Source organism: Mesorhizobium temperatum (assembly GCF_002284575.1).
GTDB lineage: Bacteria > Pseudomonadota > Alphaproteobacteria > Rhizobiales > Rhizobiaceae > Mesorhizobium > Mesorhizobium temperatum.
This window is the reverse complement of record NZ_NPKJ01000041.1, coordinates 1-55,678: the sequence shown is the minus strand read 5'-3', so window position 1 is coordinate 55,678 and position 55,678 is coordinate 1. Positions and strand designations below refer to the sequence as shown.

53 protein-coding genes and 1 pseudogene (1 of these 54 cut by a window edge) are annotated in these 55,678 nt (G+C 61.7%); 24 read left to right on the top strand and 30 right to left on the bottom strand.

Annotated elements, in window-relative coordinates:
- The 3 genes from CIT26_RS12245 to coaD all read right to left on the bottom strand — a co-directional run.
- On the bottom strand, positions 1-402 hold the 5' portion of the coding sequence (locus CIT26_RS12245; RefSeq protein ID WP_095492821.1) for a peptidylprolyl isomerase. Its footprint begins 111 nt before the window's first position; 402 of the gene's 513 nt are visible here — the first part of the coding sequence; its start codon is at positions 400-402; its stop codon lies off the left edge, out of view.
- A 28-nt stretch (positions 403-430) separates the two neighbouring features.
- Positions 431-1,021, bottom strand: a complete 591-nt coding sequence (locus CIT26_RS12240; RefSeq protein WP_095492820.1) for a peptidylprolyl isomerase — start codon at positions 1,019-1,021, stop codon at positions 431-433.
- 75 nt (positions 1,022-1,096) lie between these two features.
- The gene (gene coaD, locus CIT26_RS12235) at positions 1,097-1,597 is read right to left on the bottom strand and encodes a pantetheine-phosphate adenylyltransferase (RefSeq protein WP_095492819.1); all 501 of its coding nucleotides are present in this window, start codon (positions 1,595-1,597) and stop codon (positions 1,097-1,099) included.
- A gap of 299 nt (positions 1,598-1,896) precedes the next feature.
- On the opposite strand from coaD, the gene CIT26_RS12230 reads away from it, so the two are divergent.
- Positions 1,897-2,049, top strand: coding sequence for a hypothetical protein (locus CIT26_RS12230; RefSeq protein ID WP_095485300.1), 153 nt, complete (start codon positions 1,897-1,899; stop codon positions 2,047-2,049).
- 55 nt (positions 2,050-2,104) lie between these two features.
- Here CIT26_RS12230 and gyrA read toward each other — a convergent pair whose 3' ends face one another.
- Both gyrA and CIT26_RS12220 read right to left on the bottom strand, forming a co-directional pair.
- Positions 2,105-4,915 carry a DNA gyrase subunit A gene (gene gyrA / locus CIT26_RS12225; protein WP_095492818.1) on the bottom strand — a complete coding sequence of 937 codons (2,811 nt, stop codon included), beginning with the start codon at positions 4,913-4,915 and terminating at the stop codon, positions 2,105-2,107.
- A gap of 191 nt (positions 4,916-5,106) precedes the next feature.
- Entirely contained in the window at positions 5,107-5,961 is an 855-nt protein-coding gene (locus CIT26_RS12220) for an AraC family transcriptional regulator (protein WP_095492817.1), read from the bottom strand.
- 103 nt (positions 5,962-6,064) lie between these two features.
- Between CIT26_RS12220 and CIT26_RS12215 the strand changes: the two genes are divergently transcribed.
- Together CIT26_RS12215 and CIT26_RS12210 are read left to right on the top strand one after the other, a co-directional pair.
- The gene (locus CIT26_RS12215; protein ID WP_095492816.1) at positions 6,065-6,601 is read left to right on the top strand and encodes a hypothetical protein; all 537 of its coding nucleotides are present in this window, start codon (positions 6,065-6,067) and stop codon (positions 6,599-6,601) included.
- A gap of 78 nt (positions 6,602-6,679) precedes the next feature.
- Positions 6,680-7,312 carry a MarC family protein gene (locus CIT26_RS12210; RefSeq protein WP_095492815.1) on the top strand — a complete coding sequence of 211 codons (633 nt, stop codon included), beginning with the start codon at positions 6,680-6,682 and terminating at the stop codon, positions 7,310-7,312.
- Between the two features lie 180 nt (positions 7,313-7,492).
- On the opposite strand, the gene CIT26_RS12205 is transcribed toward CIT26_RS12210, so the two are convergent.
- Positions 7,493-8,383 carry an ankyrin repeat domain-containing protein gene (locus CIT26_RS12205; protein WP_095492814.1) on the bottom strand — a complete coding sequence of 297 codons (891 nt, stop codon included), beginning with the start codon at positions 8,381-8,383 and terminating at the stop codon, positions 7,493-7,495.
- 240 nt (positions 8,384-8,623) lie between these two features.
- On the opposite strand from CIT26_RS12205, the pseudogene CIT26_RS12200 reads away from it, so the two are divergent.
- Positions 8,624-9,337: pseudogene (locus CIT26_RS12200) on the top strand (IS5 family transposase); the annotation flags it as partial.
- A gap of 2 nt (positions 9,338-9,339) precedes the next feature.
- On the opposite strand, the gene CIT26_RS35840 reads toward CIT26_RS12200, so the two are convergent.
- The 3 genes from CIT26_RS35840 to CIT26_RS12190 form a co-directional block, all read right to left on the bottom strand.
- Positions 9,340-10,086, bottom strand: a complete 747-nt coding sequence (locus CIT26_RS35840; protein ID WP_143747833.1) for a hypothetical protein — start codon at positions 10,084-10,086, stop codon at positions 9,340-9,342.
- Positions 10,087-10,157: 71 nt separating this feature from the next.
- Complete coding sequence (locus tag CIT26_RS12195) at positions 10,158-10,583, bottom strand: OsmC family protein (protein ID WP_095492813.1); 426 nt, start codon at positions 10,581-10,583, stop codon at positions 10,158-10,160.
- Between the two features lie 132 nt (positions 10,584-10,715).
- A complete protein-coding gene (locus CIT26_RS12190; protein ID WP_095492812.1) occupies positions 10,716-11,234 on the bottom strand; it encodes a single-stranded DNA-binding protein in 519 nt (172 codons plus the stop codon).
- Between the two features lie 219 nt (positions 11,235-11,453).
- On the opposite strand from CIT26_RS12190, the gene CIT26_RS12185 reads away from it, so the two are divergent.
- The 9 genes from CIT26_RS12185 (at position 11,454) to CIT26_RS12145 (ending at position 20,034) form a co-directional block, all read left to right on the top strand.
- Positions 11,454-11,843: a cupin domain-containing protein gene (locus CIT26_RS12185; protein WP_095492811.1), complete on the top strand. Its 390-nt coding sequence runs from the start codon at positions 11,454-11,456 to the stop codon at positions 11,841-11,843.
- A 92-nt stretch (positions 11,844-11,935) separates the two neighbouring features.
- Positions 11,936-12,250, top strand: a complete 315-nt coding sequence (locus tag CIT26_RS12180; protein ID WP_095492810.1) for an ArsR/SmtB family transcription factor — start codon at positions 11,936-11,938, stop codon at positions 12,248-12,250.
- Positions 12,247-12,741 carry an SRPBCC family protein gene (locus CIT26_RS12175; RefSeq protein WP_095492809.1) on the top strand — a complete coding sequence of 165 codons (495 nt, stop codon included), beginning with the start codon at positions 12,247-12,249 and terminating at the stop codon, positions 12,739-12,741. Before CIT26_RS12180 ends, CIT26_RS12175 begins: the two co-directional genes overlap by 4 nt.
- 21 nt (positions 12,742-12,762) lie before the next feature.
- On the top strand, positions 12,763-13,368 hold the full coding sequence (locus CIT26_RS12170) for an ATP-dependent Clp protease proteolytic subunit (RefSeq protein WP_095492808.1): 606 nt from the start codon (positions 12,763-12,765) through the stop codon (positions 13,366-13,368).
- A 96-nt stretch (positions 13,369-13,464) separates the two neighbouring features.
- Positions 13,465-13,755, top strand: a complete 291-nt coding sequence (locus tag CIT26_RS12165) for a hypothetical protein (protein ID WP_095492807.1) — start codon at positions 13,465-13,467, stop codon at positions 13,753-13,755.
- Between the two features lie 769 nt (positions 13,756-14,524).
- Complete coding sequence (gene uvrA / locus CIT26_RS12160; RefSeq protein WP_095492806.1) at positions 14,525-17,446, top strand: excinuclease ABC subunit UvrA; 2,922 nt, start codon at positions 14,525-14,527, stop codon at positions 17,444-17,446.
- A 34-nt stretch (positions 17,447-17,480) separates the two neighbouring features.
- On the top strand, positions 17,481-17,951 hold the full coding sequence (locus CIT26_RS12155; RefSeq protein WP_095492805.1) for a GNAT family N-acetyltransferase: 471 nt from the start codon (positions 17,481-17,483) through the stop codon (positions 17,949-17,951).
- Positions 17,952-17,979: 28 nt separating this feature from the next.
- Positions 17,980-18,786, top strand: a complete 807-nt coding sequence (locus CIT26_RS12150; RefSeq protein WP_095492804.1) for a DUF72 domain-containing protein — start codon at positions 17,980-17,982, stop codon at positions 18,784-18,786.
- Between the two features lie 96 nt (positions 18,787-18,882).
- Complete coding sequence (locus CIT26_RS12145; protein WP_095492803.1) at positions 18,883-20,034, top strand: GGDEF domain-containing protein; 1,152 nt, start codon at positions 18,883-18,885, stop codon at positions 20,032-20,034.
- A gap of 42 nt (positions 20,035-20,076) precedes the next feature.
- Here CIT26_RS12145 and CIT26_RS12140 read toward each other — a convergent pair whose 3' ends face one another.
- The 6 genes from CIT26_RS12140 to urtA form a co-directional block, all read right to left on the bottom strand.
- Positions 20,077-20,253, bottom strand: coding sequence for a hypothetical protein (locus CIT26_RS12140; protein ID WP_084831419.1), 177 nt, complete (start codon positions 20,251-20,253; stop codon positions 20,077-20,079).
- A gap of 214 nt (positions 20,254-20,467) precedes the next feature.
- Positions 20,468-21,163, bottom strand: a complete 696-nt coding sequence (gene urtE, locus CIT26_RS12135) for an urea ABC transporter ATP-binding subunit UrtE (protein WP_006202038.1) — start codon at positions 21,161-21,163, stop codon at positions 20,468-20,470.
- Between the two features lie 70 nt (positions 21,164-21,233).
- Entirely contained in the window at positions 21,234-21,980 is a 747-nt protein-coding gene (gene urtD, locus CIT26_RS12130; protein WP_095492802.1) for an urea ABC transporter ATP-binding protein UrtD, read from the bottom strand.
- 3 nt (positions 21,981-21,983) lie between these two features.
- Positions 21,984-23,207: an urea ABC transporter permease subunit UrtC gene (gene urtC, locus CIT26_RS12125; protein WP_095492801.1), complete on the bottom strand. Its 1,224-nt coding sequence runs from the start codon at positions 23,205-23,207 to the stop codon at positions 21,984-21,986.
- Positions 23,204-24,826 carry an urea ABC transporter permease subunit UrtB gene (gene urtB / locus CIT26_RS12120; RefSeq protein ID WP_095492800.1) on the bottom strand — a complete coding sequence of 541 codons (1,623 nt, stop codon included), beginning with the start codon at positions 24,824-24,826 and terminating at the stop codon, positions 23,204-23,206. Before urtB ends, urtC begins: the two co-directional genes overlap by 4 nt.
- Before the next feature lie 125 nt (positions 24,827-24,951).
- Positions 24,952-26,262 carry an urea ABC transporter substrate-binding protein gene (urtA, locus tag CIT26_RS12115; protein WP_095492799.1) on the bottom strand — a complete coding sequence of 437 codons (1,311 nt, stop codon included), beginning with the start codon at positions 26,260-26,262 and terminating at the stop codon, positions 24,952-24,954.
- A 301-nt stretch (positions 26,263-26,563) separates the two neighbouring features.
- Here urtA and CIT26_RS12110 point away from each other — a divergent pair, with 301 nt between their 5' ends.
- Positions 26,564-26,959 (top strand): hypothetical protein, encoded by a 396-nt coding sequence (locus CIT26_RS12110; protein ID WP_095492798.1) that lies wholly within the window; start codon positions 26,564-26,566, stop codon positions 26,957-26,959.
- Between the two features lie 59 nt (positions 26,960-27,018).
- Here the strand turns inward: CIT26_RS12110 and CIT26_RS12105 are convergent, their stop codons facing one another.
- The 3 genes from CIT26_RS12105 to CIT26_RS12095 all read right to left on the bottom strand — a co-directional run bounded on the left by CIT26_RS12105 (position 27,019) and on the right by CIT26_RS12095 (position 29,645).
- Positions 27,019-28,590 (bottom strand): GMC family oxidoreductase, encoded by a 1,572-nt coding sequence (locus CIT26_RS12105; protein WP_095492797.1) that lies wholly within the window; start codon positions 28,588-28,590, stop codon positions 27,019-27,021.
- 46 nt (positions 28,591-28,636) lie between these two features.
- Entirely contained in the window at positions 28,637-29,185 is a 549-nt protein-coding gene (locus CIT26_RS12100) for a Twin-arginine translocation pathway signal (RefSeq protein WP_095492796.1), read from the bottom strand.
- Between the two features lie 64 nt (positions 29,186-29,249).
- Positions 29,250-29,645, bottom strand: coding sequence for a VOC family protein (locus CIT26_RS12095; protein WP_095492795.1), 396 nt, complete (start codon positions 29,643-29,645; stop codon positions 29,250-29,252).
- 263 nt (positions 29,646-29,908) lie between these two features.
- On the opposite strand from CIT26_RS12095, the gene CIT26_RS12090 reads away from it, so the two are divergent.
- A complete protein-coding gene (locus CIT26_RS12090; protein ID WP_095492794.1) occupies positions 29,909-30,214 on the top strand; it encodes a ribbon-helix-helix domain-containing protein in 306 nt (101 codons plus the stop codon).
- Here the strand turns inward: CIT26_RS12090 and CIT26_RS12085 are convergent.
- Both CIT26_RS12085 and cckA read right to left on the bottom strand, forming a co-directional pair.
- Positions 30,211-30,921: a purine-nucleoside phosphorylase gene (locus CIT26_RS12085; RefSeq protein ID WP_095492793.1), complete on the bottom strand. Its 711-nt coding sequence runs from the start codon at positions 30,919-30,921 to the stop codon at positions 30,211-30,213. The genes CIT26_RS12090 and CIT26_RS12085 overlap by 4 nt on opposite strands.
- Positions 30,922-31,006: 85 nt before the next feature.
- Positions 31,007-33,577, bottom strand: coding sequence for a cell cycle histidine kinase CckA (gene cckA / locus CIT26_RS12080; RefSeq protein WP_095492792.1), 2,571 nt, complete (start codon positions 33,575-33,577; stop codon positions 31,007-31,009).
- A 368-nt stretch (positions 33,578-33,945) separates the two neighbouring features.
- Between cckA and CIT26_RS12075 the strand changes: the two genes are divergently transcribed.
- Positions 33,946-34,680 carry a flagellar biosynthetic protein FliO gene (locus tag CIT26_RS12075; protein WP_095492791.1) on the top strand — a complete coding sequence of 245 codons (735 nt, stop codon included), beginning with the start codon at positions 33,946-33,948 and terminating at the stop codon, positions 34,678-34,680.
- A 101-nt stretch (positions 34,681-34,781) separates the two neighbouring features.
- Here CIT26_RS12075 and dksA read toward each other — a convergent pair whose 3' ends face one another.
- The gene (gene dksA / locus CIT26_RS12070; protein ID WP_006202025.1) at positions 34,782-35,198 is read right to left on the bottom strand and encodes an RNA polymerase-binding protein DksA; all 417 of its coding nucleotides are present in this window, start codon (positions 35,196-35,198) and stop codon (positions 34,782-34,784) included.
- Positions 35,199-35,462: 264 nt separating this feature from the next.
- On the opposite strand from dksA, the gene CIT26_RS12065 reads away from it, so the two are divergent.
- From CIT26_RS12065 to CIT26_RS12050, 4 genes are all read left to right on the top strand, one after another.
- Positions 35,463-35,966 carry a SixA phosphatase family protein gene (locus CIT26_RS12065; RefSeq protein WP_095492790.1) on the top strand — a complete coding sequence of 168 codons (504 nt, stop codon included), beginning with the start codon at positions 35,463-35,465 and terminating at the stop codon, positions 35,964-35,966.
- 320 nt (positions 35,967-36,286) lie between these two features.
- On the top strand, positions 36,287-37,801 hold the full coding sequence (locus tag CIT26_RS12060) for a YcjX family GTP-binding protein (RefSeq protein ID WP_095492789.1): 1,515 nt from the start codon (positions 36,287-36,289) through the stop codon (positions 37,799-37,801).
- Complete coding sequence (locus tag CIT26_RS12055; protein ID WP_095492788.1) at positions 37,798-38,886, top strand: YcjF family protein; 1,089 nt, start codon at positions 37,798-37,800, stop codon at positions 38,884-38,886. Before CIT26_RS12060 ends, CIT26_RS12055 begins: the two co-directional genes overlap by 4 nt.
- 189 nt (positions 38,887-39,075) lie before the next feature.
- Positions 39,076-39,630, top strand: coding sequence for a hypothetical protein (locus tag CIT26_RS12050; RefSeq protein ID WP_095492787.1), 555 nt, complete (start codon positions 39,076-39,078; stop codon positions 39,628-39,630).
- A gap of 98 nt (positions 39,631-39,728) precedes the next feature.
- Here the strand turns inward: CIT26_RS12050 and CIT26_RS12045 are convergent, their stop codons facing one another.
- Positions 39,729-39,995 carry a hypothetical protein gene (locus CIT26_RS12045; protein ID WP_095492786.1) on the bottom strand — a complete coding sequence of 89 codons (267 nt, stop codon included), beginning with the start codon at positions 39,993-39,995 and terminating at the stop codon, positions 39,729-39,731.
- Positions 39,996-40,245: 250 nt separating this feature from the next.
- Here CIT26_RS12045 and CIT26_RS12040 point away from each other — a divergent pair, with 250 nt between their 5' ends.
- Both CIT26_RS12040 and CIT26_RS12035 read left to right on the top strand, forming a co-directional pair.
- Positions 40,246-42,102 (top strand): monovalent cation:proton antiporter-2 (CPA2) family protein, encoded by a 1,857-nt coding sequence (locus CIT26_RS12040; RefSeq protein ID WP_095492785.1) that lies wholly within the window; start codon positions 40,246-40,248, stop codon positions 42,100-42,102.
- Positions 42,099-42,647, top strand: coding sequence for a DUF924 family protein (locus tag CIT26_RS12035; RefSeq protein WP_167391379.1), 549 nt, complete (start codon positions 42,099-42,101; stop codon positions 42,645-42,647). The genes CIT26_RS12040 and CIT26_RS12035 overlap by 4 nt, the downstream gene beginning before the upstream one ends.
- A gap of 48 nt (positions 42,648-42,695) precedes the next feature.
- Here the strand turns inward: CIT26_RS12035 and folK are convergent, their stop codons facing one another.
- The 3 genes from folK to folP form a co-directional block, all read right to left on the bottom strand.
- Complete coding sequence (gene folK / locus CIT26_RS12030) at positions 42,696-43,208, bottom strand: 2-amino-4-hydroxy-6-hydroxymethyldihydropteridine diphosphokinase (protein ID WP_095492784.1); 513 nt, start codon at positions 43,206-43,208, stop codon at positions 42,696-42,698.
- Positions 43,192-43,551 (bottom strand): dihydroneopterin aldolase, encoded by a 360-nt coding sequence (gene folB / locus CIT26_RS12025; RefSeq protein ID WP_095492783.1) that lies wholly within the window; start codon positions 43,549-43,551, stop codon positions 43,192-43,194. Before folB ends, folK begins: the two co-directional genes overlap by 17 nt.
- A gap of 74 nt (positions 43,552-43,625) precedes the next feature.
- On the bottom strand, positions 43,626-44,510 hold the full coding sequence (gene folP / locus CIT26_RS12020) for a dihydropteroate synthase (RefSeq protein ID WP_095492782.1): 885 nt from the start codon (positions 44,508-44,510) through the stop codon (positions 43,626-43,628).
- An 84-nt stretch (positions 44,511-44,594) separates the two neighbouring features.
- On the opposite strand from folP, the gene CIT26_RS12015 reads away from it, so the two are divergent.
- Entirely contained in the window at positions 44,595-45,212 is a 618-nt protein-coding gene (locus CIT26_RS12015) for a DUF922 domain-containing Zn-dependent protease (RefSeq protein WP_167391378.1), read from the top strand.
- A 46-nt stretch (positions 45,213-45,258) separates the two neighbouring features.
- Here the strand turns inward: CIT26_RS12015 and CIT26_RS12010 are convergent, their stop codons facing one another.
- From CIT26_RS12010 to CIT26_RS12000, 3 genes are all read right to left on the bottom strand, one after another.
- Positions 45,259-46,287: an NAD(P)/FAD-dependent oxidoreductase gene (locus tag CIT26_RS12010; RefSeq protein ID WP_095493057.1), complete on the bottom strand. Its 1,029-nt coding sequence runs from the start codon at positions 46,285-46,287 to the stop codon at positions 45,259-45,261.
- 208 nt (positions 46,288-46,495) lie between these two features.
- On the bottom strand, positions 46,496-46,816 hold the full coding sequence (locus tag CIT26_RS12005) for a 2Fe-2S iron-sulfur cluster-binding protein (protein ID WP_006334837.1): 321 nt from the start codon (positions 46,814-46,816) through the stop codon (positions 46,496-46,498).
- A gap of 100 nt (positions 46,817-46,916) precedes the next feature.
- Positions 46,917-47,285, bottom strand: coding sequence for an Hpt domain-containing protein (locus tag CIT26_RS12000; protein ID WP_095492780.1), 369 nt, complete (start codon positions 47,283-47,285; stop codon positions 46,917-46,919).
- Between the two features lie 271 nt (positions 47,286-47,556).
- Between CIT26_RS12000 and CIT26_RS11995 the strand changes: the two genes are divergently transcribed.
- On the top strand, positions 47,557-54,396 hold the full coding sequence (locus CIT26_RS11995) for a kinesin (protein WP_095492779.1): 6,840 nt from the start codon (positions 47,557-47,559) through the stop codon (positions 54,394-54,396).
- Positions 54,397-54,472: 76 nt separating this feature from the next.
- Here CIT26_RS11995 and CIT26_RS11990 read toward each other — a convergent pair whose 3' ends face one another.
- Together CIT26_RS11990 and CIT26_RS11985 are read right to left on the bottom strand one after the other, a co-directional pair.
- Entirely contained in the window at positions 54,473-54,916 is a 444-nt protein-coding gene (locus CIT26_RS11990) for an SRPBCC family protein (RefSeq protein WP_095492778.1), read from the bottom strand.
- Between the two features lie 392 nt (positions 54,917-55,308).
- Complete coding sequence (locus CIT26_RS11985; RefSeq protein ID WP_095492777.1) at positions 55,309-55,656, bottom strand: YciI family protein; 348 nt, start codon at positions 55,654-55,656, stop codon at positions 55,309-55,311.
- Positions 55,657-55,678: the final 22 nt, after the last annotated feature.

Below are 55,678 nucleotides of genomic sequence, written 5' to 3'. Positions count from 1 at the left end.
GACCGTGTATTGGCGGTTGAGGAAGGCGGCATCGTCGAAGCAGATGAAGAACTGCGAGTTGGCCGAGTTCGGGTTCTGCGAGCGTGCCATCGAGCAGGTGCCGCGGCCGTGATTGGCGTTGGAGAACTCCGCCTTCAGGTCGGGCTTGTCGGAGCCGCCCGTGCCGGCGCGCGACGGTGCGAAAGTGGGCTTGCTGGAATTGCCGAATTTCACGTCCCCGGTCTGCGCCATGAAGCCGTCGATGACGCGGTGGAACACCACGCCGTCATAAGCGCCTTCGCGCGCCAGTTCCTTGATACGGCCGACATGGCCGGGTGCCAGATCGGGAAACAGTTCGATGACGACCTTGCCCTTGGTCGTTTCCATAATGAGCGCGTTCTCGCGGTCCTTGATCTCGGCCATGTCAGAATATCCTTTGAAACAAATGGGTTTACTTGCCGTCGGCGGCAATGCGCACCTTGATCATGCGATCGGGACCGGTGACGACCCCGTTCTGCGCCTCGTCGCCTTTCTTTATCTGGTCCACCAACTCCATGCCTTTCTCGACATTACCGACGATAGTGTACTGGCCATCGAGCGGCGGCGCCGGCGCGAACATGATGAAGAACTGCGAATTGGCAGAATCCGGGTCCTGCGAGCGGGCCATACCGACCACGCCGCGCTCATAACGCTCGGACGTCGAGAATTCGGCCGGCAGGTCGGGAAGATCGGAACCGCCGGTACCGACAGCGTCGGCGTTAAAGCCGTTCTTCATGTTGCCGAACTTCACGTCGCCGGTCTGCGCCATGAAGCCGTCGATGACGCGGTGGAAAGCGACGTTGTCGTAAGCGCCCTGACGCACCAGCTTCTTGATCTGCTCGACATGCTTCGGCGCGAGATCGGGTCTGAGCGCGATGGTCACGTCGCCGCCCTTCAGCGTGATGATCATGGTGTTTTCCGGATCGGCGGCGAAGGCCGAAACAGACGCAGCCACAAGACCGAAAACAACGACAAAGCAGGTGGCGAGCCTTTTGAGCGGCATGGATATTTCTCCGAAAACCTTTGTTTCATGCATGTCGTTGTCCCAAAACCGGGTTCCACGTTTAGGCGACATGCATCATTTCGCGAATTTGGTGGTGAGCGCGCCGGCCACGGCCGCCGGCACGAAGGGGCGGATGTCGCCTCCCATCGAGGCTATCTGACGGACAAGTGTGGCGGTAATGGTTCGCACCGAGGGGCTGGCGGGCAGAAAAACCGTCTGCAATTCCGGCGCCATGGTCTCGTTCATGCCGGCCATCTGCATCTCGTAGTCGAGATCGGTGCCGTCGCGCAGGCCGCGGATCATGATCGAGGCGCCCTGCTTCCTGGCCGCGTCGATGACCAGCCCGTCGAAAGCGACAACCTTGATGCGCGCCCCGTCGCGGCCGAATTCGGCCTTCGTCGCCGCTTCGATGAGGCCGACCCGTTCCTCGAACGAAAACAGCGGCTTTTTGCCGGGATGAACGCCGATCGCCGCATAGACGGTGTCCGCCACGGCCAGCGACGCCTTCAGCACATCGAGATGGCCGTTGGTCAGCGGGTCGAAGGAGCCGGCATAAAGGGCGATGCGTTCGGTCATGGCAGGGTGCTTCTAGCGAGCCTCTCTCGCAAAGGCAATCCGATCAGCGAGCCGCCAATGCATGTCGCCCAAAAGTGCGCAGCGGTTTTGGGACAACGACATGCACCCAGACAGGGACTCGAAGCGCATCGGCTGAGCCACGTCAATCGCGATGCGCTTTGAGTGAACCTTTTGGCCGAGATGAACGACCAATGAATGGGCCGATCACGAAGGCTTCACGCAGCGTTCACCAGGTTGCAGCTTCAGAAGATGAAACCAAAACCCCATTTAATCGTTGCTAGGTGCAGGAGAACACGCACATGCTGATCTACATGCTCGCCGCCGCAATGACCGTCGCCATGCTGATAGCCACCGTATTCGGGCTGCATCAGGAAGCAGGGCGTGTCCGCGCCAAGGCCAATACCAAACGGTTCGAAGGCTTCGGTATCCGCAAGCCTTATCGCCACTTCTGAACCGGCCGCTATCCGTTGACACGCCGGCCGATTGTGCCGGCATTGGCCATCAAGTCTACTCGGCGCTATTGTCCGGGCCAGCGCCCTCAGCACCGGTATCCAGAGTTGCGTCGCCCTCGACACTCTCTTCGGCTTCCTCGTCCGATTGCGGTTCCGATATCCGCTCCACCGAAACGACCTTCTCGCCGTCAGCCGTGTTGAAGATGGTCACGCCCTTGGTGGCGCGGCTGGCGAAACGAATGCCATTGACCGGCACGCGGATGACGGTGCCGCCGTCCGAGACAAGCATGATCTGGTCGTCATTGCCGACCGGGAAAGTCGCCACCAGGCGGCCGATCTCAGCCACTTTCGACACATCGGTGGCGCGGATGCCCTTGCCGCCGCGCCCTGTGAGGCGGAAATCATAGGACGACGAACGCTTGCCGTAGCCATATTCCGTCACCGTCAGCACGAACTGCTCGTGTGCCTTGAGGAATTCGTAGCGCTCGTCGGAAAGCTCCGTCTCCTCGCCGACCTCCTCATTGGTGAGCTGGATGTCTTCGTCCTCGCCCGCCGCAATGCCGGCGGCGAGCCGCCTTTCGGCCGCCACCCGCCTGAGATAGGCGGCGCGCTCGGCCGGCGGCGCCTCTACATGCTCGATCACCGCCATCGAGATTACCCGGTCGGTGGCAGCCATGGCGATGCCGCGCACGCCGACCGAATTGCGACTCTGGAAGACCCGCACGTCGCTGACCGAGAAGCGGATGCACTGGCCGGAGCTTGCGGTCAGAAGCACGTCGTCGTTGTCAGTGCAGGTCTCGACACCGAGAATCTCGTCGCCTTCCTCTTCCAGCTTCATGGCGATCTTGCCGTTGCGGTTGACCTGGACGAAGTCCGAAAGCTTGTTGCGGCGCACCGTGCCGCGCGTCGTGGCGAACATCACGTCGAGCTCGCCCCAGCTGGTCTCGTCCTCGGGCAGCGGCATGATGGTGGTGATGCGTTCGCCCTGCTCCAGCGGCAGCATGTTGATCAGCGCCTTGCCGCGTGACTGCGGGTTGCCGATCGGCAGGCGCCAGACCTTTTCCTTGTAGACGATGCCACGCGAGGAGAAGAACAGCACCGGCGTGTGCGTGTTGGCGACGAACAGCCGGGTGACGAAATCCTCTTCCTTGGTCGACATGCCGGAGCGGCCCTTGCCGCCGCGGCGCTGCGCCCGGTAGAGCGACAACGGCACACGCTTGATGTAGCCGGAATGGCTGACCGTCACGACCATGTCCTCGCGCTGGATCAGGTCCTCGTCTTCCATATCAGCCCCGCCCTCGGAGAGTTCGGTGCGGCGCGGCGTGCCGAACTCGTCGCGCACGGCGGCAAGCTCGTCCTTGACGATCTGCTGAATGCGGGCTCGGGACGACAGGATGTCCAGGTAATCCTTGATCTCGTCGCCGATCGTGTTCAACTCGTCGGCGATTTCGTCGCGGCCGAGCGCGGTCAGCCGCTGCAGGCGCAGTTCGAGGATGGCGCGGGCCTGTTCCTCGGACAGATTGTAGGTGCCGTCCTCATTGATGCGGTGGCGCGGATCGTCGATCAGCAGGATCAGCGATTCGACGTCGCCCGAGGGCCAGCGCCGCTCCATCAACTGCTCGCGCGCCGTCTGCGGGTCCGGCGCGGTGCGGATCAGCTTTATCACCTCGTCAATGTTGGCGACGGCAATGGCAAGGCCGACCAGCACATGGGCGCGGTCGCGCGCCTTGCGCAGCAGGAATTTCGTGCGCCGGCTGATTACGTCCTCGCGGAAGGCGACGAACGCCTTCAGCATGTCGGTCAGCGTCAGCAATTCCGGCTTGCCGCCGTTCAGCGCCACCATATTGGCGCCGAACGACGTCTGCAGCGGCGTAAAGCGATAGAGCTGGTTGAGGATGACGTCGGCAACCGCGTCGCGCTTCAGTTCGATAACGACGCGGTAGCCTTGGCGGTCGCTCTCGTCGCGGATGTCGGAAATGCCCTCGATGCGCTTGTCGCGCACCAGCTCGGCCATCTTTTCGATCATCGACGACTTGTTCACCTGGTAGGGAACCTCGGTGATGACGATCGATTCACGGTCGTTGCCGCGCGCCTCTACATTGACGCGGCCGCGCATGACGATGGAGCCGCGGCCGGTCGAATAGGCGCTGTAGATGCCGGAGCGGCCGAGCACGATGCCGCCGGTCGGGAAATCCGGCCCCGGAATGATCTCCATCAGCGCCGGCAGATCGATCGCCGGATTGTCGATGAGGGCGATGGCGCCGTTGCAGACCTCGCCCAGATTGTGCGGCGGGATGTTGGTGGCCATGCCGACGGCGATACCGCCGGAGCCGTTGACCAACAGGTTGGGAAAGCGCGCCGGCAGGACCTTCGGTTCGCTGCCCGACGCATCATAAGTGTCCTGGAAATCGACGGTGTCCTTGTCAATGTCTTCCAGCAGCTCATGCGCGACCTTGGTCAGCCGCGATTCGGTGTAACGCATCGCTGCCGGCGGATCGCCGTCGATCGAGCCGAAATTGCCCTGCCCGTCGATCAGCGGCACGCGCAGCGACCAATCCTGCGCCATGCGCACCAAGGCGTCGTAGATCGAGGCGTCGCCATGCGGATGGTATTTACCCATCACGTCGGCGACCGGGCGCGCCGACTTCACATATTTGCGGTTCCAGTGGTAGCCGCTCTCATGGGCGGCATAGAGGATGCGGCGATGCACCGGCTTCAGCCCGTCGCGCACGTCGGGCAGCGCACGGCTGACGATCACGCTCATGGCGTAATCGAGATAGGAGCGCTGCATCTCCTCGATGATGGATATCGGCTCGATGCCAGTCGGGCCGCCGTCGGCGCCGCGCGGTGTCTTCTGGTCGGTCAAATCAGGTCACAATCTAATCGGGAATCACTCGGTGCTTATATAGGAAGCCGGGTCGAAACTCCAACGTCCGCGGTAGTTTTCCAGTGTCGATTTTTGTGGTGATTTCAAAAGGATATCACTGATTGCGACGATATGGCCGAGGTGCTTTTTCGTGGCTGTCGCGGCAAAGCTCATTGTCAGGCCAATTTGCTTCACAAAGCCGGAACGGCAGATGTGTCCGGCGCTTTATCGCCTCGCTGCCGGAGCCGGTAAGTGCCGGGCGCCTCTCCCATCACGCGCCGGAAACGACGGTTGAAGGTCGACAAATCGTTGAACCCCGCCTCGAAGGCGATCGTCGAGATCGCCTCGTCCGACATGCGCAGCCGCACCGCCGCCCTGTGCAGCCGGGTTTTCAGCAGGAACTGGTAGGGCGTCATGCCCGCGACGTGTCGGAAGCTGCGCAGGAAATGGTAGGGGCTGGTCGCCGTCTCGCTTGCAAGCTCGGCAAGCGAGACCGGCCGGTCGGCATCCTTCTCGATGCGCCGTACCGCCTCCGCGACACGTTTCTGGTCGCGGCGGCTCGGCACCCGGGCAGCAGGCGTGACGCCGGAGGCGACTGCTGCGCCGGCAATCCGCAAACCGAGTTCCTCGAACGCCTCGATGTCGGCCGTCTCGCGTGCGGCTTCCGCCTCGGCCAGCAGCGGTGCCAGCGCCGGCAACGGCGGCAGCCGCGGCGTCTCGAACGCCAGCTTCTTCGTGCCCGGCGTGTCGGCGACGATCTGTTCCATATAGGCCGGGCTGAAATGATAGGAGATGCAGCGGTCGCCGGCCCCATGCTCGTGCCCACACTCGTAGCAGGTGCCAGGGTTGCCGAGCAGAAGCGCGCCCGGCGTCAGCATCGCCGTGCCCTGGCGTGCGCGGTAGCGGAAGGTGCCGTTAGTCACCACGGCGACGCAGAAGTTGCGATGCTCTTCCTCGAACGGGCGATCAGCGACGCCGGCAGTGCAGACCACGTCTGACACCTGCCAGCCTTTTCCGGACGCCAGTGTATGCACGCTCGTCGTCATGGCCGAAACATAGCAATTTTTCCCAAGCGCAAGAAGCCTGGCGCGGCGTATTCATCCCATTCTCCTGACAAGATGGGGCTCCTGACAAGAAGAGACCACAACCATGTTCAATTCATCCTCCTTTGCCGAAACCCTGCACAGTGACGGGCCTGTGGGGGAGCTGGCAGAAAAACTGAACCTTTACGGCCGCTTCGTCGGCGCCTGGACGTTCGATGCCACGCGCCATCTCGAAGACGGCCAAGTGCTGACCGGGCGTGGCGAGGTGCATTTCGGCTGGGTGCTCGAGGGCCGCGCGATCCAGGACGTATGGATCCTGCCCGCGCGGAACACTGGCGCACAGAGTTCCCTCGGCAAATGGACCTTCTATGGCACGACACTGCGCGTCTATGACCCCGGCGTCGACGGCTGGCATATCTTCTGGAGCGATCCGCGTACCCAATATTACAGCCGCCAGCTCGGCCGCGCCGAGGGCGACACCATCGTCCAGCAAGGCGCTGACGGCACCGGCGCTTCGGTGCGCTGGAGTTTTTCCCGCATCACCGAAAATTCGTTCCGCTGGCTGGGCGAACGCTCGCAGGACGACGGCGCGACCTGGCGGCTCGAAGTCGAGTTCCTGGCGCGGCGCGTCGCCAGCACCTGACCTGCACGGTTTCCCCTGACGCCGCTTTGCTCTACCAATGCTGGGGTCTCGGGCACGGCCCGGCGGGGAGGGTCAGAGATGCCGAGCTTCGACAGCCTGTTCAACGCCTTCGTCACCATTCTCGTGACCATCGACCCGCCCGGCCTGGCGCCGCTCTTCCTCGCCGTGACACGCGGCATGAACCGCGAGGAGCGCAACCAGGTTTCCGTGCGCGCCTCGATCATCGCTTTCCTGGTGATGGCGCTATTTGCAATCGCCGGCGCATCGATCCTGTCGGTGTTCGGCATCACGCTGCCGGCGTTCCGCGTCGCCGGCGGATTCCTGCTGTTCTTCATCGCCTTCGAAATGGTGTTCGAGCGCCGGCAGGACCGCAAGGAGAAGATCGGCGACGTCGCTATCACCAAGGATATGATCCACAACATCGCCGCATTTCCGCTGGCGATCCCGCTGATCGCCGGTCCGGGCGCGATTTCGGCGACCGTCCTGCTGTCCGGCGCTTTTCCAGGTTTTGGCGCGCAGGCAGCCCTTGTCGGCATCATCGCGATCTGCCTTGTGATCACTTACCTGGTATTCGTGCTGGCCGAGCGCATCGACCGTATCCTCGGCCAGACCGGCCGCTCGATCCTGACACGGCTGCTCGGCGTCATCCTGGCGGCACTCGCCGTGCAGTTCGTCGCCGACGGCATCAAGGCGCTGATGGCGGCTCCCTGAACCGACGAACAACAACGCGTTTAGTTTAGGGTGTGTACTCATAAACGACGACCAGTCGATGAACGATGACCGGCTAGCCCGTTTCATTGGCTCCCCATGCCCTTTGCTCAATTGCCCCTTAGGATCACCAAAGGTGGCTATTGAGCAAACTAGCCGACGCAGGTCCGAGAGATCATCGATTTAGGGCAGCGGGATCGGCTTTTCACTGAGTGTGCGCAAGTACGCGATCAGATCGGCCCGTTCGGTCTCGTCCGGGACACCAGGCGTCTCCATCTTAACGCCCGGCGTGGTGAGCATGGGCCCGAACAGATATCTGTTCAGGTCCTCGTACGTCCATACACCCTTCCAGCTCAGCAAGGCGTCGGAGTAACGCATATCTGCCATAGATGCCTTGTCGCGGCCGACGACGCTCCACAAGTTCGGTCCTATTTTGTTCCCTCCCTTTGGCTCGGCGTTGTGGCAAGGGTCACACACCCGGGTAAAATAGGTTCGGCCTTTCTCGACATCGGCAGAAGCCAACTTCATCGAGATCGGGGCTGGTGTTGGCAAGACGACGCCGTGCGACATGAGATAGTCGGCAACTTCGCGTTGCCCCCCGCGTTTTGCCAGATGGAGTGGTGTCTTGCCGTCCATTGACTTCGCATTCACGTCTGCGCCGGCCTCGACCAGTGCCTTCACGCAGTCGAGACAACCGAGAGTAACGGCGACATGAAGGGCGAATTCGCCGCCACGGTCGGAATTTGGATCTGCGTCCCGCTCCAGCAACAGATTTAACAGATCGATCTTGCCTATCCCCACAGCCGCCGTCAGCGGGGGACCCCAAGTTGTCTGGGCGTTGACGTCCGCACCACGTTCTATGAGCAGTTTTGCCGCTTCGATGTGGCCCATCCAGACCGCAAAATAGAGCGGCGTTGCGTTTCCATCACTCTCATCTATGCCGGCGCCTGCATCGAGCGCCGCCGTGATCGCCGCGACATCGCCCTTCATGGCGGCGTCGTGAATGTCGGCGGCATGCGATACAATCGGGATGTGTACAAGCAGCAGTGGAATGAAGAGCAAGAACACGCGCATTTGGCATCTCCCACGGCAAACCGCAGTAAGCGTCACGCTTTCAAGACGGCAAAAGTATACCGCGAATGCCTGATCGTAACCACGCCGATGGCAATCGATGGCTCAATGAATGGTGGCAGTCCTTGAAAGAATGAAAGTTTTCAGGAAGACCGGCCTACCATACTCGGTCGACCCGACTTGCCGATCGGATGACCATATCTGGAGGCGGAGCCGACATTTGAATGTGGGCTTGCAGGCGTTATTCAAGCTCCGAAGGAACCTGAACATGCGATACGCCTTCCTTGCAGGCCGCGAGGCGTCCCGCGCGTGGATGACAGGCGCGTCCTGAATGGCATCTTCCGGGTCTTGAGGTCTGCAGCGCCATGGCGTGATCTGCCCAAGTGCTTGGACCATATACCACCTGTTACAATCGCTTCGTGCGTTGGCGCTGCGCGGGTGTTTGGGATCGTATCCTGACTGCCATCTCGCATCGAGACGATGCCGAGATTCAGATGATCGACAGCACGATAGGCCGCACTCACCAGCACGCGACATGCATCCAGAATGGCTCCGGCGAAGACCTTGGACGCTCCCGCGGAGGGCTGACGACCAAAATCCACGCCGTGGTCGACGCGAATGGCCTACCGCTTCACGTCTCAATCACCGGCGGTCAGCAGCATGAGAGCCTGGTCGCACGCGCTCTGCCGCGCGGCGGGATGGTTCTCCCCGACAAGGCTTACGACGCGACCGAGATACGAACATTCGTGAGTTCACGTGGAGGCTGGGCGAACATCCCGCCCCGTCGGAACCGGCGTGGTCCAATCTGCTTCAGCCCGTACCTATCGCCACCGAAACCAGGGCGAACGGTTCTTTAACCGGATCAAGCACTGTCGGTGCATCGCGACGGGCTATGGGAAACACGCCGCTAACTTCCTCGCCTTCGTTAGGCTCGCGGCCATCCGGCTCTGGCTTCGGGTTTATGAGTCCACGACCCTCAGCCGGGGCATAGGCCGGCCATTCTCGGATTTAACCCGCCCGCCCTGCAGGTCAAACCAATTGCCGCCAAGAGCCGGCCGTGCGGTTTCGGTCCAACCTGGAAAACCTTGCTTGCGTTCGAGATACCCCAATCGCTCGAGTAGCTGTGCAATGGTTGGTGCTTGTTTCACAAGGACGACAGGCAGTGATCGGGCGGTGCTGGGTGAATTAGCTAGTGCCTTTATCTGCTCAAGGTCGACTCTGGCCTCCAGGGCAATGATAGGTTCTGTCTGAGAACGCCAATGTTCGCTTTCCCACACGAGGTCGAGATAGGTTCGCAGGACATAGTTCAATGACGGAAACGAATATTCCGAATAGGTTGCGGCGATGTTGGTGCTGTGCCGAATATCATGACGAAGCCTGAAGAATGCTGGAAAACCACGATCATCGTATCCGGAGTGCCATTGCCCCTTCACCAGCCTCACCGGTTCGGCGACTCCCAGCGTCCAGAGCAATCCGGATGCTTGCTCGTAAACCGATATGAAGCTGTGACTGAAAACACGTCCCGCGCGGTACAGTTCCTTCACTTCCGTACTCTTAGCTTCGACGTAATACCCTTTTTCATCTTGCGGACCGTGCCATATCGTCCGCGAAATTATTTCGGCGACCAACAGTCGATAGAGCGATTTTTTACTTTTTCTCTCCGCTGAACGTCCGAATATAAACTTCACCAGACTAGCCAGCGACATTAATCATAAACTCCAGGCTGCAAAAATGACGATGCCTCGCGAAGTCTAAATATTCAGCCCTTATTAATCGGTTACTTCGCCGCTGTATCGACAACCTCGAAATCATGCGTGACGGTGGCGGTCTTGGCCATCATCGCCGTGGCCGAGCAGTATTTTTCGATCGACAAGTCGATCGCCCGTTTCACCTTGTCGCGCGAAAGCGCGCGGCCCTTGACGATGAAGCGCAGATGGATGCGGGTGAACACCCGCGGCTCCTTCTCCGCCCGGTCGGCGTCGAGTTCGACCACGCAGTCTTCGACCGCCTCGCGCCCCTTTTCGAGGATGTGGACTACATCATAGGCCGAGCAGCCGCCAGTGCCGAGCAGCACCAGTTCCATCGGGCTCGGCCCCGGCGTCTTGCCTTCCGGTCCGAACGCAGTCCCCAGCACCACTTTGTGACCGCTGCCGGACTCGCCGACAAAAGTGCGCTCCTCGACCCATTTGACCCGTGCTTTCATCTGATACGTCCTTTCACCGCACACCGCTCAATGCACAACGTCCCGAAAATCCAAGACAGATCTTCGGGACGCCAAATGCGTGGCCTCAAGTAGCTGGCTGTCAGCTCGCGCAGAGCCGTTCGCTCCGAGGGATCAGAACGGAATTTCGTCGTCCAGTTCGCGCGACGAACCGCCGCCACCCTTGTTGCCGCCACTGCCGCCGCGATTGAAACTCTCGCCCGGGCCGGACTGGCCGAAATCGGAACCGCGGCTGCTGCCGCCACCGGTATAGCTACCGACCTGACCGCCCTCGCCCTGCCCGCGTGCGTCGAGCATCTGCAGCTCGCCACGGAATTTCTGCAGCACGATTTCGGTCGTGTAGCGGTCATTGCCGGTCTGGTCCTGCCATTTGCGCGTCTGCAACTGGCCCTCGACATAAACCTTCGCGCCCTTCTTCAGATACTGCTCGGCGACCTTGGCGAGTTGCTCGTTGAAGATGACGACATTGTGCCACTCGGTCTTTTCCTTGCGCTCGCCGGAAGTCTTGTCGCGCCAGCTTTCCGAGGTGGCGACACGGATATTGACGACCGGCTCACCCGAATTCAAACGGCGGATTTCCGGATCCGCCCCGAGATTGCCCACCAGAATGACCTTGTTGACGCTACCCGCCATGATACTTCTCCGCGCTCATCCGAAACAAAAATTTCTGTCGCTCACCTTATAGACTGCGGACAATCCCCGCCTGCCGTGGCTGCCTTTTCCCACAAGGTTTTTGTTCTCTTTTCGTTCTAAACTCCTCAACCCTTATTGTCAAGGAATGTCAGCAACAACTAGTATCTTGGGCCTGGAAATTCCACGATATCTGGCCGCCGGGATCGAAGGTTGAACACAATGAAGACAGTTGCACATGAGGACCAGCCGCAAGAAGAGTGGCGAGCGGGAGTACAAACCCGCATGCACGTCTCGGCCCGCAACGGCGCAACTCAACTTTGCATATTTGAACAATGGGTCGAGCCCTGGGTTGGCGCCCCGACACATTGGCACCCGGTCGAGGAGGTGCTTACTGTGATCGCTGGCAAGGCCGAAATGTGGATCGATGAGGAGCGTGTCGTCTTGACTCCCGGGCAGTCCCTTGTTGTTCCCGCGCACAGGAAACATGGCTTCCGAAACGCCGGCTCCGAAACGCTTCATATCCATGCCGTGCTCGCGTCACCAATTTTCGAGGCGACGTTCGACGGGTCCCCCGAGATGGTGAGACGCTGGCTTCTAACGAGCCTGTAAAAAGCGCCCTGCCTAAAACACCGCCAGCCTAAAACACCGCCAGCCTAAAACACCACTTGCCAAACCAATAAGTGTCGACTTATGCTTCTGCCATGATCGAAGCAGAGATTTTTCGAGCGCTTTCCGACCCGACCCGACGCGCCGTCTACGAACGGCTCGCCGCCGGCGAGATGACCGTATCGGAACTGCGCAGCGGCATGACCGTGTCGCAACCGGCCGTCTCGCAGCATCTCGCCGTGCTGCGCGGCGCCGGCCTGGTGGCCGAGCGGCGAGCCGGCCGCAACGCTTATTATCGCGCCGATCCGCAAGGGCTCGACCCACTGCTTGGCTGGATCGAGCGCTACCGTGCGTTCTGGCCCGAGCGTATCGAAAGGCTCAAGGCGGTTTTGAAGGATATGGACCAATGACGGCAAAACAGCATTCGGACATGGCGGCAGATTCGATCGAGTTCGAGTGCGAGCTTCCAGAGCCGCCGGAAAAAGTATGGCGGGCGCTGACGGTGCCGGACCTACTCGCAGCCTGGATGATGCCGAACGACATCAAGCCGGAGATCGGCGGCCGCTTTGCCTTTGCTAAGGCTGATGGTCAGATCGAGTGCGAAATCCTCGACGCCGAGCCCGAACGCCTGCTGCGTTATTCCTGGCGGGAGCGGCCGGCGCCTGGCAACGCAGCGGATCCGCTTGCCAGCCCGCTGGACAACCCGATGGATAGCATTGTCACCTTCACGCTCGACCGCACCGTGTCGGGCGGCACGCATCTGCGCATCGTCCACCGCGGATTTGCGCGAGTAGCTACGCCTGCGGTTGCAGGCGCCGCTTGCCGGCTTTCGCTCAACGCACACAGCCCCAGACAGATCATAGCCGCAAACACGCCTCGCCTCTTCCTGCGCGCGGCCTGAGCGGCACAACGGAGAAAAGCGATGAGCGGTTTTGCCAACCTGGTGCCGATGGTGATCGAGCAGTCGAGCCGCGGCGAACGCGCCTTCGACATTTTTTCGCGGCTGCTGCGCGAGCGCATCGTCTTCATCAACGGTCCGATCGACGACAATGTGTCGGCGCTGGTCTGTGCCCAGCTTCTGTCGCTGGAATCCGACAATCCCGACAAGGAGATATCGCTCTACATCAACTCGCCGGGCGGCGTGGTGACCAGCGGCTTCGCCATCTACGACACGATGCAGTATATACGTAGTCCGGTATCGACCGTCTGCATGGGCTTTGCCGCCTCGATGGCCTCTTTCCTGCTGATGGCGGGCACGCCGGGCCGGCGCATCGCGCTGCCCAACACCAGCATCCTGCTGCACCAGCCGTCAGGCGGTTTCCAGGGCCAGGCCTCCGACATCCAGCGCCACGCCGAAGGCATCCTCAGGACCAAGCGGCGCATGACCGAGCTTTACGCGCACCATTGCGGTCGCACGTTCGAAGAGGTCGAACGCACGCTCGACCGCGATCATTTCATGACCGCCGAGGAGGCAAAGACCTGGGGGCTTGTCGATCATGTTTTTGACACCCGTAAAAGGGCGGCGTGAAAGATAGCCGGCTCACGAGCGACCTCGGCCAAGTCGTTCGGCAAGTTTGATCGCCACCGGCTGGCTTCGACCATGGCGCGGCGATATAGTCCGCCGATGCTCGACAAGATTTCACGCAGCCGTTTGAACCGGCTAGTCATCGGTGTTGCCGTCGCGGCCATGACTTCTGGCGCGGCGTTCGCCGAAGACAGTTCACCGCCTTTGCAGAACGGCACGCTGCCCGGTGTGACCAACGACTATCGCGTCGCCAAACCGGTTCCTGAACCCGACGATACCGTGCCCAGCAACGGTAATGGCCAGTTCAAGATCGGCGATACCGATGTCCGGATTTCCGGCAGCATAACCATCGATGTCGGCGCCGGCGCGATCAAGGCCGCCCGGCGATAGGTATGTGCAAGCCCTTCATCGCTGCCACAATCTCAAGGCAGCCCGTGCGCTTGCGGCCATCTGAAATGAACAGCCCCGCCGTTGCTTCCGCAAACGGTCGGGGCTTTTTTTGGATCTAAAATCCAAACTTGCCGGGAGTACACTGCCGGCTTTTGATTTCGGATGCTTCGCGGCGTTCAGCCGACGATCCGACTAGTAGTCTCTGATTTTAAGGGAATCGGCAGGTCACGGTTTGTCGGGCGGCGCAAACGCCTGGCCCTGGCACTTATGCCTGCCGCGGCTCCAGCGACACGTGGAGCCTCAAGGGACTGCCCGGTGGAGTCATTCCTCTGCTCTCCTTTTCTGTCCATTGCGACCGGTGTCGTCCGAAGCACATATCGCAAAAGCCTGCGGCGTCTCGCAGGCCACCTTGGGTGGCGAGGCCATCGAAAGACGGCCGGCTTCGGTTGACGTTTGGAGTCTGACTCTCTGAGGCTGAGACGTCAACCGTTGGATAGCCGATTACAAAAAATGTGATCGCTTGTGTGGCGAATCCGAAATTTGCATCCGTTTTGAGCAGCGCGGCGTCGGCCGTGGATCACGTGGGCGCTTTTGTCAGGAGCGTGTTCGGTCTTTGTTCTTTCCGCTTGCTCGCCCGCGCGAAAGACGGTTAAAGGCTCTGGTCGAGAGTTGTGGCGTCTCTCGAAAAGGTGACGAAATTACCTACATAGGGGATGGTCGGGACAACCCGCCATCCCATGAGATTCCAGATCTGAGGCGGCGACCGGCGATGGCCGACCATAAATATCTTTCCATTCGCGGCGCGCGCGAACACAATCTGAAGAATGTCGATCTCGACCTGCCGCGTGACAGCCTGATCGTCATGACCGGCCTGTCGGGGTCCGGCAAGTCGTCGCTCGCCTTCGACACCATCTATGCCGAAGGCCAGCGCCGCTATGTCGAGAGCCTGTCGGCCTATGCGCGGCAATTCCTCGAAATGATGCAGAAGCCTGACGTCGACCAGATCGACGGATTGTCGCCGGCCATCTCCATCGAACAGAAGACCACGTCGAAGAACCCACGCTCGACGGTCGGGACCGTCACCGAGATCTATGACTACATGCGGCTGCTGTTCGCACGCGTCGGCATTCCCTATTCGCCGGCCACCGGCCTGCCGATCGAGAGCCAGACGGTGTCGCAGATGGTCGACCGCGTGTTGGCGGTCGAGGAAGGCACGCGTCTGTTCATCCTGGCGCCGATGGTGCGAGGCCGCAAAGGCGAATACCGCAAGGAACTGCTGGAACTGCAGAAAAAGGGTTTTCAGCGCGTGAAGGTCGATGGTGTCTTTTACGAGATCGCCGACGTGCCGACGCTGGACAAGAAATACAAGCATGACCTCGACGTCGTCGTCGACCGCATCGTCGTGCGCGGCGATCTGGCGACGCGGCTTGCCGATTCCATCGAAACCGCGCTGAAGCTCGCCGACGGGCTGGCGGTAGCCGAATTCGCCGACCGGCCGCTCGACGCCAGCCAGACCGGCGAGGATTCGGTCAACAAGTCGAAGAACGAAACGCACGAGCGTATTCTGTTCTCGGAAAAGTTCGCCTGCCCGGTGTCCGGCTTCACCATTCCCGAGATCGAGCCGCGGCTGTTGTCCTTTAACAACCCGTTCGGCGCCTGCCCGACCTGCGACGGCCTCGGCAGCCAGCGCGCCATCGACGCCAGCCTGATCGTGCCCGACGACAATTTGTCCCTGCGTGCCGGCGCCGTCAGCCCATGGGCGAAATCGACCTCGCCCTATTACGTGCAGACGCTGGAGGCGCTGGGCAAGGCCTATGGCTTCAAGCTCGGCGACAAGTTCAGGGACCTGACGGAAGAGGCAAAGCAAGCCATCCTGCATGGCACCGGCGAGCGCGAGGTCACTTTCCAGTATGATGACGGCCTGCGCTCCTACAAGACGACGAAAACCTTCGAGGGGGTCATCCCCAATCTCGAGCGGCGCTGGAAGGAGACCGAATCGGCCTGGATGCGCGAGGAGATCGAGCGCTTCATGTCGGCCACGCCCTGCCCGGCCTGCCGCGGCTACCGGCTGAAGCCGGAAGCGCTTGCGGTGAAGATTGCCGGCAAGCATATCGGCGAGGTCACCGAGCTGTCGATCCGCAAGGCCGACCAGTGGTTCACCGAGCTCCCAGCCTCGCTCAGCGACAAGCAGAACGAAATCGCGGTGCGCGTGCTCAAGGAGATCCGCGAGCGGCTGCGCTTCCTGAACGATGTCGGGCTCGACTATCTGACGCTGTCGCGCAACTCCGGCACGCTGTCGGGCGGCGAGAGCCAGCGCATACGGCTGGCCTCGCAGATCGGCTCCGGCCTCACTGGTGTGCTCTATGTGCTGGACGAGCCGTCGATCGGCCTGCACCAGCGCGACAATGCGCGCCTGCTCGACACGCTGAAGCATCTGCGCGACATCGGCAACACGGTGATTGTCGTCGAGCATGACGAGGACGCCATCCTCCACGCCGACTATGTCGTCGACATCGGCCCGGCCGCGGGCATCCATGGCGGCCACATCATCGCGCAAGGAACGCCGCAGCAGATCATGGCCAGCCCGGCCTCGATCACCGGCAAATATCTGTCCGGCGAGCTCGAAGTGGCGACGCCGGCGGTGCGGCGCGAGGCCAAGAAGAACCGGCGCCTGAAGATCGTCGGCGCCCGCGGCAACAATCTGAAGAACGTTACCGCCGAAATCCCGCTCGGCACCTTCACCGCCGTCACCGGCGTGTCCGGCGGCGGCAAGTCGACCTTCCTGATCGAAACCTTGTTCAAAGCAGCGTCGCGCCGGATCATGGGTTCGCGCGAGCATCCGGCTGATCATGACCGCATCGAGGGCCTCGAGTTCCTCGACAAGGTCATCGATATCGATCAGTCGCCTATTGGACGGACGCCGCGCTCCAATCCAGCTACCTACACCGGCGCCTTTACGCCGATCCGCGACTGGTTCGCCGGCCTGCCGGAGTCCAAGGCGCGTGGCTATCAGCCGGGCCGCTTCTCGTTCAACGTCAAGGGCGGCCGCTGCGAGGCCTGCCAGGGCGACGGCGTCATCAAGATCGAGATGCACTTCCTGCCCGACGTCTACGTCACCTGCGACGTCTGCCATGGCAAGCGCTACAATCGCGAAACGCTCGACGTCTTGTTCAAGGGCAAGTCGATTGCCGACGTGCTCGACATGACGGTCGAGGAAGGCGTCGATTTCTTTGCCGCCGTGCCCGGCGTGCGCGACAAGCTGGAGACGCTGAAGCAGGTCGGCCTCGGCTACATCCATGTCGGCCAGCAAGCGACGACGCTGTCGGGCGGCGAGGCGCAGCGCATCAAGTTGGCCAAGGAACTGTCGCGCAAGGCGACCGGCAAGACGCTCTACATCCTCGACGAGCCGACCACCGGACTGCATTTCCACGATGTCGCCAAGCTGCTCGAAGTGCTGCACGAGCTGGTCGACCAGGGCAACACGGTGGTTGTCATCGAGCACAATCTCGAGGTGATAAAAACCGCCGACTGGGTGCTCGATCTCGGCCCCGAAGGCGGCGATGGCGGCGGCGAGCTGGTGGCGTCCGGTACGCCGGAGGATATTGTCCGCGAGAAGCGCAGTTACACCGGCCGGTTCCTGCGGGAATTGCTGGAGCGGCGGCCCGGAGGCAAGCGCGAAGCGGCGGAATGAGTGAGGACTGGCTGGCGTTTGGAAGAACCTTCAAATGAAGATCAGAAGAGCGCTTGCTAAGGATCTCGCCACAATCGTCCGGCTGACCGAAGCCGCCTATGCGCCCTACACCGCCTTGTTCGGCGCGCCGCCGATCCCGGTCACCGAGGACTATGCGCCGCGGATCGGACGCGGCGAGGTCTGGCTGCTGGAAAGCAGCGGCGAGCCGGCCGGCCTGATCGTTCTCGAACGGCATCCGGACCATACGATGATCTTCAGTGTCGCCGTCGGCCCTGCCTTCCAAGGCAAAGGTTTCGGCATCGCCCTACTCAAATGGGCGGACGAACAGACGCGCCTGTGGCATCTGCCAGAGGTGCGGCTCTACACCAACGCGAAGATGGAGCGGAACATCGCGCTCTACAAAGCCTACGGCTTTCGCGAAACGGGTCGCCGGCCCAATCCATATCGGCCAGGATGGATGGTCGTCGACATGGCCAAAGCCGTCGAGACGATCGCCATCGCCTGATCCTTTTCAGCAAACCGGGAGGACGACAATGACTCAATCAGGAACAATCCGCGCCGGCATGGGCGGCTGGACCTTCGAGCCGTGGGACACATCCTTCTATCCGGACAAACTGTCCAAGGCGAAGCAGCTGCACTATGCAACCCGGCAGGTGCCGAGCATCGAGGTCAACGGCACCTATTATTCGAGTTTCAAGGAACCGACCTTCGTCAAATGGGCTGGTGAGGCGCCGGATGGCTTCGTCTATTCGTTGAAAGGCAACCGCTTCGTCACCAACCGCCGCGTGCTCGGCGAGGCCGGCGAATCGATGATGCGTTTCCTGGGATCGGGCGTCGCCGCACTCGGCGATAAGTTCGGGCCGATCCTGTGGCAGTTCGCGCCAACAAAAAAATTCGACCCGGACGATTTCGAGGCCTTCCTCAAGCTTTTGCCTGAAAAGCAGGACGGCGTTGCGCTGCGCCATGCGGTGGAGGTGCGCAACGACAGCTTCGTCGTGCCGGAATTCGCTGCCCTGGCGCGCAAATACAAGGTGGCGATCGTCTACGCCGACCACGCCAAATATCCTGGGATCGCCGACATCACCGGCGATTTCATCTATGCCCGGTTGCAGACCGGCAGCGATGACAATCCCGACTGCTACACACCAAAGGCGCTCGACGAATGGGCGGCACGCGCAAAAACCTGGGCGGAAGGCAAGGCGCCGGCCGACCTGCCGCGCACCGATCCGTCAACCGACGCACCGGTCAAACCGCGCGATGTGTTCGTCTACTTCATCACCGAGGGCAAGGTCCGCGCGCCGTTCGGCGCCATGGCGCTGATGAAGCGCGTCACAGGCTGACGGTCTCGAATTGTGACATCTTCACCAGCATCGTAACCTTATCGATACCTCCTTGCTGCATGAATCCGCGGAGCTAGGGCAGCCGCGGGTCAGGGCATGTCGCTCGACTACCACTCACTTCTGCTGGCTGTCGGTTTTTCCGCCGCCTGCCTGAGCCTGACCTTGTTCGGCATCTGGCTGACCGCGCGAACCGAAAAGTTCCTGCTGACTTGGTCGATCAGCGCGCTGTTGATCGTCGGCGACGTTGTTATCTACGAGGACTATATCGAGACGCCTGGACGCATCCTCGGCATCGCGACGTTCGCCCTGCTCCTGGTTGGGTTCTCGACCATGCTGGGCGCGGCCTACCAGTTCAGAAGCGGCCGGTCGCCGATCCCGCTGACGGTCTTCGGAAGCTGCATCTCGATGGCCCTGGCACTGCCGCCGATGGCGCTCGGCTATGACGGGCTCGGCTTCATCTTCGAAAATTTCGTTGCCGCCCTGCTTCTGTTTGCAACGGCCTATCAGTACTGGATCGGGCGCAGCGAAGCCCCTGTCCCGATCATCGGCCTCGCCGTGCTCTACTCGACCACCGGGGTCTCCTTTGTGCTGTGTGCCATGGCGCTTGCATGGGATGGAAAGCTGGTCCTTGGACATGCGCCGAGCAACTGGGCCGAGGATCTGAGCCTCGTCGTCGTCATCGCCAGCATGACCGGCATCGGCGCCCTTTCGCTGGCACTCAACCAGGGCCGTCTGGCCCGACATCACCGTCTGGCTGCGCTGACCGATCCGCTGACCGGCCTGCTCAATCGGCGCGCCCTGTTCGATCTCAATGGCGGCGCCCCGATCGGGGCCTTCACGGCGGTGGTCGTATTCGACCTCGACGGCTTCAAGGCCATCAACGACGAATTCGGCCACGCCACAGGCGATCAGGTGCTGAAAGTGTTCGCCGAGGAACTGGTCGAGAATCTTCGCCCGACCGATGTCGCCGCGCGCATGGGCGGAGAGGAATTCGCGCTGGTTCTGCAGCGCATCCTGCCCGAAGCGGTGGAGTTTATCGCCGAGCGCATACGCACCGCCTTCGCCGCGCGTGTCATCGAGACCGAAACCCGTCCCCTGACATGTACGGTCAGCGCCGGATACGCTTTCGGCAGCAACGACGGCATGAGCTTCGACAAAGTGCTCAGCGCCGCCGACAAGGCGCTCTATGCCGCCAAACGCGGCGGTCGCAACCGCGTCGCGGCCTCGATCTTTCGACGCGCAAGCTAGCCGCTCTCGGCGGCACAGCGCATCCGCCCCTTCCGTCAGCCCTCACGCCGCCATCACGACCTCGTTGTAGGTATCGAGATCGACGTAGAAGACCTTGGTGATCTCTGCGATCAGCTCGTCGTGGTCGTATCCTTGCGATTTCAGAATGTTGATGGCGGTCATGATGTCGACGCGCTCGGTGAGCCGTCGTTTCTGGTAGTCTTCGACGTAGCGTTCCATTGGCTGCCCCTTAGCCCAAGTGCCCCAAATGCGTTGAACAAAAACAGATCGCAGGAAGGGGGCTGCTTGCACGGAACGTGCTGGCTGAGCCTGCGCCTCACCTTGATCTGTCAACGAGACTGATACGGAAAGCGGCCGACTCAACAAGGCCAAGTAAAGCCTAGCATGCAATCTTCAGCGCGCTAGGGTTGCAAGGAGGAGATTCGAAAAGAATCTAGACGGTCAGGAACTTGCGGACATCCGCCCGGTCGAGATCCTCGGCCGGGCCGGTGTGGACGATCTGCCCGCGGTCCATGATGTTGACCTCGTCCGCCAGTTCCCGGCAGAAATCGAGATACTGTTCAACCAGCAGCACGGCGATGCCGGCCTGGTCGCGCAGATAACGAATGGCGCGGCCGATATCCTTGATGATCGACGGCTGGATGCCTTCGGTCGGCTCGTCGAGCACCAGCAGTTTCGGCCGCATCACCAGTGCCCTGCCGATGGCAAGCTGCTGCTGCTGGCCGCCGGAAAGGTCGCCGCCCCGGCGGCCGAGCATCTGCTTCAGCACCGGGAACAATTCGAAGACATGGCCGGGAATGTTGCGGTCGGCGCGCTTCAATGGCGCAAAGCCCGATTCGAGGTTTTCCCGCACCGTGAGCAGCGGGAAGATCTCCCTGCCCTGCGGCACGAATGCGATGCCCGACCGGGCGCGATCATACGCCGCGCTCCGGTCGAGCGCCTTCCCCTCGAAGGCAACGCTTCCGCTCGTCAGCCGGTGGTGGCCGACGATCGATCTCATCAAACTGGTTTTGCCGACGCCGTTGCGGCCGAGCACGCAGGTGATCTTGCCCGCGCCGGCCTTCAGCGAGACGCCACGCAGCGCCTGGGCGGCGCCGTAGTGCAGCGTGGCATTGGAGACTTCGAGCATGGTCAGCGCCTTCTCCAACGCCTGAAGAACGAAAGGTCGAAATGATGGAACGGAACGCGCCAGACCATGATCATCTTCCCAGATAGACTTCGACGACACGCTCGTCGGCCGATACGAAATCGAGCGAGCCTTCGGACAGGACAGAACCTTCGTGCAGGCAGGTGACCTTGACGCCGAGCTCGCGCACGAAATGCATGTCATGCTCGACGACAATGACCGAGTGGTCGCGCGCAATATCCTTGAGCAGCCGCGCGGTCTCCTTGGTCTCGGCGTCGGTCATGCCGGCGACCGGTTCGTCGACCAGCAGCAGTTTTGGATCCTGCGCCAGCAGCATGCCGATCTCGAGCCATTGTTTCTGTCCGTGGCTGAGATTGGCGGCGATTTCGCTACGCTTGTCGCCAAGCCGGGTGATGCCGAGGATGTCGTCGATCTGCCGCACTTCCGCGGCCGAGCGGCGGTGGAACAGCGCCGGGAAGATCGAGCGTGGGCCTTTCAGCGCCAGCATCAGATTCTCCTCGATCGTGTGGCTTTCGAAGACGGTCGGCTTCTGGAATTTCCTGCCGATACCCATCATGGCGATCTCGGCCTCGTCATGTTTCGTCAGGTCGACCTCGCCGTCGAAGTAAACCTCGCCCGCGTCGGGCCGCGTCTTGCCGGTGACGATATCCATCATCGTGGTCTTGCCGGCGCCGTTGGGACCGATGATCGCCCGCATCTCGCCCTTGTCGAGCACCAGCGACAGATTGTTGATGGCGCGAAAGCCGTCGAAGGAAACCGAGACGCCGTCGAGATAGAGGATGGTGTTGCTCTTCGACATCGCTCACTCCGCCGGCTGCGGTTCGGGGCCGGACGCCGACCAGTCGCCGGGCGTCCTCGCGGCACTGCGAACGATCTTCGGCGGCGCCGGGACATCGGGATCGGTGCCGGCGATCGAGGCCGCACGCAGCGCCTTGGCGTTGCCGCGCCAGGAATCCCACATGCCGACAATGCCCTTGGGCAGGAACAGCGTGACGGCGACGAACAGTCCGCCCAGCGCAAACAGCCAGAACTCGGGCAGCACGCCGGTGAACCAGGATTTGCCGGCATTGACCACGAGCGCGCCGATGATCGGCCCGACGACGGTGCCGCGCCCGCCGACGGCCGCCCATACCACGACCTCGATCGAATTGGACGGCTCGAACTCGCCTGGATTGATGATGCCGACCTGCGGCACGTAGAGCGCGCCGGCAATGCCGGCCATGACAGCCGACACGGTGAAGGCGAACAGTTTGACGTTCTCCGCCCGCCAGCCGAGAAAGCGCGTTCGGCTCTCGGCGTCGCGCACCGCCATCAGCAGCTTGCCGTATTTTGAACCGACGATTGCCCAGGTGACGAAGACGGCGAGCGCTAGCGTGACGGCGCTGGCCGCGAACAATGCCGAGCGTGTCGCATCGGCCTGCACGTTGTAGCCTAGAATATCCTTGAAATCGGTCAGGCCGTTGTTGCCGCCGAACCCCATGTCGTTGCGGAAAAACGCAAGCAGCAGCGCATAGGTCATCGCCTGGGTGATGATCGACAGATAGACGCCGGTGACGCGGCTGCGGAAGGCGAACCAGCCGAAGACGAAGGCGAGCAAGCCGGGCACCGCAAGCACCATGATCGCGGCAAACCAGAACTGGTCGAAACCGTACCAGAACCACGGCAATTCCCTATAGTTCAGGAACACCATGAAGTCCGGCAGCAGCGGATTGCCGTAGACGCCGCGCGAACCGATCTGGCGCATCAGATACATGCCCATCGCATAGCCGCCGAGCGCGAAGAAGGCGCCGTGGCCGAGCGAAAGGATGCCGCAATAGCCCCAGGCGAGATCGAGCGCCAAGGCGAGCAGCGCGTAGCAGAGATACTTGCCGGTGAGCGCGACGACATAGGACGGCACGTAGAACGCACTCGTCGGCGAGACTGCAAGATTGAGCAGCGGCACGATGATGGCGACCGCCAAAAGGATGAAGATCGTGATGGCGATGCGGCGGTCGGCGCCGGCGGCGAAGAAGCGTCCCGTGATCATGCTTCCACCGACCTGCCCTTCAGCGCGAAAAGGCCGCGCGGGCGCTTCTGGATGAACAGGATGATGAGGACCAGCACGACAATCTTGCCGAGGACTGCCCCGGCATAGGGTTCAAGGAATTTGTTCACGATGCCGAGCGAGAAGGCGCCGACCAGCGTGCCCCAGAGATTGCCGACGCCGCCGAAGACGACGACCATGAAGCTGTCGATGATGTAGCCGCGGCCGAGATTGGGCGAGACATTGTCGATCTGGCTGAGCGCGACACCAGCGATGCCTGCAATGCCAGACCCCAATGCAAAGGTCAGCGCGTCGACCCATGGTGTCCTGATGCCCATCGAAGCGGCCATGCGGCGGTTGGCGGTGACGGCGCGCATCTGCAGGCCCCAGGGCGTGCGCTTCATCACATAAAGCAGCACCGCGAACACGCCGAGCGCGAATACCAGTATCCAGAGCCGGTTCCAGGTCACCGCGAGCTGGCCGATATCGAACGAACCCGACATCCATGACGGGTTGCCGACCTCCTGGTTCGTCGGCCCGAAGATGGTGCGCACGGCCTGCTGCAGGATCAGCGAGACGCCCCATGTCGCCAGCAGCGTCTCCAGCGGCCGGCCGTAGAGGAAACGGATCACGCCCCGCTCGATGACGAGGCCGACGAGTGCCGCGACCGAGAAGGCGAGCGGCAGCGCGATAACCAGCGACCAGTCGAACAGGCCGGGAAAGGAGTTTCGGATCACTTCCTGCACGACAAAGGTGGTGTAGGCGCCGAGCATGACCATTTCGCCATGCGCCATGTTGATCACGCCCATGACGCCGAAGGTGATGGCGAGGCCGATCGCCGCCAGCAGCAGCACCGATCCGAGCGAGATGCCGTACCAGATGTTCTGGCCCGCATCCCACAGCGCCAGCGTCGAATTGATGTTGGCGATCGCCGCCGTCGCCGCGTCATTGACCACGCCTTCGGAATTGGCCTCGACGGCGGTGAGCAGGGACAGCGCGTTGCGTTCGCCACGCGCGCCGATCAGGGCGACCGCCGCGAGTTTCTCGGTCTCCGGCCGGTCGGAAACGAGAACCGACGCCGCGCGGGCCTGTTCGAGCAGCGCTTTGACGCTTGCCACGGTTTCGCTGGCGATTGCGGCATCGAGTGGCTCGATGTTTGTGGCATCGGGCGTCTTGAACATGGTGTCGGCGGCAGCAATGCGCGCAGCCGGATCTTTTGCGCCGAGCGTCAGCGTGCCCAGCGCATCGCGGATGGCGCGGCGCAGCGTATTGTTGACCTTGATCTTGGTGATCTCGCCCTTGGCCGCCTCGCCGGACTTTTCACCGCTCAGCGGGTCGAGCAGCTCAACGCTGCCGCCACCTTCCTTACCGATGAAAACCAGCGAATCGGCCTTGCGAACGTAAAGATCGCCCTCCGCAAGCGCGCCCAGCGGGCGTTCGACGGCAGTATCACCGGTGGCCGCGAGCTCGCGCACGACAGCTTCGGTGGCCGAAAAATTCGAGGCAGTGGCAAATTTGGCGATGATGGCGCGCAGATCCGCTTCGGCAGCGTTCGACGGCGACAGCATCCCCAGGAGGAGGAGGAGGAGCAGCAGCAGGCCGATCGCGCGGGTGAAGATCATCGATTTCAGGCGACTCTTGAAGGGTTGAACTTCGCGTCCGGGCGGGCTGGAGGAGAGGAGGAGCTCGCCCGGACGCGTCGCGGTCTAGGTCGTGGAGAAACCCACGACCGTTAGACCCGGGAGGATCAGTTGGTTCCCTTGCCGCCGCACTTGCCGGTGGCAACATTGAAGTTGCCGCAGGACAGAGGCGCGCGCCAATCGGAGATCAGGTCCTTCGAATCAGCCAGATAGTCAGACCATTCGTCACCCATCACCAGGCCGGACGTCTGCGAGACCGTCTCGAACTGGCCGTCGGCCTGGATTTCGCCGATCAGCACCGGCTTGGTGATGTGGTGGTTCGGCATCATGGTCGAATAACCACCGGTCAGGTTCGGCACCGAGACGCCGATCACGGCGTCGATGACCTTGTCAGGATCGGTGGTGCCGGCCTTCTCAACCGCCTTCACCCACATGTTGAAGCCGACATAGTGGGCTTCCATCGGGTCGTTGGTGGTGCGCTTGTCGCTCTTGATGAACTTGTGCCAGTCGGCAATGAACTCCGCGTTCTCGGGCGTATCGATGCTCTGGAAATAGTTCCAGGCGGCGAGATGACCGACGAGCGGCGTGGTATCGAGACCGGCAAGCTCTTCCTCGCCGACCGAGAAGGCCATGACCGGGATGTCCTCGGCCTTGATGCCCTGATTGCCGAGCTCCTTGTAGAACGGCACGTTGGCGTCGCCATTGACGGTCGAGACGACGGCGGTCTTCTTGCCGGCCGAGCCGAACTTCTTGATCGCCGAGACCTCGGTCTGCCAATCGGAGAAGCCGAACGGCGTGTAGTTGACCATGATGTCTTCGGCGGCGACGCCCTTGGCTTTCAGATAGGCTTCGAGGATCTTGTTGGTGGTGCGCGGATAAACGTAGTCGGTGCCTTCAAGCACCCAGCGTTTCACCGAACCGCCGTCCTCGCTCATCAGATAGTCGACGGCCGGAATTGCCTGCTGGTTCGGCGCCGCACCGGTGTAGAACACGTTGCGCTCGCTCTCCTCGCCCTCATACTGGACGGGATAGAACAGGATGTTGTCGAGCTCGCTGAACACCGGCAGCACCGACTTGCGCGACACCGAGGTCCAGCAACCGAACACCGCCGCGACCTTGTCCTTGGAGATCAGCTCGCGCGCCTTTTCGGCGAACAGCGGCCAGTTCGAAGCCGGATCGACGACGACCGCTTCGAGTTTCTTGCCGAGCAGGCCGCCCTTTGCATTCTGCTCTTCGATGAGCATCAGCATGGCGTCCTTCAGCGTCGTCTCCGAAATCGCCATGGTACCCGACAGCGAGTGGAGAATACCCACCTTGATCGTGTCGTCAGCCGCCCTGGCCGGGACACTCATCAGCAGGCCGGCCGTGACCGCGCCTGCCGAAAACATTTTTGTTATTGTCGAGAAACTGCCCCTCATATCTCAAAACTCCCTAGCTGATTGATCGCATCGCAAACAGACCATGCAACGGCTGTGCCAACCGCGGGAGCAAAATTAAATTGCTTGGATTTCCCAGCCCTATCAGCCGGTTAATATATTAGCCGCCAAAGATAAGCGCCGCCGCCGGTGCTCTGCTTTAGAAAAAACTTCCCACTCTCGCCTAATTTTTGATCACTCGCGAATTAATGCACCAGTTTTGAGCAGAACCCGATCGAAGACGGCGAACCGTTGCAGCGCAGCAGGAAAATGGGGCAAGTTCGATCTTCAAACGAGCGACGTCATGGCCTCCAGGATTTCTTGTATTTTCAGCACCATGCTTCTGGCTGCAGCGAGCGGCAGTGCACGCGCCGACTTCACCGACGGCAAATTGCCGGACGGCACCTATCACTGCGAAGTCTATCTGCTTGGCATGTTCCTCAGCCTTGGCGACATCACCATCAAGGGGAATGTCTATAGCGGCCCGGTGACCTTCGGAACCGCCCGGCAGGGCTACAACTATCAGATGGATGCAAGCGGCGAGATCACCTGGTTGGGCCCATTGGGCGGCTATACGACCGGCGGCAACTCGATCTCGCTCACGCAAGCCACCCTGGATGGTCAAACCAGCCCGTCCTTCGACATCATCATGAAGCAGCCTGACGGCGCCTTCACCGCCTCGACCTGCACAAAGCGTTGAACAGCCGACAAGAAGAGGCGCGAAACCTTGCGAGGTTCCGCGCCGGCAGGAGGGTACGGCTAAATGCTCTTGGCCGACATCTGTTCGGCAATATAGTCGGCCTGACGGATCGCCAGCGACACGATCGTCAAAGTCGGATTTTCAGCGCCGCCGGTGGTGAACTGGCTGCCATCCGACACGAACAGGTTCTTGATGTCGTGCGCCTGGCCATGCTTGTTGACGACGCCGTCGGCCGCCTTCTCGCTCATCCGGTTGGTGCCGAGATTATGGGTCGACGGATAGGGTGGCGTCGGGAAGGTCCGCGTCGCCCCGACCGCCGCGTAGAGCGCCGAGCCCTGCTTGTAGGCGTGGTTACGCATCGCCGTGTCGTTGGCATGGTCGTCGAAATGGACGTCCGCCACCGGCATGCCGTGCTCGTCCTTGATATCGGCATGCAGCGTGATGCGGTTTTCCTCGCGCGGCATGTCCTCGCCGACGATCCACATGCCGGCCATATGGTCGTAGTGGTCGAGCGCCGTGGTGAAGGAACGTCCCCAGCCGCCGGGATTGAGGAAGGCGGCCATGAACGGCAGGCCGAGCGACAGCGTCTCTAGCTCATAGCCGCCGACGAAGCCGCGCGAGGGATCATTGCGGGCCTCGTCGCGAATGATACCGGCCATGGTGGTGCCGCGATACATATGCACCGGCTTGTCGAAGACGCCGTAGACCGAGCCGGTGGTGTGGCGCATGTAGTTCTTGCCCACCTGCCCCGACGAATTGGCAAGGCCGTCGGGAAACTGGCTCGATGCCGAATTGAGCAGCAGCCGCGGACTCTCGATCGAATTTCCGGCGACGGCGACGATGCGGGCCTTCTGTTCCTGCAGTCTGCCGTCCTTATCGGCATAGACGACGCCAGTCACCTTGCCGCCAGCGTCGTGGCTGATTTTGAAAGCCATGGCGTTTGGCCTGACCTCGAGATGGCCGGTCGCCTCGCCCTTGGGAATTTCGTTGTAGAGCGTCGACCATTTGGCGCCCCATTTGCAGCCCTGGAAACAGAAGCCGGTCTGCTGACAGGCATTGCGGTCGTCGCGCGGCTCGGAATTGATTGCCATCCGGCCGGTGTGGCACTCCTTGTAGCCGAGCTTGTCGGCGCCAGCCTTCATCACCTTGAAGTTGTTATTGCCGGGAAGGCCTGGGATGTTGTTGGTGAGCGTCACGCCTAGTCTGTCTTCGGCCTTTGCGTAGTAGGGCTCCAACTCGGCAAGCGTGATCGGCCAATCGAGCAGATTCGCGCCTTCCAATTTTCCGTAGGTCGAAAGCGTTTTGAATTCGTGCTCCTGAAAGCGCAGCGAGGCGCCCGCCCAGTGCGTGGTCGAGCCGCCGACCGCCTTGACAATCCATGCCGGAAGGTTTGGGAAATCCTTCGCCACCCGCCAGTCGCCCGAGGTCGTGCGCTTGTCCGTCCAGGCGAGTTGGGCGAATGAATCCCACTCGTCGTTGATGAAATCCTCATATTCGTGGCGGGCGCCCGCCTCCAGGATGACGACATCGATCCCCTTCTGGGCGAGTTCGTTGCCGAGCGTGCCGCCGCCGGCACCCGAGCCGATGATGACGACCACGCCGTCGTTCTTGAGATCAAATGGTGCTGCCATGGTTTCCTCCCATGATGTCTGTTGTGTGCGGTTTGGGACGATGGGATCAGAGCCACTCGATGTCGTCGAACCCGCGCGCCATGTAGCCGCCCTTGGAGTAGGACTCGCCCTCGTAGCCGAAGATCGGCCAGACCTCTTTCTGGTTGTAGAGGCCGACGACCAGCCCGCCGCGGACGGCCTGAAAGAACGGCGTGTCCTCGATCTCTCTCAGCACCGCAACGCGCTGCTCCTCCCAGCCGAGACCGGTGTAGCCGTCCTTGCCCGACTTCAAGTCGAGCTCGGCAATGCCTTTTTCGATAAGGTCTTTGTGGGCGGGGTCTTTGCCGGCCTGCTCGTCATGGGCCTTGACGGCGATTGCGTAATATTTGTCAGGCACCTGGTCGTGCGGGTAGATGTCGCGCGCCATCTGGATCAGGGTTGCCATGGTTTCGGGCTTGAGCGCGGATGTCTCGAGGCCCCATGCATGTTCCGGGCTGATGACGGCACTGCCCGAAATCACCAGCAACGCGCCAACACCGCCGCGCTTCAGAAGCTCGCGGCGCGATAGCCCGGGCTTCCTTTCATGGGCCGGCTTTCTCTCATAAATCGTGACCATTTGTTCCTCCCTTTGCTTGCTGTTCGCACCCGAAGGTGCCTGGCTGGCGCGGCCGTAATGTCTCCTATTTGAACCGGCCCTGACGCTGCAGAACCTCGATCTTGTAGCCGTCGGGATCCTCGATGAAGAAGAAGCGCGCGAGCAGCGCTCCGTCGCGGTTGAACTCGACGATCTTCTTCGGGCTCAGGCCAAGCGCGCCGAGCCGGTCATGTTCGCTGTCCAGATCGGCGACCGAAACCGCGAGATGGCCGTAGCCGTCGCCGAGCGCATAAGGCTCCTGGCGGCCCTTGTTGACGGTGAGCTCGACTTCCAACCCCGCCTCGGCATTGCTCAGATAGACGAGCGTAAAGGTTTCGAAATCGAGCCGTTCAGCAACATCCAGTCCAAAGGCTTTCCGGTAGAAGTCGACGGACCGGGCCTCGTCCAGAACCCGGATCATGGTGTGGATCGCCTTCGCCAAATGACACTCCGTTGCGGTAAGCGCGATGTGCGCGTCGGCGTGATTATGCGCGGGTTGCGGCAAAGGTGGTGGCAGCCGATTACCACGCGCTAATCTAACGACGGGGTGGCAAACCGCCTAAGGACGAAAGTCCGATTGCTGTTTTCCGCTTTCCGGCTGAAGATAATTGGCCGCAATTAGGCACTGCTCAAAGGCGCGAATCGGTGCTGATTGCGCCTAAAATCAACAAGAATGGCCAAGACCAATAAGAACGGGAGGTAACGATGTGCAGGGTTTTTGCCGGGCAGGATCCGGAGGGTTACCGGCAGATCAATCGATCGATCCGCATCGACGGGCACTCGACGAGCATCCAGCTCGAGTCGACGTTCTGGGCATTGCTCGACGAGATCGCCGACAGCCAAGGTTTAACGACGCCGAAATTCATCTCGAAGCTCTATGACGAGGCCATTGAGATCAATGGCCAGATTCCGAACTTCGCCTCGATGCTGCGCACGACCTGTGCTCTCTATCTGCGCGGCCATCGGCCGGGCATCGAAGAACACACGGCCCCGAAGCGGCAAGCAGCTTAACTTTCGATCGCAACATCGAGTGCCAGCCGGGTCATATCGGTGAAAAGCGCCTGGCGTTCGGAATAGTCGGTTTGCTCGCCGGTCACCACATTGTCGACGACAGTCAGCATCGACAGGGCCTGGGCGCCGAAATGCGCTGCGATGCGATAGAGCGCACTGGTTTCCATATCCACGGCCAGCGCGCCCTGTGCCTGTGCTTCGGCGAAGCGATCGCGCCCCTGGGGATGATAGAATATATCGCTGCAGATGGTCAGCCCGGCCTGATGTTCGATGCCGATTTCGGCAGCCCGCGTCAATGCCTGGGCATAAAGCTCCGGATCGGGGCCGGCATCAGCACCGTAGAGCCCAAAGACCTGGCCGCTCTCTGCACTTTCACCGCGCACCGACTGCGAGATCACCAGGCTGCGCAGTTTAACCGCCGCCGTCAGGGCGCCACAGGTGCCGGTGCGGATCAGTGTCCTGACGCCATGGAAGTCCAGCAATTCATGCGCGTAGATCAGGAATGACGAGACGCCGATGCCGGTGGACTGGATGCTGACGGGCTTGCCGCGAAACAGGCCGGTAAAACCGAGGGCCTCCCTTCGACGGTTGACGCAGCGCGGCGCCTCCAGAAAGGTTTCCGCCATCCATTCGGCACGCTGCGGATCGCCCGGCAACAGCACTGTTGCGGCATAATCACCCTTGCCTGCCTCGTTGTGCGGCGTCACGGCATGCTCCCCCAAAACCCGCCGCCCGTTTCGTCATAATCATGGCAGTCTCACGCCATTTCGCAAGTGCGAGAATTAGTATGCCCTAAGATTCCAGTACATCCTTGACGATTGTGGCCAGTTGCTTGAGCGAAAACGGCTTCGGCAGGAAACCGAAATGCGCGTCTGCCGGCAGGTTTTTGGCGAACGCATCCTCGGCGTAACCGGAAACGAAGACGAATTTGATGTCGGGTTGCCGCTTGCGCAATTCGCCAAGCAGCGTCGGCCCATCCATCTCAGGCATCACCACGTCGGAAACGACAATGTCGACCTTGCCGCCGAGCGCCTCGAAGACTTCCAGCGCCTCGACGCCCGAGGACGCTTCGTGGACGGTGTAACCGCGCGACGTCAGCGCCCGCATGCCGCCCATGCGCACGGCATCCTCGTCCTCGACGAGCAGCACCGTGGCCGAACCCGACAGATCCTTGGCAGCGTCGGCGATCTTTGTCGGTGCAGCCGGCGCCTCGCCGGGCTCGCCTGCCTTTCTCGCCTCTGCAATGTAGCGCGGCAGGAAAATGCGGAACACCGATCCCTTGCCGACCTCGGAATCGCAGAAGATGAAGCCGCCTGTCTGCTTGATGATGCCATAGACCATGGACAGGCCGAGGCCGGTGCCCTTGCCGACCTCCTTGGTGGTGAAGAAGGGTTCGAAAATCTTCTTGAGGACTTCGGGGGCGATGCCGCTGCCGGTGTCTTCGACTTCGACCACCACGTAATCGGCCGGCGCAAGTTCGCGGTAGGGAAGGCTTTTGCTCTCTTCTGTCGTCACGTTCCGGGTGCGCACGGTGAGGTCGCCGCCGGCCGGCATCGCATCGCGCGCATTGACCGCCAGATTGACCACCACCTGCTCGAACTGCCCGATGTCGACCTTCACCGGCCACAGATCGCGGCCATGATCGACCTTCAGCTTGATGTCGCTTCCGACCAGGCGGGCCAGCAGCATCCGCAGGTCGGCAAGCACGTCGGTCAGGTTGAGCACCTCCGGCCGCAGCGTCTGCTTGCGCGAGAAGGCCAGAAGCTGCCGCACCAGCGACGCCGCCCGGTTGGCGTTCTGCTTGATGTTCATGATGTCGGGGAAGGACGGGTCCGACGGGCGGTGGTTGGTCAACAAAAGGTCCGACGCCATGATGATGGCGGTCAGTACGTTGTTGAAGTCGTGTGCGATGCCGCCGGCAAGCTGGCCGACCGCCTGCATCTTCTGGCTTTGCGCCATCTGGCCCTCGAGCGCCTTCTGCTCGGTGGTCTCGACGGCATAGACGATAGCCGATTCTTCGGCGCCCTCGCCGGTGCCGTCGGCAACCGCGTTGACGTAGAAGCGCATGTGCCGTTCTTCATTGCCGGGCAGCAGCGTATCGATCGGTTCGATGTCGGCCTGCCTTTGTCGCGCTTTTTCGAACGCCGCGGCAAAGGCGGGCCGGTCGCGCTCATGGATCACCGTGTCCAGCCGCACGCGCCGATCGACCGCGTCCCCGTCGACGACGGAGGAAAACAGCGACAGGAAAGGCGCGTTGGTGCGCAAGATGCGCCCGCTGTTGTCGACCGCCGCTATTGCCATCGGCGTCGAATTGAAGAAGCGGGTGAAGCGGATCTCCGAGGCGCGAAGATCGGCGGAAGCGTCCTCACCTTGCGTCCGGTTGAGCACGATGGTGCGCGTCGGACCGTTGACACCCTCGCGGCTGGCCGAGACCCTATGCATGAAACGCACGGGCAGCGCCTCACCTTTCACCGTCGTCAGATCGAGATCGATGACCGCATTGCGCGTGGTGCCGGGATCGGCCTTGACTGAGCGGACCAGCGCCATGCCGTCGCCCGCGACGATCTCCGGAAGCGTGACGGCACCAGGCGTGAAGCTCGTCAGGTCGATGCCCAGCCACTCCGCCAGCGTGGCGTTGATATAGGTGACGCGGCCTTCCTGGTCGGCCGAAAAGAAGCCGGCCGGCGCATGGTCGAGATGGTCGATGGCCTCCTGCAGATCGAGGAAGAATCGCTCCTGCTCGGCCCGTTCTTCCGAGATGTCGGCGAGTTGCCAGGCGAGCAAGGGCAGCCGCTGGCCCGGGACGCTGAAGGCCCGGGCGCGGGCACGGTACCAGCGCGCGCCCGGCTCGGCGCCGGGTCGAATGGATTGCGCAAGCCGAAACTCCCCGTCGCCGGGCTGGCCGTCGCGCAGGCCGGAGGCGAGCCGGTATATGGTCACCGAGGCCTCGGGAACGTCGGACAGCAAACCTTCGACCGTCTTGAGATCCGCCGCGGACGCCGCGCCCGTCATGTCGGCATAGGCCCGATTGGCGTAGACGACACGACCCTTGGTGTCCGTGACCAGAAGACCTTGCGACATCGAATCGACAAACGCTTTCGACAGCTCGTCACTCGTCGAGCGCGGTGTGATCTGCACGAAGCCGATGGCGGTGGCGAACAGGAAGCCGACGCCGATCATCGCCAGCACACCAAGCATTCCGAGCAGGAATGGATCGCCAAGACGTTCGCGGAAAAGGCCGAAGACGATCGCGGCGCCGGTCAGGACGACGATGAAGACGATGAGCCGGGTGACCGCGCCCGGTCGCGTGTTCTGGTCAACGATCGGTACCGGATAGAAATCGCCGCGCGCTTCCTTGGCCATATGCCCCCTGCTCGTGAAATCCGGTACTTGCCCCTGCCCGGTTGAATCACATTCTCAGGGTCCGGAAAAGGCCTTGGCGGCAAATGTCCGCTAAAAATGACGCCCGTTCTGCGCCTGGTGTGGTGAAACCGAAATTCGCATCACCTTGGTGCAACGCGGAGCGAATTTCGGATTCATCACACCAGCAACTTGCTGAAAATCCAGTGTGGTGGATTTGAAGTGGGAACGCTGACGCACTCAATTCGCAGGAACTTCAAATCCACCAGATTGGCGTTTCAAGCTGTTCAAGAAGCGCGAAAGGCAACTTGCAGGGGCGTGCCGCAACAGTCTAGTGTCACTTTTCTTCGAAAGCCGATACGGGGGCACTAATGCAAGGGCTGGATAGCGTTTTGGGTCCTTATGCCGCGGAAATCCTGTGGACGCTGGTCGCGCTTGTCCTTCTGGTCATTATTCTCCTCATCATCAAGCTGGTCCGCAATCTGACCTTTGGAACATTCGTTGCCGGCGGCAGGAACCGCAAGACGCGCCTGGCCGTCATGGACGCCACCGCTGTCGACAGTCACCGCCGGTTGGTGCTGGTGCGCCGCGACGACATCGAGCACCTGCTGTTGATCGGAGGCCCAACCGATGTCGTCGTCGAACGCGACATCCGGCTGTCGGCGCTGCGCCGTCCTGCACTGACCGGAGATAGCGGCGGCCATCAACCGGCACCGCGGCCGCGCGCGCCTCAACCGGCTCCTGCGCCAATGATGCAAGCACCGCCTCCGCAGCCGGTAAGCGCGGCCCCGACGCCTGTCCGGCCCCATCAGACGGCGCCAGCGCCGAAGCCAGCAGCGCAAAGCCATCAATCGGCGACCATCACGCCGCTGCCCGCCTACGGATCGGCGAATGCCAGTGCCTTTCTACACGCGTCATCGCCGGCAAGACAGGATTCCCCGCCAAAGCAGGATTCTATTGACGATACGCTGATGAGGGAGCTCGAAGTCTCGTTTGATGACCCGCACCCCGCCAAGCCGGAGAGCAAGCCGGCGGCAAAGGGGCCGTCGTCTCTCGATGACGAGATGACGAAGCTTCTCGGCGAGCTTTCCAGCCAGAAAAGATAACCGGCCAAAAACCGGGCCAGCGAACAGCTAACAAAAAAATGGCCGGAGACCGGCCATCACAAAATTCGCTATTGCTGCTTTTTAGGCGCTCCGCCTGTGCTTCAGTCGTCGCGGTAGACCTTCTCGCGGCGCTCGTGGCGCTCCTGCGCCTCGATCGACAAGGTCGCGATCGGACGCGCATCGAGCCGCTTCAGCGCGATGGGCTCGCCGGTTTCTTCACAATAGCCGTAAGTGCCTTCATCAATGCGCTGAAGCGCGGAATCAATTTTTGAAATGAGTTTTCGCTGGCGATCGCGGGCGCGAAGTTCGATGGCGCGGTCAGTTTCCGAAGAGGCGCGATCAGCGAGATCGGGGTGGTTGGCGTTTTCCTGCTGCAGGATTTCGAGAGTTTCGCGCGCTTCGCGCAGTATGTCGTTCTTCCAGGTGACGAGCTTCAGGCGAAAGTAGGATTTCTGCCGTTCGTTCATGAACGGCTCGTCTTCGGAGGGTACGTAATCGGCAGTAACGATGTCGTTCATTCGACTCACCCAAACAGCCCCAATTTTGGCGCCTATATATTCGCGGACCGAATGCGGCACAAGCGTAATCGACGACAGTTTCACGCAATTGTTAATGTCGGGCAAAACGGTAATGGCCGCATCATTCGCATGAAGGGCGCGACCGAATTCGCGTATGATTTGTTGGCTTTGAAAGGTGCTGGCCATTGTGCATAAGGCCGTTCTCATGGCTAATCCTGCAGCGCCTTTTGACGAGTTTCGGTGTTTGGCACAAGCGAGGGGCCGGTGAGCAAGCTTTATCTGTTGAGGCATGCCAAGGCCGGATGGGCCTTGCCCGGCATGCGCGATTTCGATCGTCCACTCGACGCATCCGGCCTCGCCGACGCCGAAACGATGGGTGCGGCCATGCGGGCCCGCAGCTACATTCCGGACCTCACCCTTTGCTCCAACGCAAAGCGAGCGCGCCAGACGCTGGAAGGCCTGGCCGGCCACACCGATACAGGTCGGGTCCTGTTCTTGGACACGCTCTATAGCGAGGACGCCGCCGGTTATCTCTCGATCATCCGCGGCAATGGCGGGCCAGGCTCGCTGCTCCTCATCGGCCACAACCCGATGACGGAAGATCTCGCTATCGCGCTTTCGGGCGATGGCGACGAGACTGCGAGGGGAATTCTGAACCACGGCTTCCCGGCCTCCGGCCTTGCGGTCGTCCGTTTTCCAGGCAGTCTTGCCAACGCCGCGCAAGGCACCGGCTATCTCGAAGCCTTCGTGACGCCAGCCGATCTCTGACGCCATTTCAACCTAGCGTGGTGGATTTGAAGTTCCTGCCACTTCAATGGCATCAGCGTTCAGGAACTTCAAATCCAAAAACACATTACAGCGCCGCGCATCCTCTTGGACGCGCAAAGGACGCTGTCCAACTCAATTTTGCGCATGATCTTTTTCCGAGCCTATGGTTCGGGTTCATGCGCGAATTCAATGATTTGCTAGTGTGGCTTAGAATCCGAAATTCGCTCACTGCGCTGCTCCAAGGTACTGCGAATTTCGGATTCGCCACACTAGGCAGCAGCGTCTATATCGGGTCGTACCGAAGCCCCGAGAGACGCATTTTGGCATCATCGCTGACCACTTTCACCGACGAGGCGAAGATTGCCCTGGATACGCTGTCGGGGCGCGCTACCGGGCTTTTTTCGCCATCGCTGCGGCTGGGTGTCACTGGCCTTTCCCGCGCGGGCAAGACAGTGTTCATCTCAGCCTTTGTCCACAATCTGATCCATGGCGGGCGCTTGCCGCTGTTCGCGGCGCAGAAATCGGGACGCATCGCCCGTGCCTTCCTCGAAGAGCAACCGGATGACGCCGTACCGCGATTCCAGTACGAGGATCACGTAGCGGCCCTGGTCAACGACCGCCTCTGGCCGGATTCGACAAGGGCCATTTCCGAGCTGAGGCTCACCATCGAATATGAATCGGCCTCCGGCTGGAGCCGCATGTTTTCATCAGGCAAATTGTCGGTCGATATCGTCGACTATCCCGGCGAATGGCTGCTCGACCTGCCGCTGCTCGGCAAATCCTACGCTGATTTCTCACGCGAAGCCTTCGAAATGGCCGTGCTGCCGGTGCGCGTCGACCTTTCACAGGAATGGCGCGCGCTCTCGGCAGCGGTCGATCCGAATGCGGACGCCGACGAGATGACGGCGCGCCGCCTCGCCGAGAGCTTCGCCGCTTATCTCAAGGCATGCAAGCTCGACGAGCGGGCGCTTTCGACCCTGCCACCCGGCCGTTTCCTGATGCCCGGCGATCTTGAGGGCTCGCCGGCGCTGACTTTCGCGCCCTTGCCGAGCCTGAGTGAGCGGCGGGCGCGTTCCGGGTCGCTTCAGGCGATGATGGAGCGGCGCTACGAGGCCTACAAGACATATGTCGTAAAGCCGTTCTTCCGGGAGCACATCACGCGCCTCGACCGTCAGATCGTGGTGATAGACGCCCTGCAGGCCTTGAACGCAGGCCCCGGCGCCATGGCCGATCTCGAACGTGCTGTGACCGAAATCCTCGCATGTTTCCGCCCCGGCCGCGGCAATTTCCTGACCGACTTTTTTTCAAGGCGCATCGACCGCATATTGGTGGCGGCGACGAAGGCGGACCATCTGCACCACGAAAGCCACGACCGACTGCAGGCGATCGTGCGGCGGCTTGCCGACCGTGCCGTGGCGCGGGCGAATTTCACCGGCGCCGATGTCGACGTGGTTGCCCTGGCGGCGGTGCGCGCGACCCGGGAAGGCACGGTCAAGCAAGGCCGTGAGACGTTGCCGGTCATCATTGGCACACCGTTGAAAGGTGAAAAGATCAACGGCGAAACATTTGATGGAAAGACCGAAACAGCCATATTTCCCGGTGATTTACCGGAGAAAATTGATGCAGTGTTCGATGTCTCTGGGCCAGACCATCGGCAGAGCCCAGACCATCGGCAAAGCCCAGACCATCGACAAAGTAATGATGACCCGGCAATCCGCTTCGTGCGCTTTCGCCCGCCAAAGCTCGAACGCACGGCTGAAGGCGTCACGCTGTCGCTGCCGCATATCAGGCTCGACCGCGCCCTGCAGTTCCTGATCGGAGATCGTCTGGCATGACCGCGCCCCGCAAGCCGGCGGCTTTTCGCATCGAGCCGGAAGCCCCGCCAAAAGAACGGGCAGCCTTGCGGCAGCCCGACGCTCCATCGGCCAGAAAGCCACGCGCCGCGAAGGCTGATCTTGCCGTCGTCACTCCGGCGGAAATCGACGTTTTCGACGAGCCAGATATTATCGCCGCCGAACCGCCGCCGGCCACCGCGCCGCGTAAGCGTTCGATATCAGGTGGCTTGTTGTTCGGCGCATTGGGCGTTCTGGTTTCGCTGGGCCTCGGCCTTTGGACCGATCAGCTGATTCGCGATCTGTTCGCGCGTGCTGAATGGCTGGGCTGGCTTGCCGCCGGGATGGCCGCGATCGCGGTGCTGGCGCTTCTGGTCATCCTCGTCCGCGAATTCCTGGCGATCGCCCGCCTCGCCGAGGTCGAAAAGCTGCAGAAGCGGGCACTCGACGCCATTGCCCGCGACGATCCGAAGGCCGCTCGCGCCGTGGTCGACGAACTCTCGGCCTTTGTCGCGGCCAAACCCGAAACCGCGGCCGGCAGACGTGCGTTGGCAGACTTGCGCGACGAGATTATCGACGGTGGCAATCTGGTGCGCCTGGCCGAGACCGAAATCCTCGGCCCCCTCGATGCGCGCGCCAAGGTGATGATCCTCGAAGCGGCAAAGCGTGTGTCGCTGGTGACGGCGGTCAGCCCTCGCGCTCTGGTCGACGTCGCCTATGTCGTGTTCGAAGCGGGCCGGCTGATTCGCCGGCTGTCGGAACTTTATGGCGGCCGGCCGGGCACGCTGGGGTTCTTCAGGCTGGCGCGCAGCGTTCTCGCCCATCTGGCGGTGACCGGCTCGATTGCCGTGGGCGACAGTTTCGTTCAGCAGATCGTCGGCCATGGCCTCGCTGCTCGGCTCTCGGCCAAGCTTGGCGAAGGTGTCGTCAACGGCATGATGACGGCGCGCATCGGCATTGCTGCGATGGAGACCGCAAGGCCCCTGCCCTTCAGCGCCACGAGACGGCCCGGCATGGGTGATTTCCTGTCCGCGCTGACATCGTTTGCAACTAAAAAGCAGAAGGAAACATCGGCTTCCGACAATTGACAGCTATCTCCAGCGCCGCACGTCTAGTGAGCGCGAAAAGGACGCTGAAGCACTTTGATTACGCGCATGATCCCAGCGCAAATCGCTTCAGATTTTCGGAGCCATGCGCTAGCGGTGACGAAGCATTAACCAATCTTGTTCATGGTCGGACGGGTTCCAAACCAGTCTCTTTGTTGCCGGGTGTCGTCGATGAAAAGCGTGATCTTGTCTAGCGTCCTGCCGGTGGCGGTCGTGGTTTCAACAACTGCCTGCATGGCTGAAAAGACCTTTGCAGCAGAACGGGACAAGAAGTTCTTTCAATCGGTGGAAGGCGAATGGGTCGGCCCGGGGGAAATCGTCGCCGGCAAATACAAGGGCACGAAATTCACCTGCAATTTCACCGGTTCGACACCAGACGGCAAGATCGGCATGTCGCTCGACGGCGGCTGCCGGGTCGGCATGTTCACCCAGCAGATGTCGGCGACGATTCAGCACAAGGGCCGCGAGGGCTACAAGGGCAGCTTCATGGGCGGTGCTGCCGGTTCCGGCCTCGACATTGTCGGCGGCAACGTGGTCAGCGCCAACAAGGTCGTCTTCACCATCAACCGCAACCAGTTGCGAGGCGTCATGCAGGCTCTTGTCCCCAACGACAATTCGATGACGGTGACGGTTGCGGTGCGCGTCGACCAGCAATTGGTGCCGGTCATCGGCATGAAGCTGAAGCGCGTCGATACGGTCGAAGTCGGCTCCATCGCGCCGAACTGAGCGGCCATTGCGCGACCGATAGGACGTGCAGCGCTCTACTCTAGTTGCAAAAAAGCGGCAGCTACGGCCACCGCTTTTTCCAAAACTCCGATCGATACTCAGCCCTTGATGGCGGTGATCAACTCGTCATAGGCCTTGCAGGCCTCGTCCGCCGTCGTCGTGCCCTGATACTTGGTTGTGACCGCCTGGACCTTGGCGGTGAGGTCGGCTGCCTTGGCCGGATCCTTGGTAACGGCCTCCTGAAGGGCTGCAGTCATGTCCTGAGCTTTCTTGGCCAGCATTTCGGTCGTGCAGTCCGGCGCCTTCGAGCAGGCCGATCCGGCAAGTGCCGCGATGCCAACGGCAACAAGCAAAAAAATCTTCATGTCAGTCGTCTCCCTCAAAAAAGGCGGCCGACTTGATCGTCGTCCGCCCTTCACGGCCAAAGCCGCGCGTCCTTAGCGCCCGATTGCTGCAACACGCAACGCAGCGGGTGCATAAAGCTGTGGAGCGCGCCTGCAACACTGCTGCACCAGTTTCCGGATTCGGACTGTTCGATTTCAGCCGAAGCCCCTATCTTGGCCGCTCGATGCCGCAGCACGTGCAGCGGTCCCTAGAGAGAACGGAACGGCAGGCATGGCGGCAGAAGCAGCGGGCAGCGATCTGATCCACGTGGTGGCGCTGCTCGCCGCAGGTGTTGTCGCCGTACCGATCTTCAAGCGTGTGGGGCTTGGTTCCATCCTCGGCTATCTGGCGGCCGGCGTGGTCATCGGCCCGTTCGGCATCGGCATCTTTTCCGAATCGGAAGCCATTCTTCACGTCGCCGAGCTCGGCGTCGTCATGTTCCTGTTCATCATCGGGCTGGAGATGCAACCGTCGCGGCTGTGGGGACTCAGGCGAGAGATCTTTGGCCTTGGGGCATTGCAGGTCGGCGTGTGCGCGCTGTTGCTGACCGGCGTCGGACTGGCGGGAGGTTTTCCGGTCTCGCAATCCTTCGTCGCCGGCGCCGGCTTCGTGCTGACCTCGACGGCGATCGTCATGCAGCTTCTGGAGGAACGCGGTGAGATCGCCGCGCCCAAAGGCCAGCGCATTGTCTCCATCCTGCTGCTCGAGGACCTGGCGATCGTGCCGCTGCTGGCCCTGATCGCCTTCCTCGCGCCGGGCGGCGCCGATATGAGCTATGCGCAGCGGCTGACGGAGGTGGGCATCGGCCTTGCCGCCATCGTCGGGCTGGTGCTGGCCGGGCGTTATCTGCTCAATCCGTTCTTCCGCATCCTGGCGGACGCCCGCGCCCGCGAAGTGATGACCGCAGCCGCCCTTCTGGTCGTTCTGGGGTCGGCGCTTGCCATGCAGCTCAGCGGCCTGTCGATGGCGATGGGCGCTTTCCTGGCCGGCGTGCTGTTGTCGGAATCCACCTTCCGCCATCAGCTCGAGGCCGACATCGAACCATTCCGCGGTGTGCTGCTCGGGTTGTTCTTCCTCGCTGTCGGCATGTCGCTCGACCTGCATGTGGTCATCGAGAACTGGCGGATTGTCGTCATCTACGTCGTCGCCTACATGGTGATAAAGGCGATCGGCATCTATCTCGTCGCCCGCATCCTCAAGACCGGTCACCGGGAAGCGCTCGAGCGTGCCGTCTTCATGGCGCAAGGCGGCGAATTCGCCTTCGTTCTCTATTCCGCCGCCGCGGCGGTCGGCATCATCGACAGCCAGGCTAATGCGACCCTGACGGCGATCGTCATCATCTCCATGGTGCTGACACCGCTGGCCATTCTGGCATTGCGGTATCTGACGCCACGCGACGAGCAGTCGCTCGAAGGCGTCGACGTCGCCGATGGCCTTACTGGCAGCGTGCTGATCATCGGCTTCGGCCGCTTCGGCCAGATCGCCAGCCAACCGCTGCTGTTGCGCGGGATCGATGTGTCGATCATCGACAATGAGGTCGAGATGATCCAGGCGGCGGCCGATTTCGGTTTCAAGGTCTATTATGGCGATGGCACGCGGCTGGACATTCTGCGTGCCGCAGGCGCCGGCCGCGCGCGCGCCGTGTTGATCTGCGTCGACAAGCCCGATGTCGCCGTCCGCATCGCAAAGCTCATCAAGGCGGAGTTTCCCCTGCTGACCGTGCTGGCACGCGCTTTCGACCGCGGAACCGCGCTGCAGTTGATACGTGCCGACGTCGATTTCCAGATTCGCGAAACCTTCGAATCAGCGCTTGTCTTCGGCGGCTCCACGCTGGAAGCGCTGGGCGTCGACCCGGAGGAAGTCGCCGAGGTGATCGAGGATGTCCGCCATCGCGATGCCGCCCGCTTCGAGCTGCAGCTCGCCGAAGGCGTTCGCGCCGGAGCGCGATTCCTCAAGGGCAATATCGGCACGCCCATTCCGACACCGCTCAGCCAGCCACGCCACGCCGGTCAGGCGCTCAATGAAGAAACCGCCGGCGTTCTGCATAAATCCGAGCCTGCGGATTTAACACCTGGAGCAAACAGATGATCGAACTGGACGAGCGCGCGCTCTCCGTCACCAAATTCTGGCGTGACGCCGGGAAAGATGCATGGTTCGAGAAGAATGACGCCTTCGACGCGGAGTTCCGCAATCGGTTTCTCGACTTGCACTATGCTGCCGCGCGGCGTGGGTGCGACGACTGGTCGGAGCATGCCGAGGGCTCACTGGCGCTGATGATCCTGCTCGATCAGTTCCCGCGAAACTGCTTTCGCGGCACTGGCCATATGTATGCCACCGACCCGCTGGCAAGGCATTTTGCCGAGAAGGCGATCGCCGCCGGCCAGGATTTGGCGCTCGACGAAGAGCTGCGCGTCTTCCTCTATTTGCCTTATGAGCATTCGGAGCATCTCGCCGACCAGCTCAAATCCGTGGACCTCACTACCGCCAAAGCCCAATCCTATCTGAAGTATGCGGTCGAGCACCTGGAGATCATTCAGCGCTTCGGCCGCTTTCCGCATCGGAACAGGATGCTTGGCCGCGAGACGACCCCGGAGGAACAGGTGTTCCTCGACGGGGGCGGATTTTCCGGCTGAGATCAGTGCATCGGAGCCAAAGTGGTTAGAAGGTTTTGGTCCGATGCTTTAGGTCAGCCACCAATCCCGGCCGGACGACAATTGCTCGATGCCGCCGCTGTCGAGAGCGGCAAGCCGCTCCGCCACGCTTCTGCCGTCGACGGTGAGGTCAGGCGCGATCTCGGCCAGCGGCGCCAGAACGAAGGCGCGCTCCAGCATGCGCGGATGCGGCACTTGCAGCCCGGTTTCGTGGATAATCCGATCGCCGAACACCAGAATGTCGATGTCGATCAGGCGTGGACCCCAGCGCTCCTCGCGCACCCGCTTCAGTCTGCGCTCGACGTCGAGACAGAGATCGAGCAATGCATGTGGTGCGAGCACGGTCGAAATTTCGGCAGCCGCATTGAGAAAATCCGGCTGATCGCGCTTGCCCCAGGGCGGCGTGCGGTAAAGCGAGGAGACCACAACCACGCGCGTGTTCTCGTCGGCGTCCAGCATGCGCAGCGCCGCGCCCATCGACCTTGCCGGGTCGCCGAGATTGCCGCCAAGGCTGAGGTAGACTGTGCTATTCGGGCCAGACAACGGTCACCTCGACATGATCGAGCACACCGGGCACCGGAGCGTTCGGCTTGCGCACGGTAATCTCGGCCTTTCTGATCTGGGGAAACCGGGCCGTCAGCGCCCGGGCCACCTCCAGCGCCAGCGCTTCTATCAGAAAACGCCTCTCGCCGGTTATGATCTTTTCGATCACCCCGAAGGCGACACCATAGTGGACGGTATCCTCGATGGAATCGTCGACCAGCGCGCGGCCAGGTTCGACGGTGAGCGCAGCGTCGACATAGAAGCGCTGGCCGAGCGTCTCCTCCTCATCCAGCACACCGTGCCGGGCGAAGAAGGCGCAGTTTTTCATGCGGATGACATACATCGCTCAGCATCCCGCTCGATTAGAGCAATGTTGCGTCCACCTGGACGCACAACGCACACTCTAACGCTTTAAATCTACGCATCGGGCTTTCCGAAAATCGATTCCGATTTTCGAGCCTGTGCGGTGGTTTCACGCGCCAGCATAGCATCGGCAAGCGCCAGCGCATCCACATTGATTGCGACATCGTGGACGCGAAAAAGCTGCGCGCCCTTGAGCCTCAGTATGACGCTCGTCGCCGCCGTTCCGGCACCCCTGGCCGAGGCGTCGCGGCCGGTGACGGCGCCGATGAAGCGCTTTCGCGACGTACCGGCCATCAGCGGAAAGCCCAAGGCATCGAGTTCGGAAAACCGTGCCATCAGGTCGAGATTTTCCTCCGCTGTTTCCTTGGCGAAGCCAAAGCCCGGATCGAGCACGATTTGGTCGTCGGCAACGCCGCTTCGCCGGGCGATTTCCAGTGACTTCCTGAGGAAGGAAAATTGATCCTCGATCACGTCGGGCAGTTTTTGCCTGTCACGTCCTGTGTGCATGATGACCAGCCCGGCGCCGGTCTCGGCAGCGACGCGCGCGACGCCCGGTTCGCGCTGCAGGCCCCAGACATCGTTGACGATATGGGCGCCGGCAGCGACGGCAAGCCGGGCGGTGTCCTCGCGATAGGTGTCGACCGAAATCAGCGCCTTGCCAAGCCTGGCGAGCGCCTCGATGACAGGCAGCACGCGGGCCTGCTCTTCCTCGAAGGCTACCGGAGATGCGCCGGGACGTGTCGACTCCCCACCGACGTCAATGACGGAGGCCCCCTCTTCCACCATCCGGCGCGCCTGGGCCATCGCCTGTTCGGGCGCTAAGAACAGCCCGCCGTCGGAAAAGCTGTCCGGCGTGATATTGAGGATACCGACGATCACCGCCTTGCGGCCGAGGTCGAGATGACGTCCATGCGCCAGCTGCCATCGCCCTGTCGTCATTGTCCATCAACCATGTGTGATCCGCCAAAGATCAATTCTGTTGCGCCGGCAACGGCCGTAGCGCAAGGTAGGCAAAGAGGCAACATGATGAAACGATCACTGCTTTGCGCCCTGATGCTCGCTTTTTCCGCCTTGCCGGCGGGCACGGCGAGTTTGGTAAAGACATATAGCTATTTCAGCATCGGAGGCAGAACGCTCGATGATATCGGATCTCAGCTTACGAAACTTGGACCTCAGGTGAAAAGCACCGGGATGCGGCATCCAGGCGCCACGCAGATGGCGTTCACCACCCGCGTCAGCTATGCGGAAAAATCGAGCTCCTGCGCGATTGCTGACGCCGACGTCACTCTCAAGGTCAAGGTGATCCTTCCCGAGTGGCGCCGCTCGCGCAAGGCTGATGCGAGCGTAAGGCTGTTTTGGGATACATTGTCCGCCGACATCAAGCGCCATGAGGACCGCCATGTCGAGATTGCCAAGAACCATGCCCGAGACCTCGAGGATGCGCTGAAGGCGACCTATCCGCAGAAGACTTGCCAGGAGGCCAAGGCCAAGGCCGCGGAAATCGCCGCCGCTATTCTTGCCAAACACGACCGGGCCCAGATGCAATTCGATCGCGTCGAAACCATCAATTTCGAAAGCCGCATCCTGCGGCTGCTGCGCTATCGCATGGAGCGCGTCGAGAACGGCCGGCTGCCGGGTTAGCTCAGGCCAGATGGTAAGGTCGATTCTCGTGGAGTAGAAGTGGGCGTCAGCCGGCGACGCCGAGCTTCTTCTGCAGGCTGGTCGACGACGTCGTATACTGGAATACGATGCGCTCGCCGGGGCTGACGATGCGCTTGGCTGCCTGCGCCATCAGGGCGACCTCATGGAAGCCCGACAAGATCAGCTTCAGCTTGCCGGGGTACCAGTTGATGTCGCCGACGGCGAAGATGCCCGGTACCGATGTCTGGAATTTCTCGGTGTCGACCGGGATCATGTTCTCATGAAGATTGAGCCCCCACTCGGCGATCGGTCCGAGCTTCATGGTCAGGCCGAAGAACGGCAGCATCCGCGTGCACGGCACCTCGATATCGCCGCTGGGGCCTTTGATGGTCGCGGAGGAAAGCTGGCCGTCGGCGCCGGATAATCCCGTCACCTGCCCGACCTGGAAATCCAGTTCCTTCATCTCCTGCATGGCGTACATCTTGTTGACGCTGTCGGGCGCCGCGCGAAACTCCGGCCGCCGGTGGACCAGTGTCACGCTCTTGGCCACCGGCTGCAGGTTCAGCGTCCAGTCGAGCGCCGAATCGCCGCCACCGACGATGATGAGGTCGTGACCGCGAAATTCCTCCATCCGGCGAACCGAGTAGAAGACGCTCTTGCCCTCATAAAGCTCGATGCCCGGGATCGGCGGCCGCTTCGGCTGGAATGAGCCGCCGCCGGCGGCGATAACCACAACCTTGGCTTCAAACACCTCGTTCTCGTCGGTGATCACGCGAAAGCTGCCGTCCTCGAGCTTTTCGAGGCTTGAGACCATGCGGTTGAAGGTGAAGTCGGGCTTGAACGGCGCGATCTGCTCAAGCAGTCTGTCGACCAGGCCCTGCGCCGAAATCGATGGCCAGCCGGGAATATCGTAGATCGGCTTTTCCGGATAGAGTTCGGCGCATTGCCCGCCGGGCCGATCGAGTATGTCGATCAGATGGCATTTCATGTCGAAGAGGCCGAGTTCGAACACGGCGAACAGGCCGATAGGCCCCGCCCCGACAATCAATACGTCCGTCCTGGTGATATCGGTCATCAATGCGCCTTCGATGCGCACGACCGCAAAAATCGAAATCGATTTTCGCTGGGGATCATGCGCCAAATCACGATGCTACAGCGTCCTTTGCGCGTCCGAGAGAACGCGCGGCGCTGTAGAGAACGGCGCGACACTGCATGACCATTGGCCCGCTGCCAAGCCGGGCCCGGAAAAATCGGCTATATCTAGCGCTTCAGCCTTTCACGCTTCAGCCTTGGCGGGCGGGCACGCGCACAACCAGGCCGTCGAGAGCGTCGCGCACCTTGATCTGACAGGAGAGCCGTGAGTTCGGCTGGACGTCGTAGGCGAAGTCCAGCATGTCCTCTTCCATCGCTTCCGGCTCGCCGACTTCCGCCGTCCATGCCTCGTCGACATAGACGTGGCAGGTCGCGCAGGCGCAGGCGCCACCACATTCGGCCTCGATCCCCGGCACCGCGTTGCGGATCGCGTTCTCCATGACGGTCGAGCCGTTTTCGGCATCCACGTCAAAATGTGTGCCGTCATGGGCGATGAAGGTCAGCTTGGTCATTTGTCACCTGAAGGGAGTCCCAGCCGAGATAATCACTCCGGCAGACAAGTCAACTGCCGCGCGAAAGCGGCGCTCTATGCCGTTTTTTTCGGAAATCGGTTTAACGGCTGATGGCGGCGACGAAATCGCGGACTTCTTCGATCAGGGCGCCAAGCCGCTTGAGGGTATTGGTATCTTCAGGCTGAAGCTCGATCGCGCTGGCGCAATCGGCAATAGCGAAGGCGCCGACGCCGCGCGCCGAACCTTTCAGCCCGTGCGCCAGAAGCAGTCTTTGCCCCACATCGGCGTCAACGATCCTGTCGCGAACCGACAGCGCCTGCTGTACGAACAGCGCCAGCACCTCCTGCTCGAGGCTGCGGTCGCCCATCGTCTGGCGCGCCAGATGCGCCAGGTCCACCGGCCGCGACCCGGCCGTTCCCGACACGTCGCCGCCAGGCATCGAGAAGGCAATGCCGTTTTCGCAACGCATGACTCTGCAACTCCGTTCTTCCTGCCGCAAAAAATAGGCCCATCCTGTGGATGACGGGTTAATGATTGGCCCGGAAAAATGTTGCGATAACGGCACCGGAATCACAGTTTTGTTAACCTTATATTTAAAGTTTTACGTATCGCGCCGAATGCATGTTTTCTTTACCCCGGTGTGTCATTACGATACGACAGGTCCATTTTCAGCCTCTTGCGTGGGACACGACAAGCAGAATCAATAAGTCCCGCGGCAGCTTGTACAGGGTAGCGAAGGCATGGCGAAGAAAACATCGACGACAAGAACGCTCGACAACGACGTAGCCAGGGAACTCGAAAAAGCACTTGATATCGATCTGAGCGGCGATGCCGGCGGCGACCTCGATATCGCAGCGTCGATGGAAGATCTGGAAGCGCAGATATCGCAGGCTGCCGACGAGTTAGCCCGCGAAGGCCGTGACCAGAATGCCGAGCCTGTCGCCGACCAGAGCCAGAATGCTGAGCCTATCGCCGACCAGGGACAGAATGCCGAGCCCGCCAACTGGAGCCTACAAACGGAGCCTGCCAACCAGGACCAGAAAGCAAAGCCCGCGGCAATGGCCAAGCCAGCTGAACTGCGCTCTTTGGAAACGCGCAATGGCCAGCCGGCCGGCTTCACGCCGGCCAATGACCCGCGTCAAAAAGACTACAAAACGCTGCTGCACACCCTCAATCGGCGGGCCTCGAACACGATCTACTGGATCGTGGCGCTCGTTTCGCTCGTCTGGATCGCGGGCGCCGGTGCAGTGGCCAATCTGGCGTTTGGACCCGGCATTTGGCAAATCCGCACGCCCGGCCAGTTCTTCGCCCGTCCCGAACTGATCGGCCTGGCGATCGCTGCGATCCTGCCCGTCCTCCTGTTCTGGGCGTTTGCAGCCATGATCCGCCGCGCGCAGGAAATGCGCATCGCGGCTCAATCGATGACCGAAGTGGCCTTCCGCCTGACCGAGCCGGAAAATATCGCCCAGGATCGCGTCATGATGATCGGCCAAGCCGTCCGCCGCGAGGTGGCGGCCATGGGTGAAGGCATCGAGCGCACGCTTGCGCGTGCCGTCGAGCTCGAAACCCTGGTCCACAGCGAGGTGAACCAGATCGAACGCTCCTACTCGGAGAATGAATCGCGCATCCGCTCTCTTGTCGACGGGCTGGGCAGCGAGCGCGAAGCGGTGGTCACCCACGCCGAACGCGTGCGCGCCTCGATCACCGGCGCGCATGAGACGCTGAAGGACGAAATCGGGGCTGCCAGCGACATCATTCGCGACAGCATCCTCAACGCCTCGACCAACCTGTCGATGACCATCACCAATTCCGGCGACACGCTGATCGACAGGATCAACCAAAGCTCGCTGTCGATCTTCGATTCGGTGGAAGGCCGGCTCGAATCGATCACGGACCGGCTGTCGACCTCCGGCGAAGCCTTCGCCAGCCTTCTCGATACACGCATCGCCAAGCTGACGGACACGACCGACGGCCTCACCCGGTCGCTGACCGATCTGCTCGACGATCGGACCTCCGGCATGGTATCGCTGCTCGGCGGCGCCGCGCGTACGCTCAACTCCGAATTTGAAGCCAGTCTTGACGGCATCGAGCGGACGCTGGCCGAACGCGGCCAGGCGCTGATTAGTGAATTCCAGACCCGCGCCGAAGCGCTCGACACCGGCACCCAGAAGCTCAACGCCGCGCTCGAGGCCCGCGCACGCCAGATCAACGAGACGCTGGTCGAGCGCGCGCGCGAAATCGCCCATACCTTCCAGGAGAGCAAGGAGACGCTGTCGGCTATGATCGATCAGGGCAAGACCCAGATCGGCGCCGACATGGCCGACATTGTTTCGTCGACTTCGTCCATGCTTGAAGCACGCGCCGGCGATTTCGCCGGGCGCATGGAAGCGGCCCGTCATGTGGTGTCGCGCTCCTTCGACGCCGACATCCAGCGGCTTTCCGATGCCCGCGTCGGCATCGAAGAAGCCGTCGAGAACCACAGCCGCAAGCTTTCCGAAAGCCGCGAACGCATGGCGGCGGCAATGCAGGCCGATCTTGCGAAATTCGCCGAAAGCCGCGCCGGCATCGACGCGGCCGTCACCGACCAGGTGCAGAAGCTTGCCGAAGGCCGCAACCTGATCTCGCGCGCCCTCGAGGAGGATCTGCGCAAGGTCAACGAGTCAAGCGCCGCCATCGATGCTTCGCTCGGCAGCCATCTCGAAAGGCTCGAAGAGGGCCGAAACAGGCTTTCACAAGCATTGAACGAAGACTCCGGAAAACTTGTACAAGCCCGTACGATCATTGACGAAATGGTTGCCGGCCATGTTGGCAAGCTCGCCGAAGGCCGCAGCATTCTTTCACGCGCCCTCGAGGCTGATCTCGGCAAGCTGGCCGACAGTCGCGCCAGCATCGACGGGCTGGTCGCCGGTCAGGTCGAGAAGATCGCCGAAGGTCGCGCCATACTCGCCAAGGCGTTGGAGACCGACATTGTCGGCATCAAAGATCTCATCGAGAGCCATTCCGCCAAACTGGCGGAAGACCGCAGCCTGCTTTCGCACTCGCTTGAAGGCGACCTGTCCGGCATCCGAGGCCTGATCGAGGACCATTCGGGCAGGCTCGCCGACGATCGCAGCCTGCTTTCGCAGACGCTCGAGGCAGACCTCGCCAAATTGGCGGAAAGCCGGTCGAGCATCGACGGGCTGGTCGCCGGCCAGGTCGAGAAGTTGGCCGAAGGCCGCGACATCCTCAAGCGCGCGCTGGAATCCGATCTCAACACGATCAAGGACGTCATATCAGGCCAGTCCGAAAAGCTGGCGGAAGACCGTGGTCAGCTCTCGAAGGCGTTGGAAACCGACCTGCAGAGCGTGAATGGCCTTATCTCCGATCACATGAACAGGCTCGCCGAGGACCGTTCAATCCTGTCGAAGGCGCTCGAAGACGACCTCGCCAAACTGGCTGAAAGCCGGTCGAGCATCGATGGTCTGGTTACCGGCCAGGTCGAGAAGCTGGCCGAGGGCCGCGACATCCTCAAGCGCGCGCTGGAATCCGATCTCAACACGATCAATGACGTCATAGCAGGCCAGTCCGAAAAGCTGGCGGAAGACCGTGGCCAGCTCTCGAAGGCGTTGGAAACCGACTTGCAGAGCGTAAACGGGCTTATCTCCGATCACATAAACAGGCTCACCGAGGACCGTTCAATCCTGTCGAAGGCACTCGAAGACGACCTTGCCAAGCTGGCCGAAAGCCGGTTGAGCATCGATGGTCTGGTCACCGGCCAGGTCGAGAAGCTGGCCGAGGGCCGCGACATTCTCAAACGCGCGCTGGAATCCGATCTCAACACGATCAAGAGCGTTATCGCAGACCAGTCCGAAAAGCTGGCGGAAGACCGCTCGACCCTGTCCAAGGCGCTCGAAGATGACCTCGCCAAGCTGGCGGAAAGCCGGTCGAGCATCGACGGGCTGGTTGCCGGCCAGGTCGAAAAGCTGGCCGAAGGCCGCGACATTCTCAGACGTGCGCTGGAAGCAGACCTCAATACCATCAAGGGTGTCGTCGCCGACCAGTCGCAGCAGCTGACCGACAATCGCGCACAGTTTGCGCAGGCGCTGGAAGCCGATCTCGGCAGCGTCAACGGTCTTGTAAACAGCCATGCCGAGAAACTCCTCCAGGAGCGCTCGACCCTGTCCAAGGCACTCGAAGACGACCTCGCCAAACTGGCGGAAAGCCGGTCGAGCATCGACGGGCTGGTAGCCGGCCAGGTCGAGAAGCTGGCCGAAGGCCGCGACATCCTCAGACGCGCCCTGGAAGCAGACCTCAATACCATCAAGGGTGTCGTCGCCGACCAGTCCCAGCAGCTGACCGACAATCGTGCAGAGTTTGTGCGGGCGCTGGAGGCCGATCTCGGCAGTGTCAACGGTCTCGTAAACAGCCACGCCGAGAAGCTCATCCAGGACCGCTCGATCCTGTCCAAGGCGCTTGAAGACGACCTCGCCAAACTGGCGGAAAGCCGGTCGAGCATCGACGGGCTGGTTGCCGGCCAAGTCGAGAAACTGGCCGAAGGCCGCGATATCCTCAGACGTGCGCTGGAAGCAGACCTGCAGAAAATTGCGGCGAGCCGCAGCGAGGTGGACGACATCATCGCCGGGCATGTCGGCAAACTGGGCGAAGGCCGCGACGCGCTGACCCGTGCGCTGGAGGACGATCTCTCCAAGCTCGCCGATACGCGCAAGGAAGTCGACCGTTCCCTGTCCGGCCATATCGACCAGATCGCCGCCAGAAGCACCGACATCTCGGACGCCATTGCCGCCGACGTCGAAAAGATCGAGCAGGCGTTCAGCCGCCAGACCGGCATCATCGAGGAGCGCGCCGGAACCATGGAGCGCGCGCTGTCGACCGGTGTCGACAACGTCCGCAGCGTGCTCGAAAAGAGCGCCGTCTTCGTTGCGGGAGCGCTGCGTGAAAAGGTCATGGAAGTCACCAGCGCGCTGCATGAGCAGGCAGGTGCGGCGTTCAGCGACGCCGATCGCAAGATCGCCGAACGTGCCGAGCAGACCTCGGCCGCCTTGCTCGCCAGGGCGGAGGATATCGCCCGCACCTTCGAGGAGGCGGACCGCCGCCTCGCCGCACGTGCCGAAGACACGTCGAGCACGCTCATTGCCCGTGCCGAGGATACATCCAGCGCAATCATGGCCCGTGTCGACGACACATCGAACTCCTTGCTGACGCGCGCCCAGGAAACAGCCGACCAGCTGGCCGCTCGTGCCAGCGAGATCGCCGGTACATTCGATGCTGCGGACCAGAAGCTGGTTGCCCGCGCGGTCGAAACGGCGCAGTCGCTGGCGGCACGCGCCGGCGACATCCTGCGCAATTTCGAAGGCGCCGACGAACGGCTCGGCGTGCGAATCGGCGAATCGGCCGAAGCGCTAGCAGCGCGGGCATCGGACCTTGGCCGCATTTTCGATGCCGCCGACCAGCAGTTGATCTCGCGCATCGCCGAAGGTTCGGAAGCGCTGTCGGCCCGCGCATCCGAGATCGGCCGTATCTTCGACGAGGCGGATCACCGTCTGGTATCCCGCATCGCCGACAGCACGTCGACGATCGGAGAACATGCCGACAACATCGTCGGGGCGTTTGCCAGCACCGAGCAGCGGGTTGCCGAACGTGCGAGGCAGACCGGTCAGGAACTGGCCGTCCACGCCCGTGAAATCGAACAGGCGCTCGCCGGCGCCGACGAGCGCCTGGCATCCAGCGCAGCGGCTGCGGCGGCTCGCGTCGAGGAGCAGGTTGCCGGCGTCGAAAACCGTCTCGTCTACACCACCGAAACGATAGGCCAGAAGCTCAACGAGCAGGTTTCGACCGCTGAGGCGCAACTCATTTCGCGCGCCAACTCGATCGCCGAAACCTTCACTGCCGTCGGCCAGCATATCGGCCAGAGCACCAACGACGCGGCGAAGACCATCGGCACCAACACCCGCGAGCTCAACACCATGCTTGCGGCACGTTCGGCCGAGATCTCGAAAATCCTCGACGAAACGGCTCGGCCTCTGGTCGAGCGCTTCGCCCACGGCGGCTCGGAACTGCAAAAGAGCATGGAAGAGGTGACCGAACGCGCCACCGAGAAGCTGCGCAGCGAAAACGCCGCCTTGGTCGACGCGCTCGCCAGCCGCACGGCCGAAACATTGTCGGCCGTCGAAGGCGCGCGCTCGACGCTCGCCGACAGTGTCGCCGATCTTATCGGCCGTATGAGCACCTCGAGCTCGCAGCTCGGTCAGTTGATCGAGCAGGCGGCGGCCAATCTCGGCCAGGTCGACGAACGCCTGACCGGCAGCACGCAAAGCTTTGCCGCGACGACGGAAAAAGCCGCGCAGACCTTCGCCAGTTCGGCACGCCTGGTCGATTCGAACACGACACGGCTTACCGAGCTGTCATCCGCGACCTTGCGCGAGGTTGCCTCGATCGCCACCAAGTTCGACGAGCACAGCCGATTGCTGTCCAGTGCTTCGGATCTGTTGAGCTCGGCCCAGAGCAACCTCGAACACACGCTGGAAAGGCAATCGTCGCTGGAGGACCTCGCCGTCGGCCTGGTCAAGAAGTCAGAGGATCTCGAAAAGGTCATGCGCTCGTTCGAGGATCTGGTCGGCCAGACGTTGCAGAACGCCGAAGGCAAGACGCTGGAGTCGGCGGACAAGATCCGTACCGCCATCTCCGACGTCGTCGATTCGGCAACGAAGCGCTTCGCCGACGCGACCGAGGAGATGCGGCGCACCGCCGGCTCGATCAAGAGCGAGCTCGACCTCACCCGCGCCGAGCTCAAGAAGGGCGTCATCGAGATGCCGGAAGAGGCAAAGGAATCGACCACGGCCATCCGCCGCGCCGTTTCCGAGCAGATCAACGCGCTGAAGGAACTTTCGGAAATCGTTGCGAAATCGGGCCGCAACACCGACTCCTCGGAGCCGCGCAACCTGCGTCCTGCGCCGCAAGCGCCTGCCGCGCGCGCCGCTGAGCCGCAGCGCCGTCCTCCGGGCCCGCAACCGGAGCCTCTTGGCCCGCAGGCGCCATCGGGTGACACCGCACTGCGCGGCAGCCTCGACCTGGAACGCCCGGCTGAGACGGCGCCGCGCCAGCGCGACCCCAATGGCCGTACGCCGCAGGGCGGCTGGGTGCGCGATCTCTTGACCGGGGCATCGCGCGAAGACGGCGCCAAGCCCGCGGCACCTTCGGAAGCGCCACGCTCGGCCCCTGCCCAGCGCTCGCCGCTTCATGTCGTGGAGTCGCTCAACTCGCTTTCCGTCGACATCGCCCGCGCCATCGATCACGACGCCTCGATCGAGCTGTGGGACCGCTACCGGCGCGGCGAGCGTGACGTGTTCACGCGGCGTCTCTACACGTTGAAGGGTCAGCAGACTTTCGACGAGATCCGTCGCAAATATCAGATGGAGGCGGAGTTCCGCGCCGCCGTCGACCGTTACTGCGACGATTTCGAAAAACTGCTCAAGGACGTGTCGCGCAACGACCGCGACAATATGATGGCGCAGACCTACCTTACGTCTGATACCGGCAAGGTCTATACGATGCTTGCACACGCCAGCGGCCGCCTGCATTGATCAGGCGATAGAGACCGAAAAGGCGGGAAAATTCCCGCCTTTTTCATGCCGTCCCCGCGTCCTCGGGGATAATGCTCTATTGATTGATCTCCGGTTCGACGAGCCTTGCCAGGTTTCGCAGCGACTCCTGCCAACCGAGATAACAAGCCTCAGCTGGAATGACGTCCGGAACACCTGCCTGCGTGATATCCAGTTCCGTGCCGACTGATACTTTCTTCAATATCACCGTCACCTGCATCTCACCGGACAAGTCAGGATCGTCGAACTTGTCCGTATAGCGCAGGCGTTCGCCCGGAACGAGCTCGACATATTCACCGCCAAACGCGTGGCTTTTGTCCGTTGTGAAGTTGCGGAACGACATTTTGAATGTGCCGCCGACTTTGGGTTCCAGATGATAAACCGTGCAGGTAAAGCCGTTAGGCGGTAGCCATTTCGCAAGCGCGTCCGCCTCAAGGAAAGCGCGGTAGACTTTTTCTGGGCTGGTTGCCAGGACGCGGTGCAGGCGTACGGTACTGGGCATATCATTTATCCTTGTGATTGGAGTGTCGTTCCATGCCCAAGGACGAACCGGTCTTGACCAATCCGACACAAGTTCTGAGGTTTTTGGAACCGGGGCCGCAGACCTTCATGTAGGGCTCTCTGCGACCGCTTTCGACCCTAGTCAGACATTCCCAGCTCAAATTTGCTCCCGGAAAGCGGACCTTCACCGAAACCAGCGGATTTGACCCGAATCGGCCATTCCGGCCGCCTATTGGCGTCTCGGAAGCGGACGTTTACGGCCGGTGGTAGTAGCCGGGGCATTTCGAAGCTAAAAACCGGCGGTCTCGCGCACCTCGATCGCCCCCATCCGAGNTATTGGCGTCTCGGAAGCGGACGTTTACGGCCGGTGGTAGTAGCCGGGGCATTTCGAAGCTAAAAACCGGCGGTCTCGCGCACCTCGATCGCCCCCATCCGAGCGAGCGAGTCCCGCTCCGCGATCTCCATCGCCTCCGCAAGGTTCTTCGCTTCGATGAGCAGGAAGCCACCCAGATGCTCCTTGGTCTCTGCGAAGGGCCCGTCGGTCCAACTCGCCTTGCCGGCACGAACGCGCAATGTCTTTGCGGTCTTTGGATCGGCAAGAGCGTTGGAGGCGAGATAGTGGCCTGATCGCCTGAGCTCTTCATTGGAAGCTAGGGACTCCCGGTCGATCTCGGCCCATTCCTCCTTGCTGGCGGCGTCAGCAAGGTTTTGATCGATGTAGAAGAGACAAAGGTAGCGCATCGGGTTCCTCCATGGTGCCGTC

What these genes read in the sequence shown, in the direction of transcription:
- CIT26_RS12240 (WP_095492820.1), bottom strand. Translation starts at nt 1,021, where the DNA reads ATGCCGCTCAAAAGGCTCGCCACCTGCTTTGTCGTTGTTTTCGGTCTT.
- coaD (WP_095492819.1), bottom strand. Translation starts at nt 1,597, where the DNA reads ATGACCGAACGCATCGCCCTTTATGCCGGCTCCTTCGACCCGCTGACC.
- CIT26_RS12230 (WP_095485300.1), top strand. Translation starts at nt 1,897, where the DNA reads ATGCTGATCTACATGCTCGCCGCCGCAATGACCGTCGCCATGCTGATA.
- CIT26_RS12220 (WP_095492817.1), bottom strand. Translation starts at nt 5,961, where the DNA reads ATGACGACGAGCGTGCATACACTGGCGTCCGGAAAAGGCTGGCAGGTG.
- CIT26_RS12215 (WP_095492816.1), top strand. Translation starts at nt 6,065, where the DNA reads ATGTTCAATTCATCCTCCTTTGCCGAAACCCTGCACAGTGACGGGCCT.
- CIT26_RS12210 (WP_095492815.1), top strand. Translation starts at nt 6,680, where the DNA reads ATGCCGAGCTTCGACAGCCTGTTCAACGCCTTCGTCACCATTCTCGTG.
- CIT26_RS12205 (WP_095492814.1), bottom strand. Translation starts at nt 8,383, where the DNA reads ATGCGCGTGTTCTTGCTCTTCATTCCACTGCTGCTTGTACACATCCCG.
- CIT26_RS35840 (WP_143747833.1), bottom strand. Translation starts at nt 10,086, where the DNA reads ATGTCGCTGGCTAGTCTGGTGAAGTTTATATTCGGACGTTCAGCGGAG.
- CIT26_RS12195 (WP_095492813.1), bottom strand. Translation starts at nt 10,583, where the DNA reads ATGAAAGCACGGGTCAAATGGGTCGAGGAGCGCACTTTTGTCGGCGAG.
- CIT26_RS12190 (WP_095492812.1), bottom strand. Translation starts at nt 11,234, where the DNA reads ATGGCGGGTAGCGTCAACAAGGTCATTCTGGTGGGCAATCTCGGGGCG.
- CIT26_RS12185 (WP_095492811.1), top strand. Translation starts at nt 11,454, where the DNA reads ATGAAGACAGTTGCACATGAGGACCAGCCGCAAGAAGAGTGGCGAGCG.
- CIT26_RS12180 (WP_095492810.1), top strand. Translation starts at nt 11,936, where the DNA reads ATGATCGAAGCAGAGATTTTTCGAGCGCTTTCCGACCCGACCCGACGC.
- CIT26_RS12175 (WP_095492809.1), top strand. Translation starts at nt 12,247, where the DNA reads ATGACGGCAAAACAGCATTCGGACATGGCGGCAGATTCGATCGAGTTC.
- CIT26_RS12170 (WP_095492808.1), top strand. Translation starts at nt 12,763, where the DNA reads ATGAGCGGTTTTGCCAACCTGGTGCCGATGGTGATCGAGCAGTCGAGC.
- CIT26_RS12165 (WP_095492807.1), top strand. Translation starts at nt 13,465, where the DNA reads ATGCTCGACAAGATTTCACGCAGCCGTTTGAACCGGCTAGTCATCGGT.
- uvrA (WP_095492806.1), top strand. Translation starts at nt 14,525, where the DNA reads ATGGCCGACCATAAATATCTTTCCATTCGCGGCGCGCGCGAACACAAT.
- CIT26_RS12155 (WP_095492805.1), top strand. Translation starts at nt 17,481, where the DNA reads ATGAAGATCAGAAGAGCGCTTGCTAAGGATCTCGCCACAATCGTCCGG.
- CIT26_RS12150 (WP_095492804.1), top strand. Translation starts at nt 17,980, where the DNA reads ATGACTCAATCAGGAACAATCCGCGCCGGCATGGGCGGCTGGACCTTC.
- CIT26_RS12145 (WP_095492803.1), top strand. Translation starts at nt 18,883, where the DNA reads ATGTCGCTCGACTACCACTCACTTCTGCTGGCTGTCGGTTTTTCCGCC.
- CIT26_RS12140 (WP_084831419.1), bottom strand. Translation starts at nt 20,253, where the DNA reads ATGGAACGCTACGTCGAAGACTACCAGAAACGACGGCTCACCGAGCGC.
- urtE (WP_006202038.1), bottom strand. Translation starts at nt 21,163, where the DNA reads ATGCTCGAAGTCTCCAATGCCACGCTGCACTACGGCGCCGCCCAGGCG.
- urtD (WP_095492802.1), bottom strand. Translation starts at nt 21,980, where the DNA reads ATGTCGAAGAGCAACACCATCCTCTATCTCGACGGCGTCTCGGTTTCC.
- urtC (WP_095492801.1), bottom strand. Translation starts at nt 23,207, where the DNA reads ATGATCACGGGACGCTTCTTCGCCGCCGGCGCCGACCGCCGCATCGCC.
- urtB (WP_095492800.1), bottom strand. Translation starts at nt 24,826, where the DNA reads ATGATCTTCACCCGCGCGATCGGCCTGCTGCTGCTCCTCCTCCTCCTC.
- urtA (WP_095492799.1), bottom strand. Translation starts at nt 26,262, where the DNA reads ATGAGGGGCAGTTTCTCGACAATAACAAAAATGTTTTCGGCAGGCGCG.
- CIT26_RS12110 (WP_095492798.1), top strand. Translation starts at nt 26,564, where the DNA reads ATGGCCTCCAGGATTTCTTGTATTTTCAGCACCATGCTTCTGGCTGCA.
- CIT26_RS12105 (WP_095492797.1), bottom strand. Translation starts at nt 28,590, where the DNA reads ATGGCAGCACCATTTGATCTCAAGAACGACGGCGTGGTCGTCATCATC.
- CIT26_RS12100 (WP_095492796.1), bottom strand. Translation starts at nt 29,185, where the DNA reads ATGGTCACGATTTATGAGAGAAAGCCGGCCCATGAAAGGAAGCCCGGG.
- CIT26_RS12090 (WP_095492794.1), top strand. Translation starts at nt 29,909, where the DNA reads ATGTGCAGGGTTTTTGCCGGGCAGGATCCGGAGGGTTACCGGCAGATC.
- cckA (WP_095492792.1), bottom strand. Translation starts at nt 33,577, where the DNA reads ATGGCCAAGGAAGCGCGCGGCGATTTCTATCCGGTACCGATCGTTGAC.
- CIT26_RS12075 (WP_095492791.1), top strand. Translation starts at nt 33,946, where the DNA reads ATGCAAGGGCTGGATAGCGTTTTGGGTCCTTATGCCGCGGAAATCCTG.
- dksA (WP_006202025.1), bottom strand. Translation starts at nt 35,198, where the DNA reads ATGAACGACATCGTTACTGCCGATTACGTACCCTCCGAAGACGAGCCG.
- CIT26_RS12055 (WP_095492788.1), top strand. Translation starts at nt 37,798, where the DNA reads ATGACCGCGCCCCGCAAGCCGGCGGCTTTTCGCATCGAGCCGGAAGCC.
- CIT26_RS12050 (WP_095492787.1), top strand. Translation starts at nt 39,076, where the DNA reads ATGAAAAGCGTGATCTTGTCTAGCGTCCTGCCGGTGGCGGTCGTGGTT.
- CIT26_RS12045 (WP_095492786.1), bottom strand. Translation starts at nt 39,995, where the DNA reads ATGAAGATTTTTTTGCTTGTTGCCGTTGGCATCGCGGCACTTGCCGGA.
- CIT26_RS12040 (WP_095492785.1), top strand. Translation starts at nt 40,246, where the DNA reads ATGGCGGCAGAAGCAGCGGGCAGCGATCTGATCCACGTGGTGGCGCTG.
- CIT26_RS12035 (WP_167391379.1), top strand. Translation starts at nt 42,099, where the DNA reads ATGATCGAACTGGACGAGCGCGCGCTCTCCGTCACCAAATTCTGGCGT.
- folB (WP_095492783.1), bottom strand. Translation starts at nt 43,551, where the DNA reads ATGTATGTCATCCGCATGAAAAACTGCGCCTTCTTCGCCCGGCACGGT.
- folP (WP_095492782.1), bottom strand. Translation starts at nt 44,510, where the DNA reads ATGACGACAGGGCGATGGCAGCTGGCGCATGGACGTCATCTCGACCTC.
- CIT26_RS12015 (WP_167391378.1), top strand. Translation starts at nt 44,595, where the DNA reads ATGATGAAACGATCACTGCTTTGCGCCCTGATGCTCGCTTTTTCCGCC.
- CIT26_RS12010 (WP_095493057.1), bottom strand. Translation starts at nt 46,287, where the DNA reads ATGACCGATATCACCAGGACGGACGTATTGATTGTCGGGGCGGGGCCT.
- CIT26_RS12005 (WP_006334837.1), bottom strand. Translation starts at nt 46,816, where the DNA reads ATGACCAAGCTGACCTTCATCGCCCATGACGGCACACATTTTGACGTG.
- CIT26_RS12000 (WP_095492780.1), bottom strand. Translation starts at nt 47,285, where the DNA reads ATGCGTTGCGAAAACGGCATTGCCTTCTCGATGCCTGGCGGCGACGTG.
- CIT26_RS11995 (WP_095492779.1), top strand. Translation starts at nt 47,557, where the DNA reads ATGGCGAAGAAAACATCGACGACAAGAACGCTCGACAACGACGTAGCC.
- CIT26_RS11990 (WP_095492778.1), bottom strand. Translation starts at nt 54,916, where the DNA reads ATGCCCAGTACCGTACGCCTGCACCGCGTCCTGGCAACCAGCCCAGAA.
- CIT26_RS11985 (WP_095492777.1), bottom strand. Translation starts at nt 55,656, where the DNA reads ATGCGCTACCTTTGTCTCTTCTACATCGATCAAAACCTTGCTGACGCC.